The sequence below is a fragment of the Actinopolymorpha alba DSM 45243 genome (genome assembly GCF_000373925.1).
GTDB classification, from domain to species: domain Bacteria; phylum Actinomycetota; class Actinomycetes; order Propionibacteriales; family Actinopolymorphaceae; genus Actinopolymorpha; species Actinopolymorpha alba.
Window position 1 is genome coordinate 1 of the sequence record NZ_KB892794.1, and the last position, 40742, is coordinate 40742.

At 66.8% G+C, this 40742-nt stretch carries 35 protein-coding genes; 14 read left to right on the forward strand and 21 right to left on the reverse strand.

Annotation, left to right across the window (positions count from 1 at the left end; translation table 11 throughout):
• Window positions 1-111: 111 nt before the first annotated feature.
• A complete protein-coding gene (locus B141_RS0131375) occupies window positions 112-570 on the reverse strand; it encodes an isochorismatase family protein (protein ID WP_020579156.1) in 459 nt (152 codons plus the stop codon).
• Between the two features lie 458 nt (window positions 571-1028).
• Here B141_RS0131375 and B141_RS0131380 point away from each other — a divergent pair, with 458 nt between their 5' ends.
• Entirely contained in the window at window positions 1029-1994 is a 966-nt protein-coding gene (locus B141_RS0131380; protein WP_020579157.1) for a DUF5996 family protein, read from the forward strand.
• A 113-nt stretch (window positions 1995-2107) separates the two neighbouring features.
• Here B141_RS0131380 and B141_RS0131385 read toward each other — a convergent pair whose 3' ends face one another.
• On the reverse strand, window positions 2108-3112 hold the full coding sequence (locus tag B141_RS0131385) for a phosphotransferase family protein (protein WP_157181434.1): 1005 nt from the start codon (window positions 3110-3112) through the stop codon (window positions 2108-2110).
• A gap of 115 nt (window positions 3113-3227) precedes the next feature.
• The gene (locus B141_RS0131390; RefSeq protein WP_202805988.1) at window positions 3228-4559 is read right to left on the reverse strand and encodes a glycosyltransferase family 2 protein; all 1332 of its coding nucleotides are present in this window, start codon (window positions 4557-4559) and stop codon (window positions 3228-3230) included.
• 615 nt (window positions 4560-5174) lie between these two features.
• On the opposite strand from B141_RS0131390, the gene B141_RS43825 reads away from it, so the two are divergent.
• Window positions 5175-6518, forward strand: a complete 1344-nt coding sequence (locus B141_RS43825) for a glycosyl hydrolase (RefSeq protein WP_020579160.1) — start codon at window positions 5175-5177, stop codon at window positions 6516-6518.
• An 81-nt stretch (window positions 6519-6599) separates the two neighbouring features.
• Here B141_RS43825 and B141_RS0131400 read toward each other — a convergent pair whose 3' ends face one another.
• Window positions 6600-8060 (reverse strand): FG-GAP and VCBS repeat-containing protein, encoded by a 1461-nt coding sequence (locus B141_RS0131400; RefSeq protein WP_020579161.1) that lies wholly within the window; start codon window positions 8058-8060, stop codon window positions 6600-6602.
• Window positions 8061-8178: 118 nt separating this feature from the next.
• Window positions 8179-9126, reverse strand: coding sequence for a DUF2218 domain-containing protein (locus tag B141_RS0131405; protein ID WP_020579162.1), 948 nt, complete (start codon window positions 9124-9126; stop codon window positions 8179-8181).
• Window positions 9127-9287: 161 nt separating this feature from the next.
• Here B141_RS0131405 and B141_RS0131410 point away from each other — a divergent pair, with 161 nt between their 5' ends.
• From B141_RS0131410 to B141_RS0131430, 5 genes are read left to right on the forward strand one after another with little or no spacing between them, the layout of a single operon-like run.
• Window positions 9288-10628: an SWIM zinc finger family protein gene (locus B141_RS0131410; RefSeq protein WP_026257727.1), complete on the forward strand. Its 1341-nt coding sequence runs from the start codon at window positions 9288-9290 to the stop codon at window positions 10626-10628.
• A complete protein-coding gene (locus B141_RS0131415) occupies window positions 10625-12103 on the forward strand; it encodes a DUF5691 domain-containing protein (protein WP_020579164.1) in 1479 nt (492 codons plus the stop codon). Before B141_RS0131410 ends, B141_RS0131415 begins: the two co-directional genes overlap by 4 nt.
• Window positions 12100-13245, forward strand: coding sequence for an ATP-binding protein (locus B141_RS0131420; RefSeq protein ID WP_020579165.1), 1146 nt, complete (start codon window positions 12100-12102; stop codon window positions 13243-13245). Before B141_RS0131415 ends, B141_RS0131420 begins: the two co-directional genes overlap by 4 nt.
• On the forward strand, window positions 13242-15518 hold the full coding sequence (locus B141_RS0131425; protein WP_020579166.1) for a DUF5682 family protein: 2277 nt from the start codon (window positions 13242-13244) through the stop codon (window positions 15516-15518). The genes B141_RS0131420 and B141_RS0131425 overlap by 4 nt, the downstream gene beginning before the upstream one ends.
• A complete protein-coding gene (locus tag B141_RS0131430) occupies window positions 15515-16687 on the forward strand; it encodes a VWA domain-containing protein (RefSeq protein ID WP_020579167.1) in 1173 nt (390 codons plus the stop codon). Before B141_RS0131425 ends, B141_RS0131430 begins: the two co-directional genes overlap by 4 nt.
• Before the next feature lie 45 nt (window positions 16688-16732).
• On the opposite strand, the gene B141_RS0131435 is transcribed toward B141_RS0131430, so the two are convergent.
• The 5 genes from B141_RS0131435 to B141_RS0131450 all read right to left on the reverse strand — a co-directional run bounded on the left by B141_RS0131435 (window position 16733) and on the right by B141_RS0131450 (window position 19014).
• Entirely contained in the window at window positions 16733-17002 is a 270-nt protein-coding gene (locus tag B141_RS0131435; RefSeq protein WP_026257724.1) for a DUF1905 domain-containing protein, read from the reverse strand.
• Window positions 17003-17107: 105 nt separating this feature from the next.
• Window positions 17108-17431: a GNAT family N-acetyltransferase gene (locus B141_RS46435; RefSeq protein WP_084678648.1), complete on the reverse strand. Its 324-nt coding sequence runs from the start codon at window positions 17429-17431 to the stop codon at window positions 17108-17110.
• Window positions 17410-17736, reverse strand: a complete 327-nt coding sequence (locus B141_RS43830; RefSeq protein WP_157181435.1) for a hypothetical protein — start codon at window positions 17734-17736, stop codon at window positions 17410-17412. The genes B141_RS46435 and B141_RS43830 overlap by 22 nt, the downstream gene beginning before the upstream one ends.
• A 4-nt stretch (window positions 17737-17740) precedes the next feature.
• Complete coding sequence (locus tag B141_RS0131445) at window positions 17741-18631, reverse strand: GIY-YIG nuclease family protein (protein WP_020579169.1); 891 nt, start codon at window positions 18629-18631, stop codon at window positions 17741-17743.
• Complete coding sequence (locus B141_RS0131450; RefSeq protein WP_020579170.1) at window positions 18628-19014, reverse strand: VOC family protein; 387 nt, start codon at window positions 19012-19014, stop codon at window positions 18628-18630. Before B141_RS0131450 ends, B141_RS0131445 begins: the two co-directional genes overlap by 4 nt.
• A 112-nt stretch (window positions 19015-19126) precedes the next feature.
• Between B141_RS0131450 and B141_RS0131455 the strand changes: the two genes are divergently transcribed.
• A complete protein-coding gene (locus tag B141_RS0131455) occupies window positions 19127-20116 on the forward strand; it encodes a zinc-dependent alcohol dehydrogenase (RefSeq protein WP_020579171.1) in 990 nt (329 codons plus the stop codon).
• Between the two features lie 120 nt (window positions 20117-20236).
• Window positions 20237-21271 carry a helix-turn-helix transcriptional regulator gene (locus tag B141_RS43835; RefSeq protein WP_084678650.1) on the forward strand — a complete coding sequence of 345 codons (1035 nt, stop codon included), beginning with the start codon at window positions 20237-20239 and terminating at the stop codon, window positions 21269-21271.
• Here B141_RS43835 and B141_RS0131465 read toward each other — a convergent pair.
• From B141_RS0131465 to B141_RS43840, 4 genes are all read right to left on the reverse strand, one after another.
• Window positions 21207-21950, reverse strand: a complete 744-nt coding sequence (locus B141_RS0131465) for a phosphotransferase family protein (RefSeq protein ID WP_020579173.1) — start codon at window positions 21948-21950, stop codon at window positions 21207-21209. The genes B141_RS43835 and B141_RS0131465 overlap by 65 nt on opposite strands.
• Before the next feature lie 156 nt (window positions 21951-22106).
• Window positions 22107-22655 (reverse strand): hypothetical protein, encoded by a 549-nt coding sequence (locus B141_RS0131470; protein WP_020579174.1) that lies wholly within the window; start codon window positions 22653-22655, stop codon window positions 22107-22109.
• A gap of 165 nt (window positions 22656-22820) precedes the next feature.
• Window positions 22821-23792, reverse strand: a complete 972-nt coding sequence (locus tag B141_RS0131475; protein ID WP_157181436.1) for an aminoglycoside phosphotransferase/kinase family protein — start codon at window positions 23790-23792, stop codon at window positions 22821-22823.
• Between the two features lie 308 nt (window positions 23793-24100).
• The gene (locus B141_RS43840; protein WP_157181437.1) at window positions 24101-25000 is read right to left on the reverse strand and encodes an acyltransferase domain-containing protein; all 900 of its coding nucleotides are present in this window, start codon (window positions 24998-25000) and stop codon (window positions 24101-24103) included.
• A 478-nt stretch (window positions 25001-25478) separates the two neighbouring features.
• Between B141_RS43840 and B141_RS46445 the strand changes: the two genes are divergently transcribed.
• From B141_RS46445 to B141_RS0131510, 5 genes are all read left to right on the forward strand, one after another.
• Entirely contained in the window at window positions 25479-27308 is a 1830-nt protein-coding gene (locus tag B141_RS46445) for an ABC transporter ATP-binding protein (protein WP_020579178.1), read from the forward strand.
• Window positions 27305-29095 (forward strand): ABC transporter ATP-binding protein, encoded by a 1791-nt coding sequence (locus B141_RS43850; protein WP_020579179.1) that lies wholly within the window; start codon window positions 27305-27307, stop codon window positions 29093-29095. The genes B141_RS46445 and B141_RS43850 overlap by 4 nt, the downstream gene beginning before the upstream one ends.
• Before the next feature lie 225 nt (window positions 29096-29320).
• Window positions 29321-30283 carry an alpha/beta hydrolase gene (locus B141_RS0131500; protein WP_020579180.1) on the forward strand — a complete coding sequence of 321 codons (963 nt, stop codon included), beginning with the start codon at window positions 29321-29323 and terminating at the stop codon, window positions 30281-30283.
• Complete coding sequence (locus B141_RS50980; RefSeq protein ID WP_020579181.1) at window positions 30280-32739, forward strand: histidine kinase; 2460 nt, start codon at window positions 30280-30282, stop codon at window positions 32737-32739. Before B141_RS0131500 ends, B141_RS50980 begins: the two co-directional genes overlap by 4 nt.
• Window positions 32736-33443 (forward strand): response regulator, encoded by a 708-nt coding sequence (locus B141_RS0131510; RefSeq protein ID WP_020579182.1) that lies wholly within the window; start codon window positions 32736-32738, stop codon window positions 33441-33443. Before B141_RS50980 ends, B141_RS0131510 begins: the two co-directional genes overlap by 4 nt.
• Here the strand turns inward: B141_RS0131510 and B141_RS0131515 are convergent.
• The 7 genes from B141_RS0131515 to B141_RS52420 all read right to left on the reverse strand — a co-directional run bounded on the left by B141_RS0131515 (window position 33385) and on the right by B141_RS52420 (window position 40213).
• Window positions 33385-34659: an MFS transporter gene (locus tag B141_RS0131515; protein ID WP_202805989.1), complete on the reverse strand. Its 1275-nt coding sequence runs from the start codon at window positions 34657-34659 to the stop codon at window positions 33385-33387. The genes B141_RS0131510 and B141_RS0131515 overlap by 59 nt on opposite strands.
• Before the next feature lie 69 nt (window positions 34660-34728).
• Window positions 34729-36339, reverse strand: coding sequence for a serine hydrolase domain-containing protein (locus tag B141_RS0131520; protein WP_020579184.1), 1611 nt, complete (start codon window positions 36337-36339; stop codon window positions 34729-34731).
• Window positions 36340-36429: 90 nt separating this feature from the next.
• Window positions 36430-36873: a VOC family protein gene (locus B141_RS0131525; protein WP_020579185.1), complete on the reverse strand. Its 444-nt coding sequence runs from the start codon at window positions 36871-36873 to the stop codon at window positions 36430-36432.
• A gap of 75 nt (window positions 36874-36948) precedes the next feature.
• A complete protein-coding gene (locus B141_RS0131530) occupies window positions 36949-38388 on the reverse strand; it encodes an MFS transporter (RefSeq protein ID WP_020579186.1) in 1440 nt (479 codons plus the stop codon).
• Window positions 38385-38615, reverse strand: coding sequence for a hypothetical protein (locus B141_RS43860; protein ID WP_051114239.1), 231 nt, complete (start codon window positions 38613-38615; stop codon window positions 38385-38387). Before B141_RS43860 ends, B141_RS0131530 begins: the two co-directional genes overlap by 4 nt.
• A gap of 329 nt (window positions 38616-38944) precedes the next feature.
• A complete protein-coding gene (locus B141_RS0131540) occupies window positions 38945-39970 on the reverse strand; it encodes an NAD(P)/FAD-dependent oxidoreductase (protein WP_020579187.1) in 1026 nt (341 codons plus the stop codon).
• Window positions 39971-40081: 111 nt separating this feature from the next.
• Complete coding sequence (locus tag B141_RS52420) at window positions 40082-40213, reverse strand: hypothetical protein (protein WP_272944120.1); 132 nt, start codon at window positions 40211-40213, stop codon at window positions 40082-40084.
• Window positions 40214-40742 lie beyond the last annotated feature (529 nt).

Genomic DNA, 40742 nt, shown 5'->3' on the forward strand with positions numbered 1-40742 from the left:
ATGTACACATACAGTGCGGTCAGGAGGGTATCGAGGTTGTTCGTCACAAAACGACATCGATACCCTCCGCCGCGTCAAGATCCCAGCAGCCACACCGAACAGAGTTAGGAATCACTCGTCTAGGACTGTCAGGCGCGCAAGGCCGGCCTCGCGCTTGTGGTGGCTGAAGGTGCCGCAGGCGTCGATGGCGACCACCGGCTGGTAGCCGTCCGCCTGCGCCGAGATCGCCGGGAGCGACCCGCACACCTCGAACGAAAGCCCGGCCAGGATGAGGTGATCGCGTCCAGTTTCCCTGACTTTCGCGACGAAGGCCTCGTCGTCCCACGCGTTGACCGTCGACCTGTCCCGGATTTCCACATCACCCAGTACTTCACGCAACTCGGGAATTGTGGGTCCCCACATGCTGTCGCGCGCCGTCGTGGCCGCGACGATAGGCAGACCAAGAATCTGCGCGGCCCTGGCCAATCCCACGACATTATGCTTGAGTTCGGCGACGCCGATGTCCCGCACGCCGGTGAAAAGGCCTGTCTGGTGATCGATCAGCAAGACCGCGGTGTTGTCTCTTGTCATCCTCGTGCGTTGTTCCGTAGCCACGTTCGCCTCTCATCCCTCCGTGTGCCGCTCACGCTAAAGCGGGGGCGGAGTCACCCCGCAGTCGACGCTAGCTCGGGAGCCATGAATGGGTTTCCGGAATCGTACGAACTCCTACTTGCTGGTGCCCTCGATCGCTATCGCACCAAATGCTTGAGTAGTGCTCACCCCTCCTCGGGCAGAGTAGCCGTGGCCATGATCGTGAAGGATTTTCGTCGCTATATGACCAAAATCCTTCACGATCCTTGAGGGCGCAGCCTCATGTCGTGATCATTTGGACCCGCACGCAGCAGTGCGGCGGACCGGAGTCGTGCCGGCGGGACGGGCGAAGTGGCACAGTCAAAGACGTGGGCATCCGGGCGCCGCAAGGGGGGGCGAAGAAGTCCCACCGATTCTGGAGCGGTCCGGGGCATCTACGAAGGAGGGGGGCGTACGTGATGGAAGAGAAGACACGTGCGGCCGTAACGTGGCCGCGGCTGCGGGTGGCGGACTGGTCCAGCACCCGAGACACGCTGCACATGTGGACCCAGATCATCGGCAAGGTCCGGTTGGCGCACGCGCCGCTCATCAACCACTGGTGGCAGGTTCCTCTGTACGTCAGTCCGCGGGGCCTGACGACGTCTGCGATCCCGTCCGGATCCCGCGTCTTCGACATCGAGTTCGACTTTCTCGACCACCAACTCCGCATCCGCGCCAGCGACGGACCTACACGCGAGGTCGCGCTCAAGGCCATGCCGGTGGCCGACTTCTACGCCCAGACGATGGATGCCCTTGCCGGCCTGGGGATCACGACCCATATCCAGTCACACCCGAACGAGGTGGAGCCGGCGATACCGTTTGCCGAAGACACCAGGCACGCGTCCTATGACGGCGAGGCGGCCCGGTTGTTCTGGCGCCAGCTCATCCAGGTTGATCGGGTGTTCCATCTCTTCCGGTCGTACTTCGCTGGGAAAGTCAGTCCAGTCCATTTCTTCTGGGGGAGTTTCGACCTAGCCTGTACGAGGTTCTCCGGGCGTACCGCGCCGGTCTACCGCGGGCAGGCCCCGAACGTCGCTACCTGGGTGATGGCCGAGTCCTATTCTCGCGAACTGAGCAGCTGCGGCTTCTGGCCGGACGGCAGTGCCGAAGGCACCTTCTATTCCTACGCCTATCCCGAACCAAACGGCTTCGCCGAATACCCGGTCGGCCCGGACGGAGCGTTCTACAGCGAGCAGTACAAGGAGTTCATGCTCCCGTACGAAACGGTGCGCACGTCGGACGATCCAGACCGACGGTTGCTCGAGTTCCTACAAACCACCTATACAGCTGCCGCCGAGCCCGGCCACTGGGACCGAGGGGTCCTCGAGACCGACCCCACCAGATGGGAGCGGGAACGCGGCGCAACATCCGGTTTCCCGGCGTAGCGCTCGCACTACTCCATCGGGGTCCCCGGCCAGCAGCCGGGCCAGCGACGGCCTCCTGGCGGGGCGGACCGGCGAGAGCCCTGCCAACTGAAGCACGGTGATGGGCGGTTTGGTTACCAGGTGCCGCAGATTCTCTTGACGGTACGCAACCAGGCCCTGATGCCGTCGAGCCGGTCTGGATCGTCCGCCCATCCGTACGACATTGCCAGGCCGTCGAGCACGAGCATCAGCTTGCCGCCCTCGATCGCCTCGACGCATTCAGGTTCGGACAGCCCGTAGCTGCGCAGAAACGCGGCCACCCTGGGACTCTCCATCGACGTGGGCTCGGTTTGGAAGAGCTTGATGAGCTCCTGCTGGATCCCGATCCCGGCCAGGGACAGACCCCAGTCGAGGACGGTGATCCTGCCCGCGTCGACGACGAGGTTGTTCAGCAGGTTGTCGTAGTGCGTGAGGACTGACCTCACCGGCCACTCCTGTGCCTCCCGCACCTTCGACGCCACCGCCGCGAGGTCGCGTTCGGTGACGATGTCCTGGGCGAGGAAGAGGTCCAGAACCTTCTCGTCCTCGGGTCGGGACTGGCCGACACACAGGTAGACGCCGAGCCAGCGGTTCAGGTACTCCGCCCAGCTCGCGAAGTGGCCGCGATATCCACCTGACCCGTCGGGTACGAACAGGCCGAAACCCGTTGTCTCCACGAGATTGGCCTTCCGGATCTCCGCGCCGAGCAGGCCGAACCAGGTGGCCGCGTTGTCCGCTGCCTGTGGATGCGCAGCAGCTGGCGTGCCGTTGGCTCGTTGGATCAGCGCGTGTGGACGCGGGTCGTCGCCGATGGCGAGGATTCTCGGCGTTCGCACCCCGGCATCAGCCGCCCGGACGGTCAGCCATTGGAGCACTGCATAGTTGTTGTACGTCGTGGGGGCGTCACTGCCGGGGACGACATGGCCTGTCAGGTCCGCGGCCTCATCGCCACCGTCCGAGCGGCTGAGCAGAACCGCGACCTCCCTGGTGCCGTAGCACACGCTCTGCGCCCCGGCTCCGATGAAACCCAGATCTCTGGTGGCGTAGCCATGGCGCGCGAGGGCGTTCGCGGCCTCGACGTACATACGTTGATCGCTCACGCGCCGGAACCTACAGGCGCGGCGCCAAACGGCTCTACCAGTTTGTCGGCGGCCGGCACGTCTGATCTAGCCGGCGACCGCTGCGGCGAGTGTCGGAAAGCACTGTATTCAGCTGTTATGACGGTTTGGCGATGACCTTGAACTTGTTCTCGACGCGCCGGGCGAACTTCACGAATCCGCACAGCCCGGGGAGGCCTTCCATCAGCCCGAAGATCGGGATCAGCAGGATCACGGCCAAAGGCTCCCACCACTTGCGCCGGCCACCACCGGATACTCCGGCATTGACCCGCAGGCCCTCCCAGTACATCCAGATCGTGTAAGCCATGTTCAGTGCCCAGAGTGGAATGACGAGGAGGGTCGCCGGGGAGGTATTGGAATGAGCGAGAAGAATGGCAAGAAGTAGAACTACCCCGACATTCTGCATCGGCCCGACAACCCAGGTCATCACCGAATATCCGAGTAGCAGCCGGTTTCGCAGTTGCAGTGACCGGTTGAATACCAAGCCAGCCAGGCCCCAGGACCAGCGCTCGCGCTGCCGGTAGAAATCGCGGAGGCTGGCAGGCGACGCGCCGTAGCACCGTCCGCCGAACCACGCGCTCCGGCCCTTGTAGCGAGTACAGAAGATCAGTGCGAAATGGGCGTCCTCGACAATGCTTCGAGGGCCGAAATCCCAGCCAATTGTCGCCTCGATCGACGCTCGCACCAGCAGTAGTTCACCATGCACGCCCGCGCGCGGTGTGCCAGTGCCGGTCCAAGCCGAGAAGCGCCCCACGTCTTCGGCGGGCCGGACCGAGTCGGCGAGCCAGATGAGCCTGTTCGCCGCGTACTCGCGCGGGTATGTCAGGATTCCCTGAGCCAGGTGCTTGGCATCACGGCCAGCCTGAACCTGCTCCTCGATGAACCGAGCAATGGCCAGGGCGGTATCCGGGCCCACGCCAGTGTCGTCATCCATGTGTAGCACCCACGTGTCGTCGGTGGCCTCGTGCTCGCGGATCCGCAGTTCATGCGAATAGTGGGTGGCGCGCGCCTTGAATCTCGTTCCGTTGGCGGTGCGATACTGCCTCGGTACCGTGACAAGCCGTACCAACTCGCTTCCGGCGGCCAGCCTGGCGATCCGGCCGGTTGCCTCGCAGCCCTCATCGACGACGATGTCGATCCTGAGCCGGGGAAAGCACCTGGTGAGATAGGCGATGTAGGACAGGACCGAGCGCTCGAGGGCGGGGTAGGTGTCGTGCCGGCCGATGGTAGGAACGACAACGATCAGGAAATCATCGCTTCTCGTCCACCCATGGCCGGACCAACGAGCCTCTGATTCGCGCAGTGCCTTGCGAGTCCGTCGTATGCCGAAAATAGCTGTGAGTGTGGTGAAGATCTGCCACGACCACACTACGGACAGCAGCCAGCTAAGTAGGTCGCCAAATGGGTGGGCGAACCAGGCGTCACTCACGACAAAGGCCAGATAGGAGAGAACCAGTGGCCAGTACGCCGGCCTCCAGCGGGTGAGCCTGCGGTGCAGTTCTCCCGCATGCCGCGGGCCGAACCAGGTCCGTGCGATCCGGAACTGCTCGATGCTCGATGATTCCCGGCCCGCAAGCCAGGCGTCCCAATCAGGCGGTACAGCTTTCGGTCCCCCCACTTCCCCTTCCCCCCTGCGTGTTCGTGGTTGTCCGAGAATGAGTATCCAGCCGTGGACAACTCGGCCAACCAGGGGTAAGGCCGCTGAGCACTTCACCTGCTCGGACGCCAAGGGAGGGCCTGCTCAAGGCTCACAACGCCGCTCCGGATTGGAAAAACTCTCCTATCGCCGTAGTTGTCAAGGACAACTTGACGTTCCCTGTGGGCGGCCGGCGGTTGTCTCGGTGGCGGCCACCGTGTTCGCCTCGAACGACGGCCAGATGCTTGCCCGCCGCGGGTGAGGTGTTCGGTCAGCTCAAGAGGCTTTCCCCCCAGATCTCACATATGGAAACATCCACAGATCTCTATTCCTAAACAGGGCCGCCGCTTTACCGCGCGTCTGTGGAACAGCTAGCATCCCCCGTCGGCCGCATGAGCGAGGAGTGGGATGAGCACGCGAATACGGACGTTCCTGGCGTTAGCCGTCACGACGACCATGCTGGGAGGTATCGCTTTGGTGACGACCGTCACCAAAGCGACCACCGTTTGCGACCGGTTCGGATCCGCCCACCAGGGAAGCTACGTGGGCATGAACAGCTGGTGGAATCCAGCCGCGACCGGACAGCAGTGCGACGACGTCACCAGCAACGGCTCAAGGGTCAGCGTATCGCCCGACGGGGTTCCGACCAATGGTCCAAACGCCTACCCGGCCGCCTCTCTCGGCTGCCATCACGCCGCCAACTGCGGCGACAAATCACCGCTTCCCAGACAGCTCAACAGCACCAGCTCCGCCCCCGGTCGCCCGTCAACCCCGGGTAGCCAGGTCAGCAAGGCCGACGTGCTCACCTGGCTGTCCAACCTTCGGGACCGCCGCGACAGCAGGGTCGTCTCGGGCTTCTTCGGCGGCTACAGCGGAAGCACGTTCAACCTGGACCAGACCAACCAGCTCAAGAGCCAGAGCGGGCAGTATCCAGGCATGCTGGCCTGTGACTACGGCAATTGGGTCACCAGCGCCAACACCCAGGTCGACACCTCGTGCAACAACACGCTGAAAGGCTGGTGGCAGAAGGGCGGCCTGGTCAGCGTCGGCATTCACATGCCGAGCCCGTCCGGCGGCGGCTTCGACACGAAGCTAGGCAACTTCGCCGACGTCACCAACAGCGGCACCGACGTCGGCCGTGCCTGGCAGGACTCGCTCAAGAAGATTGGTGACGGACTGAGCGACCTCAAGAAGTCCGGCGTGGTGGTCATGTGGCGACCGTTCCACGAGATGAACGGCGATTGGTTCTGGTGGGGTAACCAGGACGCCGACACGTTCAGGAACGCGTGGAACTACATGTACAACTACCTGGTCAAGACCCGCGGACTCGACAACCTGATCTGGGTGTACGCGCCGGACTGCAGCCGCAGCGACAGCCTCACCGACTACTACCCGGGTGGCAACAAGGTCGACGTCGTCGGACTGGACTGCTACACCGACAACCCCTCCGGCGGCGACGGCAAGATCGTCAAGAATCTCGACGCGCAGTACAACCAAATGCTCGGCCTGGGCAAGCCGTTCGCCTTCACCGAGACCGGCCCTCGCGACCAGGTGGGCGGGTCGTTCGACTGGAAGAAGTGGATCGACGCCATCCAACGGCGCTACCCCAAGACCACATACTTCCTGGCGTGGAACGACAAATGGGGCCCACCACAGAACCAGAACTCGACCGGATTGATGAACCACCCGTGGGTCATCAATCGAGGAGGCATCGACCTCACAGGCGGCGCCACCCGTCCGAACGCCGACTGACCCATCCCGGCTCTGATTCCGCCTTCGTGCTCAGTGAGCCAGGCAGAGGTGGCTTCCTCGACGTCTGAGAGGGCCTGGCCCTCAGCCGAGGGCCGTACCGAACCTGGCCCAGGCTGGTGCGATCCCAAACCTGGTCGGAAGCAGGATGATCGAGCCGCCGGTCGTCAGACCGGCTCTGGTCCCCCGGAGGACGTGCACCGCGCCCTCTCCGTTACGTACGTCGTCCTCGCCAATCGAACCGACCACGAGCTCAGGCCGTCCATCATTGTTGAAATCGCGGAACGCGACCGTATGGCCGAAGAGGTCATCGGTCTCGCTGCGGCCGAGAATTCCGGCGGTGTTCTGAGAGTATTGCGTCGACCAGTTCAGGCGCGGACCGGTCGCACTGCCGGGAATCACTGTCACGGCGCCGGCCTTCGCACTTGCGTCAATTCCTTCTTGCGGTGCACCGATGGCGAGTTCGGCGTAACCGTCGCCATTGACGTCGGCCAGCGCGAGTGAGGTGCCGAACTGATCCCATTTCTCGCTCGCGTCGGGGATTCCGGGACTGTCCTGGGTGATCAGCATCGGCTCTTTCGACGTGACGATTCCTGTTCGAGAGCCGGACCACACCTGCACCTCTCCCGCGCCTTCCGTCGGGCCCGGGAACTGTGTGTTGAAGCCCACTGCGGTTTCGGCATAGCCGTCGCCGTTGATGTCGCCGACCGCGATCGCAAGGACCTCGTGCCCCTCCGGTGGTCCGATGGGGATGTCCTGGGTGGGCCGGCGCGTCGGAAGGCCATCCGAGCCACCGCGATAGACCCGAAGGTACTGCGCGTATCCGTCCTTCTCCTCAAGTGCTGTCAGCACCAGATCGGGAAAGCCGTCACTGTCGATGTCGCCGGTCGTCGGGTGACTGAGGTATGTGTACTCCCCGGCCAGGAGCGCATTCAGCCGTACGCCGCCCGGCAGGGCGAACCGAGGCCCACCGTAGGCGACGAAGCCTCGTGGCCCGACGATGCCGAGGTCGGCGTACCCGTCCTGGTTGAAGTCCGCCGATGCGAGGCCGACACACCACTGGCTGGCAGGCAGATCTGCTGGTGCGATGACGTTGAAACCGCGATTCAAACCCTTGGCGCTGCCGAACATCAAGGTGAGAACGCCCTTCGGCCGCGAGGCACTGGTGTCCTCACCCGGCATGCACACCGCGAGATCTGCGTACCCATCCCCGTTGAAGTCACCCGAGGTCAGAACGCGACCGAACTCGTCGCCCCCATCCGGCGTACCTGGAACGAATTCCAGCGTCTGATCCAGTCGTCGAGCACTGGCGAGATCCAGTCCCGCGCCCGAACCGTTCAGAACACCGATCGCACCCGCGTGCCGGTGGCCACTCACGGTCGCGCGTGGAGCGCTCGCCACAAAGTCCTGATAACCGTCCCCGTTGAAGTCCCAAGGCGCGGCCGTTCGAACCATGGCCTGTGCCATCCCGTTGGGAGCCAACGCCAACCCGACAACTGCAACGGCGATGAACGCCGCCGGCACCGCTCCGAAGATCCGACGCATAACCAAGCCCCCCACATCGAAGGTTCTGGAGTATCTACATATCCGAGTGAGTGATCCGCCAGGTGAAGAACAGGTTGCGGATCAGGAACACAGGAATGCGGTCAGGCTGGACGAGATGTCAGTGCTTCCGGGCGAGGGTGACGCCATCCCGCACGGGCAGCATCACGGACTCTACCCGCGCGTCCTGGAAGACGATTTCGTTAACGCGGCGCATCGCCACGTCGCTGTCATCCTGGAATGCTGGATCGAAGGTGCGGCCGCCGCGGAAGGTGTTGTCCAGCACCACGAGGCCGCCGGAGGTAAGGCGAGGGACGATCTCCTCGTAGTACGCCGGGTAGTTCACCTTGTCGGCGTCAATGAACGCGAAGTCGAAGGAAGGTTCGTTCGGGAGCGCTCGCAGTGTTTCGAGTGCGGCTCCGATCCTCAGGTCGATGCGGTCGGCCACGCCCGCGCGTTCCCAGTAGTGCCGGGCGATGGAGGTCCATTCCTCACTCACGTCGCAAGCGAGGAGGTAGCCGTCCTCGGGCAGTGCCCGGGCGACGCAGATGGAGGAGTACCCAGTGAACACTCCGACCTCGACCGCACGGCGGGCGCCTGCCAGTCGGACCAGCATTCCCAACAGCGCGCCCTCGTCCTGCGCGATCTGCATCCCGGCCGCGCCGCCGGTGGCCTCCCGTGTCTTGAGCACGAGTTCCTGGAGCAGGTCATCGGCCGGGGTGCAGTGCGTGACGAGGTAGTCGGTGACCACGGGATCGACGATCTGAAGGGAGTCGCCAGCGACCGGCTCGGTCCAGTCGACGGTGAGTTCCTCCTGTGCCGCAAAGCGCAGAAGGTGGCGTGCGACCACGTCCTGGACGTCGGCGAGGGCGCCGACATCCGCGGCTGTGGCGATCATGACCAAGTGGTCTCCGGCCGGCGTCAGCACGCAGCGTCCGTGCTGGAACGTGATGACACCGCGACCGTCGCCCCCGAGGTCCGCGGTGGCCTTCTGGCCCAGGTGTGAGATCAACTGCTTGATGTAGCGCTCGGGACGTCCGGTCGCGACCTGACTCGTCGATGTGGGCATTGCCATCCTTCGGATAAAGACGTAAATCCGGCTTTGGTTCGACAATAGCGATCTGAGCGGTCCATCCGTCTCCTGGAAGCACTCGGCTGTACGCGGGTACTGTCGATGCGGAGGAAGCGTCAGGAACGTACGCGTCGGTGCTCGCGGTTAATGTGGCCGCTGTGGTTGAGCAGTGGAGCAAGGACCAGGTGCTGGCTCTGGCATCTGACGCCTCGTCTCACCTTGCCGCGCAGAGTGTCGCGACGGCCGAGCGTTGGTCGGGCACGGGATGGTCCTCGCACACCGGCGTCGCTCAGGAGCCGGCCGGACCGGTCTACGTGTGGGGCGAGTGCCAGGGATCAGGCGCCAGGCCCTACCGCACGTGTGTCGACCTGTCCGAGCCCGCCTACTACTGCTCCTGCCCGAGCCGGAAGCTCCCCTGCAAGCATGCCTTGGCGCTGCTGCTGTTGTGGTCTGACAGCAGCGTTCAGGCTACGGACGACCGGCCGGCCTGGGTCTCCGAGTGGGCTGCGAAGAGATCAGAACGCGTCGAACGCAAAGCCGGCCGCGCTCCCGACGCCCCGGTCGCCGATCCGGCCGCGGTCGAGCGCCGGGCCCGGCAGCGGGAGGAACGTGTCGCAGCCGGGCTGGCGGAGTTCGACCGGTGGTTGCGCGACCAGGTGCGCGGTGGCCTCGCCGGCGCCGCCCGCGCCAGCTACCGCGACTGGGATGCCGTCGCGGCGAGGCTGGTCGACTCCCAGGCCGGCAGCGTCGGCGCGTGGGTGAGCCGGCTGGCCGCCGTACCAGCGTCCGGTGAGGGTTGGCCAGGTCGGCTGCTCGAGGAGTACGCCCTGTTGCGCCTCCTCACGGTGGCTTATGGGCGGCTGTCAGACCTCGAGGAGCCGCTGCGCGCTACTGTCCGCACCCGGGTCGGGTTCACCACGCGGCAGGAGGAGATCAGGTCCGGCACACCGGTCCGCGACCACTGGCAGGTCGTGGGCCAGCGCGTGATCGACCTGGACCGGCTGGTCACAAGGAGGACCTGGCTGCGCGGCATCCGTACCGGCACGATGGCGCTGCTGCTGGCGTTCGCGCCGCCTGGCCAGCCGATGGAGGCCCCGCTGGTGGTGGGTACGACGATCGACGCCGACCTCGCGTTCTATCCGGGCGCGCTGCCGGTGCGGGCGGTGATCGCCGAGCGGTACGCCATGCCCGCGCCCACCCGGCCGCCGGGTGACACGGTGGCCGGCGCCCTCGCTTCCTACGCCGACGCGCTCGCCCGCGATCCCTGGCTGGACACCTGGCCGGTCGTCCTCGCCGACGTCGTACCCACGCTGTCCCCGACCTGGGCGGTCGTCGACTCCACTGGCGCCGCGCTCGAACTCCACCCGGCGGTGGAGGACCCGTGGCCGCTGGTCGGCCTGTCCGGCGGCCACCCGGTCACCATCGCCGCCGAATGGACACCGCGCGGGCTCACTCCGCTCACCGCCTGGAGCCCGGACGGCGAGGTGGTGACGCTATGAGCCAGTGGGACGCCCTCGTGTCGGCCGCCCTCGTCGGGACCGAACGCCGCCCCGTACCCCCGACCGACCTCGACAGTTACGACAGCCTTGACAGTCACGACAGCCTCGGCGCGACCGAGACGGCCGACTCCGACCCCGCGGCCCTTCTGCTTGACCGCGCGGCCCTGCTCGTCGCGCTGCGCCGCGCCGGATTCCGGCCCGCCCACCGCGAGCTGCCCCCGCCGAGCCGACCCGACGACGGGCCGGCCGTGAGCCGCGCCGCGAGCCACCGGCTGGCGAGGATCCTCGCCGGTGAACACCTGGGCGCGCTGCCGGAGTGGCTCACCGCCGCCGCCGGCCACGGGTTCCGCGTACCCGGGCACCTGCTCCCCGCCCTGCTCGAACGCGCCCGTGGCTCCCAGCGCATCCGCGGTCTGGTCAGCGCGGTCGGCGGCCACCGGGCACGCTGGCTCGCCGGCCTCAACCCCGACTGGGCGTTCCTGCTCGACGAAGCCCACGGTTCCGACACCGCCGAACTCGACCCAAACATCTGGGAGTACGGCGACCCCGGCCAGCGTCGCGGCTACCTCGCGCGGCTGCGCACCCAGGACCCCGACCGGGCCCGCGACCTCGTCGTCGCGACCTGGGCGCAGGAGACCCCGCGGGACCGCATCGCGTTCCTCTCCTCCTTCGGCGTCGGCCTCGCTCTGGCCGACGAAGCGTTCCTCGAAACCGTCCTCGACGACACCCGCCGCGAAGTACGCCAGGCCGCCGCTGACCTGCTCGCCCGGCTCCCCGGCAGCGCCCTCAGTGGCCGGATGGCCCGTCGCGCCGCGCCGTGCCTGGGAGTTCAGCGACGCCTGCGCGGTGACCGGCTCGTCGTCGACCCGCCCACCGACTGCGACGCCACGCACCAACGTGACGGGATCCAGCTCCGCCCACCCAACGGCGTCGGCGAACGCGCCTGGTGGCTGGAGGAACTGCTCGCCCGTACGCCGCTGACCACCTGGCTCGGCCGGCTCGGCAACACCCCCGCCGAGATCGTCGCCCTGAACGCCGGCGACTGGCACCAGCCCGTCACCACCGGCTGGGCCCGGGCGGCGATCACCCAGCGCGACGTCACCTGGGCGCGGGCCCTGCTGGGCGAGGGCATCCTGTCCGGACCGCTGCTCGGCGTACTCCCGCCCGAAGAACGCGCATCTCACGCCGCCCGCATCGTGGCTGAGGGCGGTCTGGGCGCCCACCTGGTCGAGCTGCTCAACGACGTCGCCGGACCATGGACCGACGACCTGGCCGCTGCCGTCCTGACCAGGATCGCGCAGGCCGGCAAGCAGAACCCAGGACTGGGGGAGCGGCTCTGCCAGCTTGCGGCGCTGCGGCTGCCACCCGAGTTGTACGAGCGCGCTGAGGATCTGGCCGCGCACCCGTGGCCGGCGTTGCGGCGCCTTGCCACCACCCTGCGCTTCCGTCACGACATGCTGAAGGAACTGTCATGAGCGACACCACCCCGCCCGGCGCCCCGGTCGGTACCCCCGACCCCGCCGGCCTGCCCGGGCCACCCGAAGGCGTCCTGCGCGCCCACGCCGAACAGCAGTACGCCGCCGAACTCGCCGCCCTCGCCGCCTACGACGACCGGCCCCGCCCACCCGGCTGGCACCTGTCACCGTGGGCCGTGACGACGTACCTGCACGGAGGGGAGGTCGACAGCACACCCATCACCCCCAAGTACGTCGGCAACCGGCGCATCGTCGAGGTCGCCGTCGCCACCCTCGCCACCGACCGGGCCCTGCTCCTGCTCGGCGTACCCGGCACCGCCAAGACGTGGTTGTCAGAGCACCTCGCCGCCGCGATCTCCGGCGACTCCACCCTGCTCGTGCAGGGCACCGCCGGCACCGTCGAGGAGGCCATCAGGTACGGCTGGAACTACGCCCGCCTCCTCACCGAAGGACCCACCGACCAGGCGCTGGTGGCCAGCCCGGTGATGCGGGCGATGACCGAGGGCCGGCTGGTCCGGGTCGAAGAGCTCACCCGCATGCCCTCCGACGTCCAGGACGCCCTCATCACCGTCCTGTCGGAGAAGACCATGCCGATCCCCGAACTCGGCGCGCAGGTCCAAGCCCGCAAGGGTTTCAACGTCATCGCCACCGCCAACGACCGTGACCGCGGCGTCAACGAACTCTCCAGCGCGCTGCGCCGCCGGTTCAACACCGTCGTCCTGCCCGTCCCCGCCTCCGCCGAGGAGGAGGTCGAGATCGTCCACCGCCGCGTCACCGAACTCGGCCGCGCCCTCGAACTCCCCGAACTCCCGCCCGGCCTGGACGAGATCCGCCGCGTCGTCACGGTCTTCCGGGAGCTGCGCGAAGGCGTCACCAGCGACGGCCGGACCAAGGTCAAGTCACCGAGCAGCACCCTGAGCCCCGCCGAGGCCATCTCCGTCGTCACCAGCGGCATCGCGCTCGCCGCCCACTTCGGTGACGGCACCCTCCGGCCCTCCGACATCGCCGCCGGCATCACCGGTGCGATCATCCAGGACCCCGTCTCCGACCGGGTGATCTGGCAGGAGTACCTCGAGGCCGTGGTCCGCGAACGCCGCGAGTGGGCCGACTTCTACCGAGCCTGCCGAGAGGTCTCCGGTTGACCACCCGCACCTCCGCGCGCCTGCCGGCCGAGACGGTCGGCGCCGTCACCGTGCTCGGCGTACGCCACCACGGCCCCGGCACCGCCCGCGCATTGCGGGCCGCGCTGGCCGAGCTGCGTCCCGACGTGGTCCTCATCGAGGGACCACCCGAGGCGGACGCGCTGGTGCCGCTGGCCGCCGACCCGGAGATGGAGCCACCGGTCGCCCTGCTCGCCTACGTGCCGGGTGAACCGAACCGGTCGGCGTTCTGGCCGTTCGCGTCGTTCTCCCCGGAATGGCAGGCCATCCAGTACGCCCTGCGCGCCGGCATCCCGGTCCGCTTCTGCGACCTGCCCGCCGCGAACGTCCTCGCCCAACCCCGCCACACCGGCCGCCGCCGACGCGGCTCCGCCGAGGCCGGCGTCCGCATCGACCCGCTTGGCTGGCTCGCCGAGACCGCCGGCTACGACGACGCCGAACGCTGGTGGGACGACGTCATCGAGCACCGCCGCGACGGCGAACCTACACCGTTCGCCGCGATCGCCGAGGCGATGACCGCGCTGCGCGAACACGCCCCGGCCCAGCCGGCCGGCGAGCAGGAAGAGGAGGCGCGCCGCGAGGCGTACATGCGCACCGTGCTGCGCCGCACCCTCGCCGACGGGTACGAGCGGATCGCCGTCGTCTGCGGTGCCTGGCACGTTCCCGCGCTGCTCGATCTGCCCACCGCCACCGCGGACAACCGGGTGCTGAAGGGCCGCGCCAAGACCAAGGTCGCCATGACCTGGGTGCCGTGGACGCACAGCCGGCTGGCGTACTGGAGTGGGTACGGCGCCGGCGTGGAGTCACCCGGCTGGTACCACCACCTCTTCGAGGCCACCGACCACCCGATCGAACGCTGGCTCACCGAAACCGCCCGGATCCTGCGCGACAACGGCCTGCCCGTCTCCTCCGCCCACGTCATCGAGGGCGTCCGGCTGGCCGAGACCCTCGCCTCCCTGCGCGGCCGGCCGCTGCCCGGGCTCGCCGAGGTGACCGAGGCCACCCGCGCCGTCCTGTGCGAGGGCGCCGACCTGCCCGTCGAACTCGTCCAACGCAAACTCGTCGTCGGCGAACGCCTCGGACAGGTCCCCGCCGCGACCCCGATGGTGCCGCTCCAGCAGGACCTGCGAGCCGCGCAACGCCGGCTCCGCCTCAAGCCCGAGGCACTCGACCGTGAACTCGACCTCGACCTGCGCAAACCCACCGACCTCGAACGCAGCCGCCTCCTGCACCGGCTCCGCCTGCTCGACGTCGAATGGGGCGAGCCCGGCGAGATCGCCGGCTCACGCGGCACCTTCCACGAGCTCTGGACCCTCGTCTGGCGACCCGAACTCGACCTCGCCCTCATCGAGGCGAGCATGTGGGGCAACACCGTGACCGACGCGGCGGTCGCCCGCGCCACCGCGAACGCCCGCGACGCCGGCTCCCTGTCCGACCTGAGCGCCCTCACCGAACACTGCCTGCTCGCCGACCTACCCGACGCCCTGCCGGCGGTCCTGACCGCCGTCGGTGAACGCGCCGCCCTCGACGGTGACGTGACCCACCTGATGGCCGCGCTGCCGGCCCTGGTCCGATCCGCCCGCTACGGCGACGTCCGCGGCACCGACGTCGGCAGCCTCCACGCCGTCATCGCCGAGATCGTCGTCCGCATGTGCGTCGACCTGCCACCCGCCGTCTCCGCCCTCGACGAGGACGCCGAACGCGAACTCCTCGACCACATCGGGGCCGTCCACTCCGCCATCAACCTGCTCGCCGACCGCGAACACCGGCAGCGCTGGGAAACCACCCTCGGGGGCATCGCCGCCCGCGACGACCTGCCCGGCCTGATCGAGGGACGCCTCGTGCGGCTCCTGCTCGACGCCGAACGCCTCGACGCCGACGCCGCCGGAGTACGGATGGCCCGCGCGGTCTCCGTCGGTGCCGCACCCGCCCACGTGGCCGCCTGGGTGGAGGGGTTCCTCTCCGGCGGCGGGCTGCTCCTCGTCCACGACGACCGGCTGCTCCGCCTCATCGACACCTGGCTGGCGGGCCTGCCCGGCGACACCTTCGACGACGTACTCCCGCTGCTGCGGCGTACGTTCGGCACCTTCGACGCACCCGAACGCCGCGCCATCGGCGACCGCATGCGCCGCCACACCGACGACCGGCAAGCCACGACCCGACCCGAGGACGACGACCTCGACCACGCCCGTGCCGAACCCGCCGTCCGCACGGTCGCCGCGATCCTCGGCCTGACAGTGGGGCAGAAGCCATGACCGAACCGACCGACGAACGGCTGCGCCGCTGGCGACTCGTCCTCGGCGGCAGCGACGACGGCACCGGCGCCGACCTGTCGGGCGACGACGCCAAGGTCGACGCCGCCCTGGCCGCGCTCTACGACTCCGACCAGCGGCCCCGCCCGGGCGACGCCAAACGCGCCGGGAACCTCGCCGCCTCCGCACCCCGGGTGGCCCGCTGGCTCGGCGACATCCGCACGTACTTCCCGTCCAGCGTCGTCCAGGTCATGCAAAAAGACGCCATCGAACGCCTCAACCTCACCCAGCTCCTGCTCGAACCCGAGCTGCTCGAGGCGATCGAACCCGACGTCCACCTGGTCGGCACTCTGCTCTCCCTGAACGACGTGATGCCCGAGGCGACCCGCGAAACCGCGCGTGCCGTCGTCGCGAAGGTCGTCGACCAGCTCGAACGACGGCTGTCCCAGCGCACCCGCTCAGCCATCACCGGCGCCCTCAACCGGGCCGCCCGCACCACCCGGCCGCGCCGGCAGGCCGACATCGACTGGCAGCGCACCATCCACGCCAACCTGCGCCACTACCAACCCCAGCAGCGCACGATCGTGCCCGAACGCCTGATTGGGTACGGGCGACGACAACAGGCAGTCCAACGAGATGTCGTCCTGTGCATCGACCAGAGCGGCTCGATGGCGGCCTCGGTCGTCTACTCCTCGGTGTTCGGCGCGGTGCTCGCCTCGATGGCGTCCCTGCGTACGTCACTGATCGTCTTCGACACCGCCGTCGTCGACCTGACCGACCACCTCGGCGACCCCGTCGACCTGCTGTTCGGCACCCAACTCGGCGGCGGCACCGACATCAACCGTGCCATCGCCTACAGCCAGCAACTCATCGCCCGCCCCAGCAACACGATCTTCGTGCTCATCAGCGATCTGTTCGAAGGCGGGATCCAGGAGGAGATGCTGCGCCGGGTGGCCGCGCTCACCAACGCCGGAGTCGAGGTCATCGTGCTGCTGGCGTTGTCCGACGACGGTGCACCCGCCTATGACCACCACAACGCCGGCGCCCTCGCCGCGATGGGCATACCGGCCTTCGCCTGCACGCCGGACGCGTTCCCAGAGCTGATGGCCACCGTCATCGAACGCCGCGACATCGGCGAATGGGCCGAACGCAACCTCGGCCAACCGGGGTGACGGCTCAATCATCGTCCAGTCTGGCGCACGTAGGCCGCGTTCTCCTTAGTCGTATATCCGTTCCTCCAGGTGGATGGTCACCGTGTCTCCCACTTCTTTGCCGATCGCTTTGCGTACGTCGGCCTTGATGGGCAGCTTGTGGGTGCCATCGCCCAGGGCCATGAACGAGCTCCGGAACGGGTGGCCGTCGACCGTACCCCGGACCTTGACCAGGCCACGGGTTCCGAAGAACTCCGCCGAATCGGGCCACACCACATAAGTCCATCCGCCCTTGTTGGGGCTTTTAAGTAGAACTGCCGTGAATTGCTTGTCCATCGTTGCGGCTCCTCCTCGCAGGCTCTCCAGGTAGACCGCTGGCTGTGAGGAAACTCATCGCAACCTGAGCCTGTGTCGGGAGCGGTCGTCTCCTTGGGGCCCTGGTCACGGTCCGGCGTTGAAGGACAGTCGCAGCACTGCCCGCTTGCCGGTGTCTCGGATGGTGACGAACCCGCGCGCCTCGAACGACTGGCGGCGTCCCATCCAGTTGGCGTTCTCCTCTGCCCGCCGGTCGGTCAAGGCGTGCTGCGGGATGTTGACCTTCGGAAAGGCGTCGACAGCCGTCGCGCCTGACGCACGGGCGTACTCGATCGCGGCGTCGAGCAGCGCGCTGGACACCCCCGTCCCGCGCGCGTCGCGATCGACATAGAAGCAGGTCACGGCGAAGACGCCGCGGTCTCTCCCGGTCAGGGGCCGTACTGGCGAGATCGCTCGAGGCGGGAGTAGTCCTCACGCGACGCGACCGCAACCCGGCCGACCGGGCGCCCTCCGGCGTAGGCGATCATCCCGGGGGTGCGGCCATCGTCGACGCAGGCCTTCATCGCTGCCTTGCGCAGCGGACGGGGCCCTTGCTCTTCTCGCCCGCCCATGCACCAACAGGAGCCCGGAATCGGCGTACCGCCACGCGGGCCCTTGCGCCCGAACAACTCGACGAGGTCGTCCCAGCGATCGGGCGTGACTGGGTGGATCTCCACGCCGGGGTCGTTTCCTCGACCGGTTCGCAATACGCTCATCGCCTCACTGCTCCCCTTCTAGCCGGTCGCTGATCACTGGGTTTATCTCGTCACTGACAAGGCTCCGGTATGTCTCGACATCGAGAACTCGCGCACGAACGTGGTGACGCAGTCGACGCGCGCGCACGAGCCGCGGCCCGGCGGCAAAGAACCGTAGCGCGGCTTCTTTGTCGCGGCGCAGTGCCGGCTGCATAAACTCCGGTCGATGAGCTGCGGCCTGAAGCAGTTCGTCGGCTAATCGAGATCTTGTCCCGGACAGGAACCGGTGCAGGCCGTCCCGAACAGCCGACGGGGCTGCCACGGTGAACGATGGGGGCGCCGATTTCGTTATCGAAGCCGGCATGTGGGTGCCGTGACCTGCGGCCGCCCACAGGAGGCGCAGTAGGGCGGTGTAGCCGTCGCTGCACGCGATCCCGAGGCGGGACCCCATGCCCTTGCCCAGGTGGGGGAAGCATCCATAGGCCCGCCCCGTCGGAGGCACAACGGGTTCCAGCGTGAAGCTGAGCATCCCCGTCGCCACCTCGGCCACGACGATGTACGGGACGCGCGCGTCCTTCCCGACCAGATCTGGTGCGCGGTCGTCCAGATTGCCGTTGAACGGGGAGCGAAGCGCGAAGATCAGATCCTCTTCTCGCCAGGCCGCGGCCTCGTCGTCGACAGCGACCTCCCACACAACCCGACGTACGAGGTCGTACTTCTGGTGCCGAAGCGACTCGGGACGCGTCGTCGCCGCGTGCTGGCGTAGACGCTGACGCAGGTTGCCCGCCTTTCCCACGTAGAGGACTTCATCGCTCTCGTCGAGGAAGAGGTAGACGCCAGCCTGGCGGGGGGCAGCGGCAGCCGCGGCGTTCAGCACGCTGAGCCCCACCTCACCCCATCCGTTCGTTTCGATCACTCTTCGAGGTCCGAGGGCGGAAGCCAGCAGATGCAGAACGGGTGGCCGGCGGGATCGGCGTAGATCCGGACACCCCTGTGCGCGCTGGGATTGTCTCTGGCCCGTAACACGCGCCCGCCGAGCTCGAGCACCTTCTTATGCGCGGACTCGAGATCCGCGGTGTAGAAGTCGAGATGAATCTGCTGTTGCGGGGCGCCGTCGGGCCAGTCGGGTGGGACGTGGTTCGGGGCGTGCTGGACCGCGAGCGCCCAGCCACCGTCGATCCAGATGTTGTGCCACCGGTCGTCCCCTTTCACGGTGCCGTCCAGCAGCGCCGCCCAGAAGGTACTTTCGGCCTCGAGATCCGCGGCATCCAAAACGATCTGCCGATATTTGAACTTCACGAAATCCCACTCCTGTCGCTCTGCGTCGTACTCGTCTCGCGCTCATCCGCCTCGCAGGGTGGACGATAGACGGCTTCGTGGTCAGATCCCGGCCGCGAAGCAGGAGAACGACATGGTGAACGATGAGGGCATGGCCGAAGCAGTCGTCATTCCGCAGCCAGGCAGGGTCGAGTTGTGCGAGGTCGGGCTACCCGATCTGGAGCCCGCTCAGATCCGTCTGCGCACTCGGGTATCGCTGATCAGTACGGGTACGGAGAGCATTGTCTACAAGGGCCGATTCGCGCCCGGAACGCACTGGGATCAGTGGTTCAGCTATCCCCATCGTCCCGGGTACTCGCTCGTGGGCGAGGTCAGCGACGTGGGCCACGAGGTCGCTGGCGACTTCAGTGCGGGTGACCGGGTGGTGGCACTTCTCGGCCACGCGTCGCAGCATGTCGTCGACGCCAGCTTGTGCACGCGGGTGCCGGACGACGTTTCGGACGAGGACGCGGCGTGGTTCGCGCTGGCAAAGGTCGGCTTCGTCGGCGTGGAAGCTTCGCACGCACGTGTGGGCAGTTCCGCCCTGGTCGTCGGGGCGGGCCCGGTCGGGCAGATGGCCGTACGCTGGCTGGCGGCATCGGGCGCGGCTGAGGTGGTCGTGGTCCACCGCAGCGGTGGGCTACGCCTCGACCTCGCACGAGCCGGAGGAGCCACGGCGGTCCTGCAACGGGATCTGGCCGACGGCCTGCCGGGAATGGCGCCGCCGGACACCATTCTCGACTGCACAGGCAACCCGGACGTTCTCACTCATGCGCTGGCGGCTGTGGCGGATCACGGCCGTGTGGTCATGGTCGGCGACGTAGGTGATCCCTCACAGCAGCGTCTCAGTTCCGACCTGATCGTTCGTGGCCTCACGGTGGTGGGCGCACACGGCCGCCACCTCTTGGGCGGGCGTGAGCACGACGTTCGCCGGTTGTTCTTTCGTCTTGTGGCGTCGGGACGCTTCGCAGGCATGAACGGCCTCGTCACTCACAAGTTCACACCACACGAGTGCACCGAGGCATACGCGCTGCTTGATGCCGACCGTACGGGCACCATGGGCGTGATCTTCGACTGGCAGTAAGGCAGAGCTGGTTCTCGCCAACTCCCGATCAGCATCGGCAGGCGCCTGCAGAATCACGGCCTTCCAGCGCCACGCACTCAAGGCCAAGTGCGCCAGGTCCCGGCCGCGAAGCAGGAGAAGATGGCTGCCATGGATCCGGCCGTCCGTCTGCTCCGGTTGCTGTCGCTGCTGCCGTCCCGGCCCTGGTGGTCTGGGCAGGAGTTGGCATCCCGCCTGAGCGTCTCGTCCCGCACCCTGCGCCGCGACGTGACGCGGCTGCGCGAGCTGGGCTATCCCGTCCAGGCCACCGGCGGCCACGCCGGCGGTTACGCGCTCGGCGCGGCGGGCCGGCTGCCACCGCTGCTGCTCGACGACGAAGAAGCGGTCGCGACCACACTGGGGCTTCAGATGACGGCGACGAGCGCGGTTGCTGGCATCGAGACCTCCGCTGTTGCTGCTCTGGCCAAGCTCGACCAGGTGCTGCCGCCGCGGCTGCGAGATCGTGTGCGGGCACTGCAGGAGGCGACTGTCCGGCTGCCTGGGCCGGTGTTGCCGGCCGTCGATCCCGCCGTGCTCACCGTGCTGGCGACGGCGTGCTGGCGTACCGAAACGCTCCGGTTCTCCTACACCGACCACGCCGGCCGGATCAGTGCGCGCAGTGTGGAGCCGCACCAGATCGTGCAGGCAGGTGGGCGGTGGTACCTGGTTGCCAGGGACCGCGACCGGCAGGCATGGCGGACGTTCCGGATCGACCGGATCGCAGGGCCGGCACTGACCGGGCAGCGCCACCGGTTCACAGACCCGCCGGATGCCGCGGCAATGGTGTTGGAGGCAACCAAGCTCGCCGTCTACCGCTACGAGGCACGCATCCTGCTCGACTTGGAGCACGAAAGGGCGGTGCAGGCGTTCCGCGGCCACATCATCGAGCCGACGCCAGACGGGCGGTCCATCCTGCGGGTGGCGGCCGACGATCTCGGGTCACTGGCGTTTTACGCCGCTGGCCTGTCCTACGACTTCGAGGTGCTCGACCCGCCCGAGCTGCGCATCGAGTTGCGACGCCGGGCGTTGGAGATTGCCGCCCGTCACGCGGAGCCGAGCTCGATCCAGGGCTCTACGACGGCCGCCGAGACTCCTTCCAGCTCTGGACGAGGCGTACGACATCCCGGCCCCGTCTGAGGTGGCGCCGAAGGTCGGTGATTCGGAAGGCGATGACGAACGCCTCCCGAACGCCGGAGAAATCCCAGACGCCGGAAAGTGATCCCATTTCGCCCTCCAGGACGATGTTGTCGCTGGTGAAGTCGTTGTCGAGCAGCACCCGGCCGTCGATCCGGTCCGAGAGTTCCCGCGCCTGCGTGAGCATGTTGTTGACATCTGGGCGTACGGATACAGGTACGTCGTTCGCGTCGATCAGGTCGGCCCGCGCTTCGAGCGAGAAGAAGTCAGGTATCCCGATTGACGCGATTTCGGGCTCGGTCAGCGCTTGATGAAGCGCGGCGAGGTACTCGGCCATCGACGCCGCCAGTGCCTGTTGACGTGACCGCGTCGCCGAGAGGTAGCTGCCCCGATCGAAAGGCCAACCGATGATCTTGCGGTAGGCGCAGAATCGACTTCGCTGTCCGACCCATTCGACTCTTGGGATCTCGACCGGGAGCCGACCGTCGAGTGCGGCGAGCACGGCGACCTCGCGATCGAAATCGATCCAGCTGCGGGGGAAACGATAGATCCACTCTGCGGTTTCGAGCACGAAATTCTGGTCTCCGGCGCGACGGACCGCGCCGCTGAGATCGACCGATCGATCCTCAGCCTCCACGGCCTCGATCAGTTCGGCAAGCGAAGGTTCTTCGGTGAGCGTCATATCCCTCCCAGCGATCGTGCTACGGCGTAATTGACGGCGGCGCGGACATAACGCATATCGTCACGAGACGTTGATACGCTGAATTCGTGGCTGAGTCGAGCAAGCTGCGGTCAGTCGCGTACCGGCCGGGCCCAAGGAATCAGCGGTCCGGTAGGGTCACATCGTCGCAAGCCACGGATGATCTGGCTGCGTCAATTCGATCGCATGCCGCAACCAACGCTGGTCCTTGACATCCAGCACCGGCCACGCGGCATCGAAGTCCTCCTGGTCTTTCGCGCGTAGCCCACGTGCCTTGTGCAGCAACTGGATCTCCGGTCGCAGATAGTCGATCCCATCCTGCGTCCATACGATCTCATCGATCGGCCGAGTAACCCGCGAGTCGCGCTTGAACTCCCACGTGTCCTCGGCAACGCCCATGAGGATGATGTCGTACTCCCAGGGATCCCCTCCACTGCTGCGCGCCCACACGTTCTCGCAACTGTCCGGCAGTTGGTCGTCGCCGACGTCGCCGGGGATGAGCACGCGAAGTGTCTCCTGATCGGCCGCCCACAAGTCGATCCGTCCTGCCAAATGGCGGCGCAGCAATGGAAGCTCATGCCTGGGGATGCTGGGGTCCAGGTCACTGTGGTGCCGTTTGATGCCAGTGAACGCCTCGATAGCCCACCCGCCTGCGATCCACCAACGCCCGCGATACTCGGCGAGCATCGCCGCAGCGTCTGCTGGGGTTCGTTCAAGCCAGGGACCATAGATTCTGTGGATCTCGTCGTGACTCAACTCTCCAATAGGCACGTCAGGACGCTATCGCGCAGCACAACTGAGTCGCAGCTGCTGCGCATCCGGCGAAGCCCGGCAGCGGTGGTTGCGGACCCTTTAGTCCAGCAGGCCGAGCGTCCGCAGGTCGTCGTGCAGGGCGAGGGCTAGGTCCGTGGGCGTCTCGGCGAGGTCGGGGTTACCGGCGTTGTCAAGGCGCCAGGGCAGCCCTGCGAACGCATCCACGGTACGGACGAGTAGCACCTCCTTCCACGCTTCGGCCCCGTCAAGGTCTACGCCGGTCAGGTGTCGCACGGCCTCCAGGTAGCTGGCGAAGAGGTCCCACTCCTCGCGACCCGAGTAGGCGGCGAGTCCGGCAAGCGTCGTGGCTATGTCGGTAAAACGGGGACGCTGGCCCATCGTCTCGAGGTCGAACATCACCAACCTCCCGCGCGACCAGCCGACCTGCTGTAGATACAGCTCACCGTGGTTCAAGGCCGTCGGCAATGCCGCGACGGCCGCCTCCGCTCGCCGGTACGCATCGAACCAGCTCTCTGGGTCGACCTCCACAGACACGGCAGGATCTGCGGCCAACGACGTCAGGGCAGCCTTGACACGTGCGCAAAACTCCGCGGCCGGCATCCCAGACGGCAGCATGAACAGCTCAGCAGGCGGTGCCTCCAACGCGTTGAGTCGAGCGATCAGTCGGAGCAGCTCGGCTACGTCGCTCGGCTCGACCCCTATCGTTGGAACGAATTCGAGAACGACCACCTCGCCGCCGTCTCGCACCGCCGAGTACAGCAGCTTTGGAGTGGGAAATCCGCAAGACGACAGGAACGCATACCTCGCCGACTCCGCCCTCGCCGGCTCCTCGCTCCGCTTGCAGAATACGGTCTGCGTGAGCGTCGAACCTTCCACGCCGCGGTGGCTGACGGTGACGATGCAGGAGTTCGTCCCCTTGTGGAGGCCCCGTTTCTCGTGCGACACCCACGCCCGTGCCCCCTCCGCGCCCACAAAGCCCGGCAGGAACTCGCCGAGGTCCCGCCAGGTCAGCCCGTACGGCAGAGCACACGGACGCGGTTCAATCGGCACCGGCGAAAGATTCGCCGGCGCAAACCTGCTCATCTGGTCGGACATGCCAACGAGCATTCCTCACCACCGCACCGGTAGCCACCGGTTTGACGGTCGGCGAACATATCGGACATGCCGAAGGGCTCGCTCTGTCCCAACTCTCGGTCTGCCCCGGACGAGGAACCCCAAAGGTACGCACACAGTGTGGGGCGCGGGAAGCGGCAGCGCTGTGACCAGTGGTGTCTCACCTAGGTGGCACGCAACGGCAGACGCCTGTATGACGCTCAGGTGACGTTGGCGACTCATGAGGAGCCACGACTGCCCTCGGGTCAGAACGTCATCCAGCCGGTGCGGTTGTACCAGTGGCGGCCCGATCGCAGGTGAGTGACGATCGCTCGTTGCAGTGCCGTCTGCTGCGGGAGGTCGTCGAGCAGGAGAGCAGGAACCACTGTGCCTTCATAGCGGCGGTGGAAGATGTGCTCCAAGGGAGCCCAGTCCGCCAGCTCACGGTCGACGAACGTAGTGAACCGTCGCTGGAACCTCAGGATATTGGACGATTCCGGCAGGTAGGCGCCCAGCTGGTCATCCATCAGCCACGAGTGGCATCCGAATGCCGCCACTTGCTCCGGGAATCGCTGCGGGAAGAACGCCCGCGCCTGATCGAGTGAATCCTCACACGCGTGCGGATCCAAGCGGCCACCACTGCCAGGGATGTGGACGTTGAGCCCGCATTGCCCAACGGCGAGCACCGGATGCTCTGGCGATTCCGGCGATGGCCGCTGGCGGTCGAAGGCCATACGCCCCAGCCGGTAGGAAACTCCGCTGAAAATGCGCGGCATCCCCCACGTTGCTTCCAGGCCGGCGAGACCAGTCACCCGCCGAGCCGAGGCAAGCTCTTCGCCCAGGGTTGCCAGACTGGCCCACGAGATCTCGTCAGACACGTCGCGGTCGGAGTGGTAGCGGCGTACGTATGGCAGAGCAGCCAGGCCCACCCAGACATACAGGTGCCGGCCCACCGAGCCTGTCTCCACGGGTAACGCGGGCCAACCCCCACCGGCCGGCGGCACGCCCATCCCTACTCGCAGGGCGCGGTAGGCGCGGTCGAGAACCCACCACAGCGCTGAATGCTCCAACGGGTCTGGTCGAGCTGCGAGGGTCGTCGACCGGTCGACTGGATCAACCCCAAGCCGCTCCAGCAGCTCCGCCGCCTTCGCATCATCCGGCAGCATTGGTCCAGCGGACCCTACCGGCAGGTCCACGCTCGGCAACCACGTCAGCGTATTCGGCGGCAGATAAAGCTGGCGCTCCACTTCGTTGACATCAAGATCACGAAAGTCTGGCTCCTGCGAGGTATCTGGACACACCGCCACGCACCCCTTACAGATTGGCAAGGCCTTGTTCTGTCGATTACGGGACACGACGAGGATCCATCGGTGGGCCGGCTCGCCGTGCTCATCCACCCGATGCGCCAGCAGTCTGCGCAGGCATGAAGCGCAAGAACAAGTATTGTTTTCCACGACACGGCTGGGATGAAATAGCCGCGCGACCTCCTCGAGGAGGTCGGTGGATCCCGTCGATGAGCACCTCGATCGACCCCGCGCCTGCCCTAGCCGCGATCTCTAGCGCCTTCGTTGAAACGGCTGTCGGTGGCTGGGCTTAGCGTGGCTTGCCTGCTCGGTTGGCAACAGTCGTCGGAGGTGCGGGGACGTGTTGGTCTTGTTGCGGTATGCCTTCCAGCTGAGGCCTGCGGCGGCGGTGAGCTGTGTCATCCTCAGCATGCTGAGCGCCGGCCTGTTCGTGGTGACTCCGCTGCTGGTGGGTGCGGTGGTGGGCCGCCTTCCGGCTGTGGCTGCGAGTGGTGTGGATGTTGCGTTCGCGGTGCTGCTCGCGCTGTTGCTGGCGGCGCTGCCGTTGGGCAATGCGATCGAGGCAGTCGCCGCAGTGCCGTTGGCGCGGTTGGAGGCGGAAGCGGAGAGGGACGTCTTCCTACGGCTTGGTGCCGCCGGTTCGGCTCGTCCGGGCCTGGCGAGCCTCGAGAGTCCGGAGATGGTTGGTCAGCTGCAGCAAGTCAGCATCAACCGTGGGCGGATCACGTCGGGGGTTCAGCTGGTATGCGGCGGGTTGATCGGCTTGGTGCTGAGCCTCGTAGGAAGCGCGGTCGCGCTCGGGGTGGTCTTCTCCTGGTGGGTTGCCCTGGTCCTGGCGTTCGCCGCAATTGCCCGCTCGCTGTATGGGGCGCGCAACATGAGCAGGCAGATGGACGCATGGAATTCCCAGACCGAGGGGCAGAAGCACGCCAACTATGCCTTCGCGCAGGGGATGGGCCGGGCGGCCAAGGAGGTGCGAATCTTCGGACTGGCCGGCTTCCTTCGCGATCGCTACTGGACGCACATCACTGAGGCGCTGCGCCCTTTCTGGCGGCTGCGGCGGGGGCAGGCAGTGGAGGCGTCGCTGGTTGGCTTGGCGCATGTCGCACTCATGGTCGGGGCGGTCGCGTACGCAGTATGGCAGGCCGAGCACGGACAGCTGACGTTGACAGGTTTGGCGGCGACCTTGCCGCTCATCCTTGCGATCGCTTCGACCGACCTGGAGCAGTTCTCTGAGGTGCAGCGTGGGTCAGCGGTGTATCGGTGGCTGCAGCAGCTGTACTCGGCCGGTCCCGTCGGGCTGGAGATGCCGCTGCCCGCCACCGCGGAGGCTGAGCCCCTGCGACATTCCGGCTCGCCGGAGATCGTCTTCGACGATGTGCATTTCACGTATCCGCAGGCCAGCGACGAGACTCTGCGTGGCTTGTCGATGACGTTGGAGGCGGGTGCGGCGGTGGCGTTGGTCGGCGTGAACGGCGCGGGCAAGTCGACGCTGGTGAAGCTGCTTTCTGGTGCCTACCAGCCAACGTCGGGGCGGATTCTGGTCGATGGCGTCGACCTCGCGGAACTCGATGAGGAGGGGTTACGACGTTGGCAGCGGCGGATCGCACCCATCACTCAGGACTTCGTGCGATTGCCGCTGTCCGTCGGTGACAATATCGAGTTAGGCGCCGGCCACCTGTGGTCCGGACAGGTCGACGGAGAGCAGCAGTCGCCTAGCAGGGCGGTGGAGGCGGCCGCCACGAGGGCCGGCATCGTCGAGCTGATAGACGGCTTGCCGCAGCGTTGGGCGACCCCGCTGGACAAGACGATCCCGAGGGGCGCCGACCTGTCCGGCGGTGAGTGGCAGCGGGTGGCGCTGGCCCGCGCCCTACGCGCCGTCGACGCCGGCGCCGGTGTACTGGTCCTGGACGAGCCCGCCGCGGCGCTGGACGTCGAGTCGGAGGCGCGGCTGGTCAGCGGGTATCTCGATCTGGCTCGAGCGGTGACGTCGCTCGTCATCTCGCACCGCTTCTCGGTCGTACGGCCGGTGCCCAAGATCTATGTCCTCGAGGAAGGACGGATCGTCGAGGAAGGCTCACACGAGGACCTGATGGCCGCGTGTGGTCGCTATCACGACATGTTCACGATGCAGGCGAGCCGGTATGCCGACCGCGAGGAGCGCACATGAATGCCCTGCGCATAGTCGGGCTGTGGCTGTCGACCGCCTGGCGTGCGGCGCCGTGGATGACGGCTGCGATGTGCGCGTGCACGATTCTCAACGCTAGCTTGCCGGCGGTGAGCGTGCTCGGCGTGAGCCAAGCGATCGCGGCGTATTCGACGCAGCGCTCCATCTGGCCTGGTGTCGGGCTCGCTGCGACTGGCCTGCTCGTGACCGCCGTGACACTGGCAGTGGTCTGGCCGATCAGCGACACGGTCGAAGACCTGGTAGGGCGGCATGTGCATGATGACCTGCTGCGACTCACTGCGGAGATACCCTCGATCGCCCATCACGAGGATCCGGCGCTGGCGGACCGCATGGGAATGCTCGAGGCCGAGGTGGGTGCCCTTGTCGGCGGCCCGCGCCTGCTGGAAACGATTGGCTCGATAACGGCTACGGTCACAGTGGTTGGCCTGCTTGCCTCCGTACGGCCGGAGCTGTGCGCGCTACTTGCGGTTGCACTGCTTCCCGCTGCGGTCGAGGCGCGCGGCGCGAGCCAGCGTAACCAGGTTCTGCTTGCCAGTGAACGCTATCGCCGCCTGACCCGGCAGTGCGTCGATGTGCTCAGTGCGCCGCGTCAGGGGTTGGAGGTGCGCTGCTTCGGGCTCCGCGGCCCGCTGCTCGCGGTCTGCGGCGGTGCGATGCGTCAGCGCAGTCGTCCCCGGCTCATTCTCACCAGACGGTGCGCCGGCTATGCCGCGGCGAGCTGGCTGGTCTTCGGTGCGGCGTACGCGCTAGCGGTGTGGTGGATCGTCGAGCGGCTACAGAGCGGCTCCTCGAGCATTGGCGACCTGTCGTTGCTGTTGCTCATCGGGGCGCAGGTCATTTCCACAGGCAAAGCGATCACTTCCCACGCTCGGATGCTCGTTGACCAGATGCAGGTCTTCGGCCGATACCACTGGCTGCGCGAATACTCCGCGCAGCGCCGTCGGCAGGACGGGACCCGCGTGCCACCTCCCGTCCTGCGCCAAGGGATCCAGCTGCGCGGGGTGTCGTTTGCCTACCCCGTTGGGAGTCCCGACAGCGCTCCCCGGATGGCATTGAAGAACGTTGATCTTCACCTGCCGGCGGGAGCCACGGTCGCCTTCGTCGGCGCCAACGGCGCCGGCAAGTCGACGCTGGTGAAACTGCTTGCCCGGCTTTACGATCCAACCGATGGCGCTGTGCTCATAGACGGTGTTCCGCTCACTGAGATGGACCCCACGGCGTGGCGGGCGCGTATATCCGCGGGATTCCAGGACTACGCGACATTCGAGTTTCTCGCGGTCGACAGCGTCGGCGTCGGCGATCTGCAACAGCGCACCAATCGGCAGCGAGTCGCAGCCGCTGTCGTCGACGGTCAGGCGCACAACGTCATCGCGAGTTTGCCAGCTGGCCTGGACACCCAGCTCGGGACGACCTTCGAGGGCGGGGTCGGCCTCTCCGGCGGGCAGTGGCAACGGCTCGCCCTGGCAAGGGCGTTCATGCGCGAGCGCCCACTGATGATGCTTCTTGACGAGCCCACAGCGGCACTTGATCCCGCAGCCGAACACGCCCTTTACGAGCAATACGCCAGCGCCGCACACGACCTCGCAACCATAACCGGCGCGGTCACGGTCTTGGTCTCGCATCGCTTCTCAACCGTTCGGATGGCCGACCTTATCGTCGTCGTCGAGAACGGCCAGATCACTGAGGTCGGCCCACACGACGAACTCATGCTCGCCGGCGGCCACTACGCCAGGCTTTTCGAGCTGCAGGCACGCGCGTACCGGCACTGACGCTCGGACTTTCGCGCTCTCCGAGCAGGTGCCGAGAGAGCGCTGACGCATCGCCCGACAGCTCGGGACTCCGCGCGCGTTGGCTCACAGGTCGGCCGGGCGTTGCGTCCTTGTCATACCTCGGAGCTAGTCGACATTGGGCTCCTTGGCGGGATGCTGGCGACCCGCTCCTGCTTCTAGCTTCGGTGCCGGACAACGATTCGATCCGGTACGAAAGGACCCGTTATGAGGTTCCGCCTGGGCAGGACGCGATTCGGCCGCGGGATTCTGGCGCTGGCCGTCTCGGCGTCGGTGACCGTGCCAGTGTCGTGGGCGGCGCGCGCGGCGGCCGTTCCAGCGCCTGCACCGGTCGGCCAGACAGCGATACCGTCCGCGACGGCCGCCACCCTGGCTGAGCGGTACGCCGTGAGCCGCGACGACATTCGGGTGGCTCGGCTGACGGCTGAGTCGCATGGCCACCGGCGGCGGGCGGCTCGGCTGCACGCATTGGCGGATCCGGAGCGTCAGTTCCTGTGGTTCGACGGTCGCAACGGCGGCCGGTTCGTCGAGGTTTTCGGAGACCTCGCCGGTGCCGAACGGATTGCGGTTCTGGTGCCGGGCACGGACACGAATCTGGACACGTACGGACGGCTGATGGCGCAGGCGAGCACGCTCCAGCAGGCGGTGGGCACGGGAGGGGCAGTGATCGCCTGGGTAGGTTACGAGACGCCCGGACGGGCGAGCCTCGACATGGTGACGACCCGGCGGGCCGAACACGCGGCTCCTCGACTTCGGCGTTTCGTCGAGCAACTGCACGATGCGAAGCCGACGGCCCGGATCTCCTTGCTCTGTCATTCGTACGGTGCCGTGGTCTGTGGAGGTGCCGCGCCGGACCTGCCGGTTGCCGACGTGATCTTCGTCGGTGCATCCGGCGTGGGCATCGACAGCGCCGACAAGGTGCACACCACGGCGAGGGTCTGGGCCGGACGAAGCGGGCGTGACTGGATCGCGCACGTGCCGCAGGTGCGGCTCCGGTTGCCGTTCGTCACGATCGGGCTGGGAACCGACCCGCTCTCTGAAGAGTTCGGGGCGCGAATCTTCGACGCTGGCCATGGAGGTCACAGCGACTATCTGATGGAAGGTTCGGTGTCGCTGGAGAACCTCGCCCGGATTGTGGCGGGACAAGCGCCGACGGCCGTGCCGACATGACCGGCCTGGTTCATCAGCTGGGGGCAAGCACGCGAGCCGACCGCGACCGTGCCGTCGACGCCCTGCGTGCCTTCGGTGTCCTCGGCGTGGTCCTTGGTCACTGGCTGGTGACCGCGGTGGTGGTCGACAGTGGGACGCTCCGCGGCGCGAGCCCGCTTCAGTACATCGGCTGGCTGGCTCCGTTCTCCTGGCTGTTCCAGACGCTCGCGATCTTCTACCTCGTCGGCGGGTACGCAGCGGTCAGGAGCCTCGCGTCCGCCAGGGATCAAGGCATGACGACTGCCACCTGGCTGCGGCGCCGGATCGCCCGGCTGTTCACACCGGCGATCCAGCTGCTGGCGGTGTGGATCGCGTCCGGCGGCTTGTTGCTCGCCTGCGGCGTCGAGCCGACCACCGCCCGGCTGCTGGTCAACCGGGCGGTGGCTCCTCTGTGGTTCCTCCTGGTCTTCGCCGTGTTGACCGTGTTGACACCGGTGGTCGCCAAACTTCACCCGCTGGTGCCGCTGATCGTCGTCGCGGCGGTCGACCTGGCCCGGTTCGGGTTCGCCGTACCGGATCGGCTCGGGGCGGTGAACGTGATCGCCGCCTGGCTCGTGCCGTACTGCCTGGGCACCGCCTGGGCGCGGGGAGCCTTGAACGTCCGGAAGGTCGGAGCGGTCCTGCTCGTCGGAGGTGCCGTCGCCACCGTCGGCCTCGTGGTCCTGGCGGACTACCCGGTGTCGATGGTCGGTGTGCCGGGCGCCGAGGTCTCCAACGTCAACCCGCCGACGCTGGCCTCGGTCACCTTCGGTCTTACCCAGTGCGGTGCGGCGCTGCTGCTGGCCGGTTGGCTTCGGCGCGCGTGCTCGAGGCCGGCTGTCTGGATCGTGGTGGCACTGGTCAACGTCGCCGCGATGACGGTCTTCCTCTGGCATCAGACCGCGCTGCTCGTGGTCACCGCGAGTGGGCTGTTCGCCGGCCGCCCTTTCCCGGGGCTGCATACCGCGCCCGACGACCTTGGCTGGTTGCTCGCCAGGCTCGCCTGGATCCCAGCGTTCGTACTTGTCCTGTTGCTGTGCTGCGCAGCCTTCATGCAGGGACCGCACCTCCGGACCGTGCTCGGCTTCGTTCGGCACCGGAGAGGGCGGTCCGTCGCGGCTAGGGTGAACCTCGTGCGAAGGTATGGCCTGACGGAGCGACTCCTGGACGCAGTCCGTGCTGCGCCCCGCACCGTGGCCGACGATCTGTGGAGAAACGCCGCTAGCTCACCATCGGATCGGCCACCCTGGCGGCTCACGGTCGCGGCCGTATTCGCTCAGGTCGCCATCATCCTGCCTGTCACGGGAGCGAACGAGTACCAAACCGAGTTCGGCATCGACATCCTGATCGGGTGCGTGCTCGCCATCGTCCAGTCGGCGGCGATGGTCGCAGCCCTTTTCCGGCCGGTCGCCGCCTGGTGGGTGGCCACGATCGTCACTGTCGTGGCGGCGATCTTCCTTGCGGGACCGGTGAGTCCTGACTCCGCGTTTCCCTGGACCATAACGGGAATCGCGGTCCAGGCCGGCGTCCACCTCGCGGTGGCGCTGCGTACCCCGCTCAGAGTGGCGATCGAGACGTACCTGCTCACGATCGTGGTAGGCGTGGGTTGCGGGTGGCTCGGCCCGCAGGGCAGTCGGCTGGGCGGCCTGCCGCTCGTGATCACAGTCTTCGCCGCCGCCGTCGTGGTCGGCGCGTCACTGCGCGGACGCCGAGTGGCGCGTACCGAACAGAGGTGGCAGGAGGAACGCGCGGCGCACGAGCGTTCGCGCCGTACCGTTCTCGAAGAGCGCGCCAGGATTGCCCGCGAACTCCACGACGTTGTCGCCCACCACCTTTCGCTCATCTCGATCCAGGCGCAGGTCGCCGCCCACCTCGCCAAGAATCCGTCGGACCAGCTTTCGGAGAACCTCACCGGAATTCGCTCGAACGCGGTCGAAGCCCTCGCCGAACTACGTCGCGTGCTCGGCGTCCTGCGCTCAGAAGACCTGGCCACCGAGGATGCCAGGTACGTGCCGCAACCTACGCTGGACCGCCTCGACCAGTTGGTCGCCAACGCCCGCGGCGCAGGAGTCGACGTCTTGATGCAGGCAACGGGCGCACCACGCACCCTGCCGCCTGGAGTCGAGCTGTCGGCGTTCCGGATCGTGCAGGAGGCACTCAGCAACGCGATTCGCCACGCTCCCGGCGCCACGATCCGGATCGAACTCCGTTACCGGCCTGGCAGTTTGCTGATCAGGGTGACCAACGGTGCACCAGATCGCGCCGTCGAGCCCAGGTCGGGCGCCGGACACGGTCTGCTGGGTATGCGTGAACGCGTCGCCATGCTCGAAGGTGACCTGGTCACCAGACCCACGCCCGATGGTGGCTACGAAGTGATCGCGAACCTCCCGACAGGTGTCGGAGTCGAGGCCAGCGATCTGGTGAGAGGACCCGCATGACGATGATCCGCGTCCTGGTCGCCGACGACCAGGTAATGGTTCGCCAGGGCTTTTCCGTGCTGCTCGCGGCAGAGCCTGACATCGAGGTCGTCGGCCAGGCCGCGAATGGTCTCGACGCAGTCGCCAAGGCGGCCGAGCTCAGGCCCGACGTTGTCCTCATGGACATCCGGATGCCTGAACTCGACGGCATCCAGGCCACCCGCCGCCTGGTCGAATTCGAACCAGCCGAACTGGACGTCAAGGTCCTTATGCTCACCACCTTCGACCTCGACGAGTACGTATACGAAGCTCTCAGAGCAGGTGCTTCCGGCTTCCTCCTCAAGGACGCCTCGGCCGCTGAACTGGCCCACGCGGTCCGCGTCGTGGCCGCCGGCGAGGCCCTGCTCACTCCTAACCTCACCAAACGGCTCATCGCGGAATTCACCAGGCTGTCGCCTCGGTCCCGGACCAGCGATCGCATCGACGATCTCACCGAACGCGAGACTGAGGTCCTCTCCCTGGTCGCCCAAGGCATGTCCAACCTGGAGATCGCCAACCACTTGGTCGTCGCCGAACAGACCGTGAAAACTCACGTCGGCCGGATTCTCGTCAAGCTCGCCTTGCGCGACCGCACCCAACTCGCGGTGTACGCCTACGAGATCGGCCTTATCCGCCCGGCGGGCTCTCGACCGCGCTCTCCGGGGTTTGCCGATCAACGCCGGTGACGGCAGGTCGGTCCTGCTCGCCTCCCTGCTCATGGCGTGGAAGCAGGAGCGCGGTGGCGCACACCAATGCCGTTGAAATAAGGAGGGTCGGGCGGGAGCCAAGCTGGGTGGCGAGCAGGCCGCCGGCGAGGATGAACAATGGTTGGGCCACCGTTGTGGCGAAGGACCACAGTGTGGATACCCGTGCCATGAAGTGATCTGGTGTGGCGAGTTGGCGGTAGCTGGACATGGTGGAGTTGGCCATGGCGGCGAAGAACAGGAGACCGAAGAAGCCCACCCCGCACTGGACCACCCCGAACAGGCCGGGAGTTGCCAGCGGGATGAGGAAGTTCCACGGTCCGCGAAGCATGCTTGCCCACCACAGGGTTCGGACCGGGCCAAGGCGGTCGACCATTCGTCTTGTGAGCCGGGCGCCGAAGAAGCCGCCGAGTGACGGCAGTCCCATGAGCAGGCCGTACTCAAAGGCGGTGAAGTGCAGGTCGCGGAGGTAGAAGACTGTGGTAACCGGGCCCGACAGTGCGATCGCGCCGGTGAAGCAGACCCAGCTGATCAGCATCTTCCGTAACGTGGGGTGTCCCCAGACGAAGTGCAGTCCGCCGGCGAGTTCGCTGCGTCGTGATCGCTGTGTGTCGCGGACGGGTGGGGCGGGTTCGGGCAGCTTGATAAGGCGGATGGCGAGTGCGCTGACGAGGAAGGACACGGCATCGATCAGGAGGGTGCCGAGTGCGCTGAGGAAGCCGACGAGGGCGCCGCCGAGTGAGGGGCCGACCGACATGCGCAGCCAGTTCGTTGACTCCAAGCGCCCGTTGGCGTCGACGAGGCGGTCCGGCGATACCAGAGCCTTCAGGTGTGCTTGTGCTGCTCCGCTGAAGGCGATGGCGCACGTCGCGTTGATGACGGCTACGACACACAGATGGGCGAACGTGAGACTGTGAAACAGCCCGGCCAGCGGGATGCTGCCGAGGCTTGCGAAGCGAGCGATGTCCGCGGCGATCATGACTGGACGCTTCCGCTTGAACTCGACGTAGCTGCCCATCGGAAACGCGAGCAATGCGGTCGTGACTGCCGTGAACGCCGCCAGCAGTGAGATCTGGAAGGTCGACGCGTCGACGACCGTTACAGCGACAATCGGGAGCGCCACCCCGCCGACGGCCGAGCCAAGCTGACTGACCGCCAGCCCGGCCCACAGTCGCTGAAAGTCCCGATGCCCTCGCACGCTGACTTGATGCACTGCCACTCGATGCCCCCATGCAAGCTCACGGTCACGTACGCAGACAATCCGTGGTCATCGCAGGTCATACGTCCTGATCGGCGGACGTCTCTCGAAGGGGATGTTGGCGTAGGTGGGTGGGCTGGCGGTGAGGTCAAGTGCTTCACCCATGGGACAGAAGTACAGGCCCGGTGCCTGTGCGGTGAGCTCAAGTGGTGGGAGCTCGAGTAGGCCGTGGGCTTCGAGAGTGGTGGCGTCGCGGCCGGTTCGTAGCTGCAGCGTGACGGCCTGGGTGCCCATGTAGTCGATGGCGTACGACCGAACCATGGCGTCGTCAGTGACGATCGGGGGATCGCTGCGGTAGTAGGTGACGCCGTCGTCTGCGCTCACGAGGTACGCGCGTCCTGGTCGCCCGTCATGGCCCAGGAGTCGGAATCGCTGATTGCCGTCGTCTTCGACCACGACCTCGTTCTCGCTCACTGGTGCGAGGATCTGTGTGGCCTCCCCCCGGTGGAGGAGGAGCTTGGAACCATCGAGGTCGATCCTGGCGAGCGTTCCGCCTCGGCCGATGTACGCGCCGGCGATGCCGCCAAGGGTAGCGGGATCGAGCTCTACGGCAGATGGGACTTCCGGGGTGGACGGTTCGTCGCCGGTGAGCTCACACAGGATGTCGGAGGCAAGGTGGGACGGCACAGGATGGTCTGTGTTGGTGAGCGTTGCGACGGCGATGCCAGCGGCGGGATCCCAGGCCATGTCCGACTGGAAGCCGAAGCCGCCACCGCCGTGGTTGAGGATGCGACGGCCGTTCCAACGGGCTACGGCTACCCCGAGACCATAGCCGAATCGCTGTCCCGGCAGGGGATTGGGAATCTCGTACATCTGCTTGAGAAGGTCCTCGTGGAGGACACCGTGGCCACCGGCCAGGTGGAACTGCAGATAGCGCAGAGCGTCGTCGATGCTGGTGTAGGCGCCGCCGGCACCGACCATCGGCACTCGCAGTGGAACCTGATCCGAGTGGCCGGAGTGGCCCACCGCCCGATCGCGGTCCTGCGCGATGGAGGCGTGGTCGAAGGTAGTACGACGGAGACCGAGCGGGTCGAGGAGTTCCTTCTGGACGAAGGCGTGGAAAGGGATGCCACTGACTCGCTGCACGATGTATCCGGCGAGATCGATCCCGAGGTTGGAGTACTCATAATGGTGTCCGACCGGGAACCGCAACCAGGTGTCGGAGATACTCCGGCAGTGCTCTTCGAAGGAGGAGTCGCGGTCATCGAAGTTGCCGCCCAGTGGGGCTTCATGGGTGAATCCGGCCCGATGGCTGAGTAGATGGCAGAGTGTCATTCGCTCCTGGGGTGCTGGCTCCCACCGACTCCGGACCGTGAACTCCGGGAGGTACGTGGTCACCGATGCGTCCAGCTCGAGCATGCCTTGTTGTACGGCGAGCATGACAGCCGTCGCGGTGTACATCTTCGAACCAGACTGGATACTGAACATCGTCTGCGTTGTGACCGGATCAGCGCGGCCCAGTGCATTGACGCCGAACCCCGCCGACCAGGTGACGCCTGACCGGTCGCAGACCCCGACGGCCATACCAGGGATGCCATGCTCGACGAGCAGGCTCGGGATCTCCCTGGTTAACCGGCTCGCCACCTTGCTGAACCCGCCGTGCACGTTGGCGTCGGACATGCGAAGGTCCCCTTATCGCCGGGAAACTCGTTCGAGGCCGCCCAGGATAGTCGCGTAAAGGCCCGGGCAGCCCAAAGGCGTTGGCAGTATTCACCCGACGCAGAACTCGTTGCCTTCCGGGTCCTGCATGACGACGCAGTAGTAGCCCTCAAAGTCGGCCACACTCGTCGTGGTTGCGCCCAGGGATGTCAGTCGTTCCACCGTGGCGTCGACCTGATGGCGAATCTCTTCGATCGGGACTGTTCGGCCGCCGATCCGCCCGCTGGCGTCGATATCGATGTGTAGACGGTTCTTTGTCGTCTTGCCTTCTGGGACTTCCTGAAACCAGATTCGCGGCCCGTGGCCGGCTGGGTCGACAATGGTGTCGACAATGTCGCTGATCTCGTCACCGGGAACGCTGACACTGAGCCAATAGGCCCGCCAATCGGCGAAGCCCGCCGGCGGGTCCTGCGGCTGGTAACCCAGCGCGCTCGCCCAGAAGCGTGCCAGGCGATCCCGGTCGGTGCAGTCGACAGTGATCTGAAACTGAACCACAATGCACCTTCCACAGGACGAGGCCCGCCACCTTGCCTGTCGACTCCAGGGACGCCGGTGGTCACCGTGTCGCCGCTAGGTCGACCGCCCGGGAACTGTCCGCTCAACGCTCGGCTGTGGCGTGGTGGGCGGCCCTGCCACGAATCGTTGGCTCAGCCGCCGGTATGGCCGGCTGCGCAGCGCCAGGATGGTGGCGATCAGTCCGATGATGCCGGCCAGGATGAAGACGAGCGCGAGGCCACGATCGTCACCCGTGCCGAACCAACCGCCGATCGCCCGGGCGCCCGCGCCGTCGGTCATGAACGGGATGAAGAAGAACTGAGCGATTGGTGAGATCAGGAACGCGGTCAGCGGGGAGGCGGCCTGTTCCACGCTCTGCGCGAATCCGAACACCCGGCCCTGCCGCTCGTAGGGGACCACCTTCTGCAGGATCGTCTGCTCGGCGGCTTCGGCGTAGGGCACGAGCAGCATGTACGCGTACATTCCCACGGCGAGTAGGAGGATTGAGGAGCGCAGCGGGAACAGTATGGTGACCGTCCAGAGCACGAGGTTGACGAGCAGGAGGAGCCGGACGGGGTTGCTGCCAAGGCCGGTTCGAGCGATGAGCAACCCGCCGACGATGAAGCCCGTGCTCAACGCTCCCCAGAGCAGGCCCCAGGCCTGGACCGACACCATGGACAGTCCGTACGCGTCCATCAGCGCCATGAAGACGCCGCCGAGGAAATTGTTGAACGCGGAGAAGAGGATCAGGGCGGTCAGTCCGGGCACCGCGGCGACGATCCGGATGGTGCCGCGCAGATCCACGCCGGCCTTCGGGGCGGCGGCCGGCCCGCCGGGTGCCGAGGCGGACTCTACCGAGGCTTCCCCCTGCGCCAGGGGGTCTACTTCGGCCGTGACCAGCGCCGCCGGGCGTTCTGCCACCTGGACGACGGCCAGATGCAGCACGCCAACAACAAGCAGCACCAGCGCCAGGACCAGCACCCAGAACATGCCGCCGAGGCCCACGAGGATGCCGCTGAACACCGAGGTCACCAGGAAGCTCACGCCCGCCGTGCTGCCGACCAGCCCGTTGGCCCGGTCTCTGCTGTCCGGAGCGATCAGCACGGTCACCAACGTCGGCAGCGCGATCGTCCGGATGTTGCCCGCGATGACGCCGAGCATCAGCAACACGATGAGTGCCCAGAGCGCGACGCTCGTCGGGTCTGTGAACGACTCCTTCGGGACGGCCTGGTAGATGGCGAATGCCGCGGTGTAGAGCGCGAGCGACACCAGGGCTGACACCTGCATCATCGTCTTCTTCCGATGATGGTCGACCAGGCTGCCGAACCAGACGCCGGTCAGTGCCGTCATCACCAGGAAGATTCCGGAGACCACGCCGGTGGCGAAGACGGAGCGCGTCTGCAGGTAGACGTAGAAGGTGATCGCGAACCAGACGGTGTAGTTGATTACCGATACCAGCAGGGTGTTGGCCAGTAGTTGGTAGAAGGTTCTCCGTTCCCCCTGAATGACGCTCACGTCGCGGACCCCACGACTTCACGCACGGGTGAGGTTGCCAGCGGAGGAAGGGCGGCCGCGTACGGTGGTAAACCTCCAGGGTCGCGCGCTGCCTCGTACAGCGGCGGCCGGTCGAACATCACCATGTCCTCCATGTGGTCGGCGAGAGTCCCGTCAAGATCGCCGCGGTGCACGGCCTCGGCCCATCGCCCGACCAGGGTACGAAGCAGCTCCTCGTCGGTTGGCATCGGCGGCTCCATCTTCACGGGCAGGTGTATCCGTCAGGACTACAACCCGCCGGCGCCGTCAAACTCATCGCTGAGGTCACGAGGCGAGACCGGGCCTAACGTCCTACCCATAGGTGCCGCTGGTCTCAACCGGGGCGGATCGGTTCCGGTGCTCCTGCTCGCTGCCCTGGCGGTCCTGGCTTTTGGCGTCTCCGGCGATGACCCCACCGCTGGCATGGATGAGTGCGATCCCAGGAGTCGACTTACGTCAATCAGGCGCCCCCGGAGGCTAGTGCGCAGCCCAGCACGCCGAGTGCAACGTTCGCGCGGCCAGGTCGTCGCTGAGGGAATCAGTGGAACCGGTCTGGCCGGCAACCGACGAGCTCGGGGGCTGGTAACCCGGTGAGGATCTCGGTAGCGGCGAGGCGGCCAGCTGCGGCGGCCAGGGTGATCGCCGAGTGCATCACGGTGACGTACAGACCCCGAGTGCCAGCGGGTCGGCCGATGACCGGTTCCCCGTCGGTAGGCATTGGGCGCCAGCCGATCTCGACGGAGACAACCTTCGTGCCGATGGCTCCGGTGAAAGAAGCGGCGAACCGGTCGCGGACACGTCGGGCGGTCTCGAGCAGCGCGGCCTGGTCCGTCTCGCCGCCGTACGCCGTGGGGGCCAGGACCGTACCGTCGTTGAGCTGCCGGACCTCCAGCGACGGCGTCGCGACGATCGTTCGGACCAGGCCCGGCGCTGCGCGCAACCGGACAAGGATGGCGGGCGACGGCTCGACGGGCAGGGTGATGCCGATCCCGGAGCACAGGGCAACCGTGCCGATACCGGCGGCCAAGACCACGGTCTCAGCGGGAACAACTCCGGCGGTCGTCTGGACGCCGCTCACCGTGCCCGCCTGGTGGTCGAGGGCAGTCGCCAGCACCCCCGTTAGCAACCGCGCGCCCCGGTTGCGCGCGGCGGCGACCAGGAGATCGGTCGCCGCGACCGGGTCGAACGCCGCATCTTCCGGGCGATGGATGGCCACGGCCGGGGGATCGAGCAGGTGCGGTTCGAGCGCTCCGACATCGTCCGTGCGCGGCCCTGGGGTCTCGTCGAAGCCGTCCCAGCTGATTGAACCCGACCAGCGGATCGACAAATCGGGAAGCTCCGTCTCCAGCCGCCGGTACTCGTCTAGTGCGAGGTAGCGCAGCGGCGCCGAGGGCAAGTCGCTGGCGACCGGTCGTCCGATCCAGGCGAAAGAAGCGCGGGTGGCGCCCGAACCAGGCAGGCCTGCATCGATCAACGTGACGGGTCGGCCGCGCCCGGCCAGGTGGTACGCCAGTGACGCCCCGATGATGCCGGCGCCAACCACGACGATGCTGCGATCCGCCATGCCGGTGTTCTAGCAGGTGAGGCACTGCCGCGACACCGAGTATTGGCCACCAGACGCAACTCATCAGGCTCAACTGTTAACTCGACCTGCCGAGCGCGATGATTTCGGTGGTCAGTTGTGGTCTTCGTGGGACCGGGTGGCGGCGTAGGCCTGGTTGGTGGTCGTGTCGCCGACGTCGACGCGGTCGCGGGTGAGGGTGACGATCCGATCGAGCGTGGCGGGATGACGCCTAATGTGCATCACGATCTACGACCGTCGGTTTAGGTGCGGATGGGGTGTTGGTTGATGTCGATCCAGGGTGGGGGTATGTATTCGGGTCTGCCGTTGGGTCCCATGCGGGCTTGCCAGTCGCTGTTGTGGATGAGGTTGTGGTGGGCTCCGCAGAGGAGGACGCCGTTGTTGAGGTCGGTTCGGCCTCCGTCTGCCCAGTGGTTATGTGATGTGCATCGCACCATTTGGTGGGGCGGTCGCAGCTTGGGAAGTTGCATTCCATGCCGTCGCGGATGCCTAGCGGGAGTTTCCGGTCTTTCTTGATCGTTTAGCTGGTTTTGCCTGGTGGGGCTGGGTTTGCGGGCTCGGCTGGTGTATTACCCAAGTCGTTGGGTGGGGTCAGCGGGTGGGTGCGTACTGGTGGATGTTGAACAGGTCGGCTAGGTGTTGCTGGGTGGGGGTTGTTTCGGTGAGCATGCGGCGGGCGCGGGGGCGTCCTTTGCCGCCGTCGTGGTAGAGCAGCACGGTTTCTTCGATGCCGCCCAGGGTGGCGAGTAGTTCG

Excerpts from the sequence above, each read along its gene's own strand:
- B141_RS0131500 (WP_020579180.1), top strand. The coding sequence starts at position 29,321 with ATGAGGTTCCGCCTGGGCAGGACGCGATTCGGCCGCGGGATTCTGGCG.
- B141_RS43860 (WP_051114239.1), bottom strand. The coding sequence starts at position 38,615 with ATGCCAACCGACGAGGAGCTGCTTCGTACCCTGGTCGGGCGATGGGCC.
- B141_RS43835 (WP_084678650.1), top strand. The coding sequence starts at position 20,237 with ATGGCTGCCATGGATCCGGCCGTCCGTCTGCTCCGGTTGCTGTCGCTG.
- B141_RS0131540 (WP_020579187.1), bottom strand. The coding sequence starts at position 39,970 with ATGGCGGATCGCAGCATCGTCGTGGTTGGCGCCGGCATCATCGGGGCG.
- B141_RS0131420 (WP_020579165.1), top strand. The coding sequence starts at position 12,100 with ATGAGCGACACCACCCCGCCCGGCGCCCCGGTCGGTACCCCCGACCCC.
- B141_RS0131470 (WP_020579174.1), bottom strand. The coding sequence starts at position 22,655 with ATGCTCGCCGAGTATCGCGGGCGTTGGTGGATCGCAGGCGGGTGGGCT.
- B141_RS0131520 (WP_020579184.1), bottom strand. The coding sequence starts at position 36,339 with ATGTCCGACGCCAACGTGCACGGCGGGTTCAGCAAGGTGGCGAGCCGG.
- B141_RS0131465 (WP_020579173.1), bottom strand. The coding sequence starts at position 21,950 with ATGACGCTCACCGAAGAACCTTCGCTTGCCGAACTGATCGAGGCCGTG.
- B141_RS0131435 (WP_026257724.1), bottom strand. The coding sequence starts at position 17,002 with ATGGACAAGCAATTCACGGCAGTTCTACTTAAAAGCCCCAACAAGGGC.
- B141_RS0131430 (WP_020579167.1), top strand. The coding sequence starts at position 15,515 with ATGACCGAACCGACCGACGAACGGCTGCGCCGCTGGCGACTCGTCCTC.
- B141_RS0131415 (WP_020579164.1), top strand. The coding sequence starts at position 10,625 with ATGAGCCAGTGGGACGCCCTCGTGTCGGCCGCCCTCGTCGGGACCGAA.
- B141_RS50980 (WP_020579181.1), top strand. The coding sequence starts at position 30,280 with ATGACCGGCCTGGTTCATCAGCTGGGGGCAAGCACGCGAGCCGACCGC.
- B141_RS0131380 (WP_020579157.1), top strand. The coding sequence starts at position 1,029 with ATGGAAGAGAAGACACGTGCGGCCGTAACGTGGCCGCGGCTGCGGGTG.
- B141_RS43830 (WP_157181435.1), bottom strand. The coding sequence starts at position 17,736 with ATGAGCGTATTGCGAACCGGTCGAGGAAACGACCCCGGCGTGGAGATC.
- B141_RS0131405 (WP_020579162.1), bottom strand. The coding sequence starts at position 9,126 with ATGCCCACATCGACGAGTCAGGTCGCGACCGGACGTCCCGAGCGCTAC.
- B141_RS43825 (WP_020579160.1), top strand. The coding sequence starts at position 5,175 with ATGAGCACGCGAATACGGACGTTCCTGGCGTTAGCCGTCACGACGACC.
- B141_RS43850 (WP_020579179.1), top strand. The coding sequence starts at position 27,305 with ATGAATGCCCTGCGCATAGTCGGGCTGTGGCTGTCGACCGCCTGGCGT.
- B141_RS0131400 (WP_020579161.1), bottom strand. The coding sequence starts at position 8,060 with ATGCGTCGGATCTTCGGAGCGGTGCCGGCGGCGTTCATCGCCGTTGCA.
- B141_RS0131375 (WP_020579156.1), bottom strand. The coding sequence starts at position 570 with ATGACAAGAGACAACACCGCGGTCTTGCTGATCGATCACCAGACAGGC.
- B141_RS0131510 (WP_020579182.1), top strand. The coding sequence starts at position 32,736 with ATGACGATGATCCGCGTCCTGGTCGCCGACGACCAGGTAATGGTTCGC.
- B141_RS0131455 (WP_020579171.1), top strand. The coding sequence starts at position 19,127 with ATGGTGAACGATGAGGGCATGGCCGAAGCAGTCGTCATTCCGCAGCCA.
- B141_RS43840 (WP_157181437.1), bottom strand. The coding sequence starts at position 25,000 with ATGCTGCCGGATGATGCGAAGGCGGCGGAGCTGCTGGAGCGGCTTGGG.